At 68.7% G+C, this 54,751-nt stretch carries 55 protein-coding genes and 1 riboswitch (1 of these 56 cut by a window edge); of the genes, 19 read left to right on the top strand and 36 right to left on the bottom strand.

Going from position 1 to position 54,751, the window contains the following annotated elements:
• Positions 1-34: the final stretch of an HlyD family secretion protein gene (locus K344_RS22175; protein ID WP_051362328.1), read on the top strand. The gene continues 1,070 nt to the left of window position 1, outside the view; 34 of the gene's 1,104 nt are visible here — the last part of the coding sequence; its start codon lies beyond the left edge, outside the window; it ends in the stop codon at positions 32-34.
• 6 nt (positions 35-40) lie between these two features.
• Positions 41-1,570 (top strand): DHA2 family efflux MFS transporter permease subunit, encoded by a 1,530-nt coding sequence (locus tag K344_RS0116565; protein WP_043114813.1) that lies wholly within the window; start codon positions 41-43, stop codon positions 1,568-1,570.
• Positions 1,571-1,577: 7 nt separating this feature from the next.
• On the opposite strand, the gene K344_RS0116560 is transcribed toward K344_RS0116565, so the two are convergent.
• Positions 1,578-2,999 carry an FAD/NAD(P)-binding protein gene (locus K344_RS0116560; RefSeq protein ID WP_028081608.1) on the bottom strand — a complete coding sequence of 474 codons (1,422 nt, stop codon included), beginning with the start codon at positions 2,997-2,999 and terminating at the stop codon, positions 1,578-1,580.
• A gap of 13 nt (positions 3,000-3,012) precedes the next feature.
• Positions 3,013-3,960: a prolyl aminopeptidase gene (gene pip / locus K344_RS0116555; protein ID WP_028081607.1), complete on the bottom strand. Its 948-nt coding sequence runs from the start codon at positions 3,958-3,960 to the stop codon at positions 3,013-3,015.
• Between the two features lie 149 nt (positions 3,961-4,109).
• Between pip and K344_RS0116550 the strand changes: the two genes are divergently transcribed.
• Positions 4,110-5,879: a LysM peptidoglycan-binding domain-containing protein gene (locus tag K344_RS0116550; RefSeq protein ID WP_043114810.1), complete on the top strand. Its 1,770-nt coding sequence runs from the start codon at positions 4,110-4,112 to the stop codon at positions 5,877-5,879.
• A 12-nt stretch (positions 5,880-5,891) separates the two neighbouring features.
• Here K344_RS0116550 and K344_RS0116545 read toward each other — a convergent pair whose 3' ends face one another.
• Positions 5,892-6,398 (bottom strand): DUF456 domain-containing protein, encoded by a 507-nt coding sequence (locus K344_RS0116545; protein WP_051362327.1) that lies wholly within the window; start codon positions 6,396-6,398, stop codon positions 5,892-5,894.
• Positions 6,399-6,484: 86 nt separating this feature from the next.
• On the opposite strand from K344_RS0116545, the gene K344_RS0116540 reads away from it, so the two are divergent.
• Positions 6,485-7,960: a DUF3336 domain-containing protein gene (locus K344_RS0116540; protein ID WP_028081604.1), complete on the top strand. Its 1,476-nt coding sequence runs from the start codon at positions 6,485-6,487 to the stop codon at positions 7,958-7,960.
• Here K344_RS0116540 and K344_RS22170 read toward each other — a convergent pair.
• Entirely contained in the window at positions 7,905-8,534 is a 630-nt protein-coding gene (locus K344_RS22170; RefSeq protein WP_281169468.1) for an alpha/beta fold hydrolase, read from the bottom strand. The genes K344_RS0116540 and K344_RS22170 overlap by 56 nt on opposite strands.
• Before the next feature lie 45 nt (positions 8,535-8,579).
• Here K344_RS22170 and K344_RS24200 point away from each other — a divergent pair, with 45 nt between their 5' ends.
• Both K344_RS24200 and K344_RS0116520 read left to right on the top strand, forming a co-directional pair.
• Complete coding sequence (locus K344_RS24200; protein WP_157623050.1) at positions 8,580-8,804, top strand: hypothetical protein; 225 nt, start codon at positions 8,580-8,582, stop codon at positions 8,802-8,804.
• Positions 8,805-8,894: 90 nt separating this feature from the next.
• The gene (locus K344_RS0116520) at positions 8,895-10,157 is read left to right on the top strand and encodes an SGNH/GDSL hydrolase family protein (RefSeq protein WP_084197585.1); all 1,263 of its coding nucleotides are present in this window, start codon (positions 8,895-8,897) and stop codon (positions 10,155-10,157) included.
• On the opposite strand, the gene K344_RS0116515 is transcribed toward K344_RS0116520, so the two are convergent.
• Genes K344_RS0116515 through K344_RS0116505 form a run of 3 tightly spaced genes read right to left on the bottom strand, consistent with a single transcriptional unit; the run spans position 10,126 to position 12,325 of the window.
• The gene (locus K344_RS0116515) at positions 10,126-10,992 is read right to left on the bottom strand and encodes an alpha/beta hydrolase (protein WP_028081602.1); all 867 of its coding nucleotides are present in this window, start codon (positions 10,990-10,992) and stop codon (positions 10,126-10,128) included. The two genes, K344_RS0116520 and K344_RS0116515, sit on opposite strands and share 32 nt — an antisense overlap.
• Before the next feature lie 14 nt (positions 10,993-11,006).
• Positions 11,007-11,417 (bottom strand): large-conductance mechanosensitive channel protein MscL, encoded by a 411-nt coding sequence (gene mscL, locus K344_RS0116510; RefSeq protein ID WP_028081601.1) that lies wholly within the window; start codon positions 11,415-11,417, stop codon positions 11,007-11,009.
• Complete coding sequence (locus K344_RS0116505) at positions 11,417-12,325, bottom strand: SDR family oxidoreductase (protein WP_028081600.1); 909 nt, start codon at positions 12,323-12,325, stop codon at positions 11,417-11,419. Before K344_RS0116505 ends, mscL begins: the two co-directional genes overlap by 1 nt.
• Here K344_RS0116505 and K344_RS22165 point away from each other — a divergent pair.
• Positions 12,324-13,355, top strand: coding sequence for a 2Fe-2S iron-sulfur cluster-binding protein (locus K344_RS22165; RefSeq protein WP_043114806.1), 1,032 nt, complete (start codon positions 12,324-12,326; stop codon positions 13,353-13,355). The two genes, K344_RS0116505 and K344_RS22165, sit on opposite strands and share 2 nt — an antisense overlap.
• Positions 13,356-13,364: 9 nt before the next feature.
• Here K344_RS22165 and K344_RS0116495 read toward each other — a convergent pair whose 3' ends face one another.
• The 6 genes from K344_RS0116495 to K344_RS0116470 all read right to left on the bottom strand — a co-directional run bounded on the left by K344_RS0116495 (position 13,365) and on the right by K344_RS0116470 (position 19,238).
• Positions 13,365-14,555, bottom strand: a complete 1,191-nt coding sequence (locus K344_RS0116495) for a heme biosynthesis HemY N-terminal domain-containing protein (RefSeq protein ID WP_028081599.1) — start codon at positions 14,553-14,555, stop codon at positions 13,365-13,367.
• Positions 14,552-15,601 (bottom strand): uroporphyrinogen-III C-methyltransferase, encoded by a 1,050-nt coding sequence (locus K344_RS0116490; protein ID WP_028081598.1) that lies wholly within the window; start codon positions 15,599-15,601, stop codon positions 14,552-14,554. The genes K344_RS0116495 and K344_RS0116490 overlap by 4 nt, the downstream gene beginning before the upstream one ends.
• 14 nt (positions 15,602-15,615) lie before the next feature.
• On the bottom strand, positions 15,616-16,371 hold the full coding sequence (locus tag K344_RS22160; RefSeq protein ID WP_051362325.1) for a uroporphyrinogen-III synthase: 756 nt from the start codon (positions 16,369-16,371) through the stop codon (positions 15,616-15,618).
• A complete protein-coding gene (gene hemC / locus K344_RS0116480) occupies positions 16,372-17,295 on the bottom strand; it encodes a hydroxymethylbilane synthase (RefSeq protein ID WP_028081597.1) in 924 nt (307 codons plus the stop codon).
• Positions 17,296-17,367: 72 nt separating this feature from the next.
• On the bottom strand, positions 17,368-18,111 hold the full coding sequence (locus tag K344_RS0116475) for a LytR/AlgR family response regulator transcription factor (protein ID WP_043114804.1): 744 nt from the start codon (positions 18,109-18,111) through the stop codon (positions 17,368-17,370).
• Positions 18,112-18,152: 41 nt separating this feature from the next.
• Positions 18,153-19,238: a sensor histidine kinase gene (locus K344_RS0116470; protein ID WP_028081595.1), complete on the bottom strand. Its 1,086-nt coding sequence runs from the start codon at positions 19,236-19,238 to the stop codon at positions 18,153-18,155.
• 153 nt (positions 19,239-19,391) lie between these two features.
• On the opposite strand from K344_RS0116470, the gene argH reads away from it, so the two are divergent.
• Positions 19,392-20,780 carry an argininosuccinate lyase gene (argH, locus tag K344_RS0116465; RefSeq protein WP_028081594.1) on the top strand — a complete coding sequence of 463 codons (1,389 nt, stop codon included), beginning with the start codon at positions 19,392-19,394 and terminating at the stop codon, positions 20,778-20,780.
• Here argH and K344_RS0116460 read toward each other — a convergent pair.
• A complete protein-coding gene (locus K344_RS0116460) occupies positions 20,777-21,811 on the bottom strand; it encodes a DUF72 domain-containing protein (RefSeq protein ID WP_028081593.1) in 1,035 nt (344 codons plus the stop codon). The genes argH and K344_RS0116460 overlap by 4 nt on opposite strands.
• 38 nt (positions 21,812-21,849) lie before the next feature.
• The gene (locus K344_RS0116455; protein ID WP_028081592.1) at positions 21,850-22,293 is read right to left on the bottom strand and encodes an SRPBCC family protein; all 444 of its coding nucleotides are present in this window, start codon (positions 22,291-22,293) and stop codon (positions 21,850-21,852) included.
• Positions 22,294-22,482: 189 nt separating this feature from the next.
• On the opposite strand from K344_RS0116455, the gene K344_RS0116450 reads away from it, so the two are divergent.
• Entirely contained in the window at positions 22,483-24,207 is a 1,725-nt protein-coding gene (locus K344_RS0116450; RefSeq protein WP_028081591.1) for an LTA synthase family protein, read from the top strand.
• Between the two features lie 43 nt (positions 24,208-24,250).
• On the opposite strand, the gene K344_RS0116445 is transcribed toward K344_RS0116450, so the two are convergent.
• Together K344_RS0116445 and speA are read right to left on the bottom strand one after the other, a co-directional pair.
• The gene (locus K344_RS0116445; RefSeq protein ID WP_028081590.1) at positions 24,251-24,796 is read right to left on the bottom strand and encodes a glutathione peroxidase; all 546 of its coding nucleotides are present in this window, start codon (positions 24,794-24,796) and stop codon (positions 24,251-24,253) included.
• Positions 24,797-24,891: 95 nt separating this feature from the next.
• Entirely contained in the window at positions 24,892-26,778 is a 1,887-nt protein-coding gene (gene speA, locus K344_RS0116440) for a biosynthetic arginine decarboxylase (RefSeq protein WP_028081589.1), read from the bottom strand.
• 145 nt (positions 26,779-26,923) lie between these two features.
• Between speA and speE the strand changes: the two genes are divergently transcribed.
• On the top strand, positions 26,924-27,775 hold the full coding sequence (gene speE / locus K344_RS0116435) for a polyamine aminopropyltransferase (protein WP_028081588.1): 852 nt from the start codon (positions 26,924-26,926) through the stop codon (positions 27,773-27,775).
• 63 nt (positions 27,776-27,838) lie between these two features.
• Here speE and K344_RS0116430 read toward each other — a convergent pair whose 3' ends face one another.
• From K344_RS0116430 to K344_RS0116420, 3 genes are all read right to left on the bottom strand, one after another.
• Entirely contained in the window at positions 27,839-28,225 is a 387-nt protein-coding gene (locus K344_RS0116430; RefSeq protein ID WP_028081587.1) for a DUF4124 domain-containing protein, read from the bottom strand.
• 77 nt (positions 28,226-28,302) lie between these two features.
• A complete protein-coding gene (locus tag K344_RS0116425; RefSeq protein ID WP_028081586.1) occupies positions 28,303-28,641 on the bottom strand; it encodes a P-II family nitrogen regulator in 339 nt (112 codons plus the stop codon).
• 185 nt (positions 28,642-28,826) lie between these two features.
• Positions 28,827-30,107: an ammonium transporter gene (locus K344_RS0116420; RefSeq protein WP_084197584.1), complete on the bottom strand. Its 1,281-nt coding sequence runs from the start codon at positions 30,105-30,107 to the stop codon at positions 28,827-28,829.
• On the opposite strand from K344_RS0116420, the gene K344_RS25085 reads away from it, so the two are divergent.
• Positions 30,076-30,369, top strand: coding sequence for a hypothetical protein (locus K344_RS25085; protein ID WP_169729312.1), 294 nt, complete (start codon positions 30,076-30,078; stop codon positions 30,367-30,369). The two genes, K344_RS0116420 and K344_RS25085, sit on opposite strands and share 32 nt — an antisense overlap.
• Positions 30,370-30,375: 6 nt before the next feature.
• Here K344_RS25085 and glnK read toward each other — a convergent pair whose 3' ends face one another.
• The gene (gene glnK, locus K344_RS0116415; protein ID WP_028081584.1) at positions 30,376-30,714 is read right to left on the bottom strand and encodes a P-II family nitrogen regulator; all 339 of its coding nucleotides are present in this window, start codon (positions 30,712-30,714) and stop codon (positions 30,376-30,378) included.
• A 211-nt stretch (positions 30,715-30,925) separates the two neighbouring features.
• Between glnK and K344_RS0116410 the strand changes: the two genes are divergently transcribed.
• Complete coding sequence (locus K344_RS0116410; RefSeq protein ID WP_028081583.1) at positions 30,926-31,192, top strand: accessory factor UbiK family protein; 267 nt, start codon at positions 30,926-30,928, stop codon at positions 31,190-31,192.
• A gap of 14 nt (positions 31,193-31,206) precedes the next feature.
• The gene (locus K344_RS0116405; RefSeq protein WP_028081582.1) at positions 31,207-32,709 is read left to right on the top strand and encodes a YifB family Mg chelatase-like AAA ATPase; all 1,503 of its coding nucleotides are present in this window, start codon (positions 31,207-31,209) and stop codon (positions 32,707-32,709) included.
• Positions 32,710-32,764: 55 nt separating this feature from the next.
• Here the strand turns inward: K344_RS0116405 and K344_RS23190 are convergent, their stop codons facing one another.
• Together K344_RS23190 and K344_RS0116395 are read right to left on the bottom strand one after the other, a co-directional pair.
• Positions 32,765-33,559: a TorF family putative porin gene (locus K344_RS23190; protein WP_051362324.1), complete on the bottom strand. Its 795-nt coding sequence runs from the start codon at positions 33,557-33,559 to the stop codon at positions 32,765-32,767.
• Between the two features lie 299 nt (positions 33,560-33,858).
• Positions 33,859-34,347, bottom strand: coding sequence for a c-type cytochrome (locus tag K344_RS0116395; protein ID WP_028081581.1), 489 nt, complete (start codon positions 34,345-34,347; stop codon positions 33,859-33,861).
• A 140-nt stretch (positions 34,348-34,487) separates the two neighbouring features.
• Here K344_RS0116395 and K344_RS0116390 point away from each other — a divergent pair, with 140 nt between their 5' ends.
• Both K344_RS0116390 and K344_RS0116385 read left to right on the top strand, forming a co-directional pair.
• Positions 34,488-36,209, top strand: coding sequence for a potassium/proton antiporter (locus tag K344_RS0116390; RefSeq protein ID WP_028081580.1), 1,722 nt, complete (start codon positions 34,488-34,490; stop codon positions 36,207-36,209).
• Positions 36,210-36,746: 537 nt separating this feature from the next.
• A complete protein-coding gene (locus K344_RS0116385; protein ID WP_028081579.1) occupies positions 36,747-37,253 on the top strand; it encodes a DUF1993 domain-containing protein in 507 nt (168 codons plus the stop codon).
• 61 nt (positions 37,254-37,314) lie between these two features.
• Here K344_RS0116385 and atzF read toward each other — a convergent pair whose 3' ends face one another.
• The 8 genes from atzF to bla all read right to left on the bottom strand — a co-directional run bounded on the left by atzF (position 37,315) and on the right by bla (position 48,124).
• A complete protein-coding gene (gene atzF / locus K344_RS0116380) occupies positions 37,315-39,102 on the bottom strand; it encodes an allophanate hydrolase (RefSeq protein ID WP_051362375.1) in 1,788 nt (595 codons plus the stop codon).
• Between the two features lie 10 nt (positions 39,103-39,112).
• Positions 39,113-42,640 carry a 5-oxoprolinase/urea amidolyase family protein gene (locus K344_RS0116375; protein WP_028081577.1) on the bottom strand — a complete coding sequence of 1,176 codons (3,528 nt, stop codon included), beginning with the start codon at positions 42,638-42,640 and terminating at the stop codon, positions 39,113-39,115.
• Between the two features lie 3 nt (positions 42,641-42,643).
• A complete protein-coding gene (locus K344_RS0116370; RefSeq protein ID WP_028081576.1) occupies positions 42,644-43,282 on the bottom strand; it encodes an urea amidolyase associated protein UAAP2 in 639 nt (212 codons plus the stop codon).
• 10 nt (positions 43,283-43,292) lie between these two features.
• Positions 43,293-44,123 (bottom strand): urea amidolyase associated protein UAAP1, encoded by an 831-nt coding sequence (locus K344_RS22150; protein WP_051362323.1) that lies wholly within the window; start codon positions 44,121-44,123, stop codon positions 43,293-43,295.
• A gap of 10 nt (positions 44,124-44,133) precedes the next feature.
• A complete protein-coding gene (locus K344_RS0116360) occupies positions 44,134-44,955 on the bottom strand; it encodes an ABC transporter ATP-binding protein (protein WP_028081575.1) in 822 nt (273 codons plus the stop codon).
• A complete protein-coding gene (locus K344_RS0116355; RefSeq protein ID WP_028081574.1) occupies positions 44,952-45,770 on the bottom strand; it encodes an ABC transporter permease in 819 nt (272 codons plus the stop codon). The genes K344_RS0116360 and K344_RS0116355 overlap by 4 nt, the downstream gene beginning before the upstream one ends.
• Positions 45,771-45,870: 100 nt before the next feature.
• Positions 45,871-46,944: a putative urea ABC transporter substrate-binding protein gene (locus tag K344_RS0116350; protein ID WP_028081573.1), complete on the bottom strand. Its 1,074-nt coding sequence runs from the start codon at positions 46,942-46,944 to the stop codon at positions 45,871-45,873.
• A 98-nt stretch (positions 46,945-47,042) separates the two neighbouring features.
• Positions 47,043-47,150: riboswitch (guanidine-I (ykkC/yxkD leader) on the bottom strand.
• 107 nt (positions 47,151-47,257) lie between these two features.
• On the bottom strand, positions 47,258-48,124 hold the full coding sequence (gene bla, locus K344_RS0116345; RefSeq protein ID WP_043114802.1) for a subclass B3 metallo-beta-lactamase: 867 nt from the start codon (positions 48,122-48,124) through the stop codon (positions 47,258-47,260).
• 152 nt (positions 48,125-48,276) lie between these two features.
• Between bla and K344_RS24855 the strand changes: the two genes are divergently transcribed.
• The 4 genes from K344_RS24855 (at position 48,277) to K344_RS22145 (ending at position 51,195) form a co-directional block, all read left to right on the top strand.
• Positions 48,277-48,633, top strand: a complete 357-nt coding sequence (locus K344_RS24855; RefSeq protein WP_157623044.1) for a hypothetical protein — start codon at positions 48,277-48,279, stop codon at positions 48,631-48,633.
• 4 nt (positions 48,634-48,637) lie between these two features.
• On the top strand, positions 48,638-49,048 hold the full coding sequence (locus K344_RS0116335; RefSeq protein ID WP_028081570.1) for a hypothetical protein: 411 nt from the start codon (positions 48,638-48,640) through the stop codon (positions 49,046-49,048).
• Positions 49,045-49,584, top strand: a complete 540-nt coding sequence (locus tag K344_RS0116330) for a methylated-DNA--[protein]-cysteine S-methyltransferase (RefSeq protein ID WP_028081569.1) — start codon at positions 49,045-49,047, stop codon at positions 49,582-49,584. The genes K344_RS0116335 and K344_RS0116330 overlap by 4 nt, the downstream gene beginning before the upstream one ends.
• Positions 49,585-50,103: 519 nt before the next feature.
• Positions 50,104-51,195, top strand: coding sequence for an AraC family transcriptional regulator (locus K344_RS22145; protein WP_051362322.1), 1,092 nt, complete (start codon positions 50,104-50,106; stop codon positions 51,193-51,195).
• On the opposite strand, the gene K344_RS0116320 is transcribed toward K344_RS22145, so the two are convergent.
• From K344_RS0116320 to K344_RS0116300, 5 genes are all read right to left on the bottom strand, one after another.
• Positions 51,185-51,658 carry a 2,4'-dihydroxyacetophenone dioxygenase family protein gene (locus K344_RS0116320; protein ID WP_028081568.1) on the bottom strand — a complete coding sequence of 158 codons (474 nt, stop codon included), beginning with the start codon at positions 51,656-51,658 and terminating at the stop codon, positions 51,185-51,187. The genes K344_RS22145 and K344_RS0116320 overlap by 11 nt on opposite strands.
• Positions 51,659-51,890: 232 nt before the next feature.
• Entirely contained in the window at positions 51,891-52,244 is a 354-nt protein-coding gene (locus K344_RS0116315; RefSeq protein WP_028081567.1) for a type II toxin-antitoxin system PemK/MazF family toxin, read from the bottom strand.
• A 26-nt stretch (positions 52,245-52,270) separates the two neighbouring features.
• Positions 52,271-53,110, bottom strand: coding sequence for a hypothetical protein (locus K344_RS0116310; RefSeq protein WP_028081566.1), 840 nt, complete (start codon positions 53,108-53,110; stop codon positions 52,271-52,273).
• A gap of 18 nt (positions 53,111-53,128) precedes the next feature.
• Positions 53,129-54,382 (bottom strand): tetratricopeptide repeat protein, encoded by a 1,254-nt coding sequence (locus K344_RS0116305; protein WP_245586251.1) that lies wholly within the window; start codon positions 54,380-54,382, stop codon positions 53,129-53,131.
• Between the two features lie 32 nt (positions 54,383-54,414).
• Positions 54,415-54,751 (bottom strand): ExbD/TolR family protein (locus tag K344_RS0116300; RefSeq protein ID WP_028080856.1); only part of this gene is annotated, 337 nt, incomplete at its 5' end.

Genomic DNA, 54,751 nt, shown 5'->3' with positions numbered 1-54,751 from the left:
CGGCAGCGGCAACGCGCAGGCGGCCGCGCGGTAGCAGGCCATGAGCACGACCATGCCTGCCGGGCGGCACGCCCTGCTGACCGTATCGGTGATGGCGGCGACGCTGATGCAGGCGCTCGACTCGACGATCGCCAACGTCGCGCTGCCGCACATGCAGGGCTCGCTCGGCGCGGCGTCGGACCAGATCTCGTGGGTGCTGACCTCGTACATGGTCGCCGCGGCGATCGCCACGGCGCCGACCGGCTATCTCGCCGCGCGCTTCGGCATGAAGCGCCTGTTCCTCGCCGCGATCACCGGCTTCACCATCACCTCGATGCTGTGCGGCGTCGCCGCGTCGTTGCCGCAGATGGTGGTCTTCCGCCTGCTGCAGGGCCTGTGCGGCGCCTCGCTGGTGCCGCTCTCGCAGGTCGTGCTGCTGAACATCAATCCGAAGGAAAAGCACGGCTCGGCGATGGCGATGTGGGGCATGGGCGTGATGCTCGGCCCTATCCTCGGGCCGACGCTCGGCGGCTGGCTGACCGAGGTCTACAACTGGCGCTGGGTGTTCTACATCAACGTGCCGTTCGGCATCCTCGCCTTCCTCGGCCTTTCGGCCGGCCTGCCGGCCGACACCAGGACCGCAGCACCGAAACTCGACGTGCTCGGCTTCACGCTGCTGTCGCTGACGATCGCCACACTGCAGCTGATGCTCGACCGCGGCGAGACCAAGGCCTGGTTCGAGTCGACCGAGATCGTCATCTACGCCGGCCTGACGGTGCTGCTGCTGTACCTGTTCCTCGCGCACACGGTGACGACGCCGAGTCCGTTCATGCCCTTGCGCCTGTTCGCCAACGCCAACTTCGTCTCCGGCCTGGTCATGATCGCGGTGATGGGCGTGGTGATCTTCGCCACCTCGGCGCTGCTGCCGCCGTTCCTGCAGAACCTGCGCGGCTTTCCGGTCATCACCACCGGGCTCGCGGTGGCGCCACGCGGCGCCGGCACGATGGCGTCGATGCTCCTCATCGGCCGCTTCGGGAATCGCATCGATTCACGCTGGATGATGTTCGTCGGCATGCTGCTGACCGCGCAGTCGCTGTACATGATGGCCGGCTTCAACCTCGACGTGCCGGTCTCCGGCCTGGTCGCCTCCTGCGTGCTGCAGGGCGTCGGCATGGGTCTGGTGTTCGTGCCGCTGACGACGATCACGCTGGCGACCCTGCAGACGCGCGACCGCGCCGACGGCGCCTCGCTGTACAGCCTGATCCGCAATGTCGGCAGCAGCATCGGCATCGCCGCCGCGTTCGCCTACCAGACGCGGATGACGACGGTGAATCACGCCTACCTCACCGAGCACGTCACCGCCTACACGCCGGCGCTGGCGCAGTACCTCAACGCCGGCAGCGGCCTCGAAACCGCGCTCGGCCTCGCCGGCGTCGCCGCCGAGGTGCAGCGCCAGGCCGGCATGCTGGCGACGATCGCCGACTTCAAGGTGATGACCTGGGGCGTGCTGCTGGCGACGCCGGCGCTGCTGATGTTCCGCAAGGCCAAGCCCGATCCGGCGGCGCCGGTCGAGCACGTCGCGCTCGACTGAGCTCCCGCTAGGACGCGAAGCCGGCGATCGCCTCGCGCGCGCCGCCGAGCTCGCGATGCAGCACCGCGGCCAGCGCGGCGACGTGCCGGCGCAGCTCGGGCACCGCGGTCGCCTCCCAGTCGCGGTACTTGAGGAACGGGCCGACGTAGTGCAGCCACGGCGTCGCCCTGCCGTCGTGATCGAGCAGCGCGTAGTGCTCGTCGATCTCGAAGCCGAGCCCGAGCCGATCGACGCGCAGCAGGCCGTCCTCGCGCAGCCCGCCGATCAGCGGATCGCGCAGCTTGCGCGTGTCGTTGTCGGGGCCCGTGCAGTTGATGACGGTGCCGACCGCGAGTGCTTCCTCGGCCTTGCCGCCGCGGCGGCGGAAGCGCACGTGCAAGGCCTCGACGCTTTCGTCGTAGCCGGTGATGCGGCCGGCGATCAGCGCCAGCGCGCCGCTGTCGATCTCCGCCTGCAGGCGCCGGCCGAGCGCCGGCGCGCAACGGTGGCGGTGCGTTTCCCAGTACGGCCGCACGTGGCGCAGGAAGCGCTGGCGCTCGCGCAGCGGCAATGCCTGCCAGAGCTGCGGCGTCACCGCGCGCACGGCGCCGATGACGTCGCGCCAGTCGCGGCCGGCGCGCTCGTGCACGATCACGGCCTCGCGCATCGCGCGCAGATAGTTGCGCGCGGTCGGCTGCGCGAGCATGCGCCGCGGCAGCTGCTCGTCGTAAACCGGCGGCGTCTCGAGGTCGCGATGCGCCTGCGGCACGAGGCCGCGGCGCGACAGCGCGTAGATCGGCGCCGCGTGCCCGCGCTCGCGCAGGTCGAGCGCGATGTCGAGCATGGTCAGGCCGGTGCCGATCAGCAGCACCGGCTGCTCGGGCTTGACCACCCACAGCGCATCGGGCCGCCACGGATTGGCGACGTAGCGCGGGCTCGAATAGAAGCTGCGCTGTCCGGCGGCGACCGGCGGATCGCCCGGCGCGTAATTGCCCATGCTGAGCACGACGCGCTCGGCGCCGATCGCATCGCCGTTGCTGAGCAGGATGCGCGCGCCGCCGCCGGCCAGCGGCAGGATGCGGTTGACGTCGCCGACCACGGCGCGAAAGCGCACGCCGCTGCCGGCGCGCACCGCCGCGTCGGCGAGCAGGCTTTCGAGATAGTCGCCATAGGCGCGGCGCGCGACGAAGCTGGCGCCGCCCACCTTCGGGTCCTGCCGCCGCGCGAACTGCAGGAAGCCGTCCTCCTCGCCCGGCAGCGCGCCCATGCGCGCGGCCGGCACGTTGAGCACGTGGCTGGCGGTGCGCGTGCCGTAGGCGACGCCGCGCGCCAGCAGGCCGGAGCGGTTGATGAGCACCACGTTGAGCGGCGTCACCGGCGGACGCCGCAGCAGGTGCACGGCGAGGGTCGTGCCGCAGAAGCCGGCGCCGATGATGGCGATGGTCGTCATGCGCGGCGCGTCCTCAGAGCGAGGCGAAGCGGTCGGTCCACTCGATCAGCTTCGACAGGATGCCCGGCTCGCTGGCCGCGTGACCGGCGTCGCCGACCACCTCGAAGGCCGCCTCCGGCCAGGCGCGGTGCAGATCCCAGGCGGACCGCATCGGACAGACCACGTCGTAGCGCCCCTGCACGATGACTGCCGGGATATGGCGGATGCGCGCGACGTTGGCGAGCAGCTGGTCGTCGCGTTCGAAGAAGCCCTTGTGGGTGAAGTAGTGGCACTCGATGCGCGCGAACGCCTCGGCGAAGCGGTCCTCGCCGAAGCGCGCGACCATGTCCGGATTGGGGAACAGCTTGCTGGTCGCGCCTTCCCAGATGCTCCAGGCGCGCGCGGCGGCGGTGCGCACCGCGGCGTCGCTGCTGGTCAGGCGCTTGTGGTAGGCGGCGACGTAATCGCCGCGCTCCTCGAGCGGGATCGCCAGCTCGTATGGCTCCCAGGCGTCCGGATAGATCCAGTTGGCGCCTTCCTGGTAGAACCAGTCGACCTCGGCCTTGCGCAGCAGGAAGATGCCGCGCAATACGAGGGCGCGCACGGCGTCGGGATGGCTCTGCGCGTAGGCCAGCGCCAGGGTCGAACCCCAGGAGCCCCCGAACACCAGCCAACGCTCGATGCCGAGCAGGGCGCGGATGCGTTCCATGTCGGCGACCAGATCCCAGGTCGTGTTCTCGCGCAGCTCGGCATGCGGCGTCGAGCGGCCGCAGCCGCGCTGGTCGAACAGCACGATGCGGTATTTCTGCGGATTGAAGAACTGCCGGTGCCAGGGTTCGATGCCGCCGCCGGGGCCGCCGTGCACGAACACCGCCGGCGCACCCTGCGGATTGCCGCATTCCTCGACATAGAGTTCATGGAGGTCCGAGACGCGCAGACGATGCGTGCGGTACGGCTCGATCGGAGGATACGGCTGGGGCATGGGCGGTCGTGCCTTTATCGTTCTTTCGTCGGGGAGGTGCCAAGCTTAACGTCTCGGCGGATTGATGCATGTCAGACAGGGCAGTACCATCACCACGCGGGCGGGACAGACAGCCGAACAGGCTCGGAGTATCGGTGCACAGATTCAGGATGACGTGCCTGGCGTTCGGCCTCGCGGCCGCGGGCGCTTCGCAGCTCGTCTTCGCGCAGGCCGCGCCGGTCGCCGACGAGGGCGATGATCCGCCGGCGCCGCTGCGCGGCAGCGAGACGCCGGTCAACGCGGCGGCGGCGCCCGGCGCCACCCTGCCGAACGCGCTGACCAACGTCATCAGCAACGGCGCCACCAATGCCAACCTGCCGCGATACGACGCGCTGAAGCCGGCGGTGTCGTTCTGGACGCGCGTCTTCAGCCAGTATTCCGAGCTGCAGAGCGTGGTGCACTCGTCGGTCTATCCGAACAAGGTGTTCATGGTCCTCGACTATCGCGACGACGCGACGACGACCGACAAGTTCGTGCTCGACAAACGCCGCCGCGCCGAGGAAGCCGACGCCAAGGATCACGTCGACGACGTGCTCAAGCGCGTGCAGGCCAAGCAGTACGCGCCGGAGACGATGAGCGCCGAGGAGCGGCGCATCTACGATCTGTTCGCCGACGTGCCGGGCGCCGACAAGTTCAGCAAGCAGATCGGCACGGCGCGCGTGCAGCGCGGCCTCAAGGAACGCACCGAGAACGCGCTCGAGGTCTCGAACCGCTACCTGCCGTCGATGGAAGCGACGTTCCGCAACTACGGACTGCCGGCGCAGCTGACGCGCCTGCCGCTGGTCGAATCGAGCTTCAACCTGCAGGCCTATTCGAAGTCCGGCGCCGCCGGCATCTGGCAGTTCATCCCCTCCTCGGCGCGCATCTACATGCGCCTCGACGACGTGGTCGACGACCGCCGCGATCCGTGGACCTCGACCGACGCCGCCGCGCGCCATCTGCGCGACGACTACACGCGCCTGCAGGACTGGCCGCTGGCGATCACCGCCTACAACCACGGCCGCAACGGCATCGCCCGCGCGCTCGACGCCATCAACGGCAAGACGCTGATGGACCTGATCGAGCGCTGGGACGGGCCGCGCTTCGGCTTCGCCTCGCGCAACTACTACGCCGAATTCCTCGCCGCGGTCGACGTCGAACGCGCCTACCGCGAGCGCGTCGGCGCGCTGCGCAACAGCAATCCGCTCGAGTTCGAGATCGTCGAAACCCGCAACTACGTGCCCTACGACACGCTGCGCCGCCTGTGCGGCGCCAGCGACGAGGTCTTCCAGCGCCTCAATCCGGCCTACCGGCCGGAGGTCATCGAAGGCAAGCTGTACGTGCCGCCGGGGCATCTGATCCGCGTGCCGTACGGCAGCGCGCGCGCGTTCGAAGTGGGCTACGCCAAGCTCGGCAGCCACGAACGCTTCGACAGCCAGCGCGCGCTGTTCCTGCTGCACCGCATCGGCCGCGGCGACAGCCTCGGCAAGATCGCCCGGCAGTACGGCGTCTCGCAGGGCGCCATCCTCAAGGTCAACGATCTCAAGTCGGCGCACAGGCTGCGCGTCGGCGCGGTGTTGAAGATTCCGCCGAAGACCGAATCGCGGCCGGGACCGATCACGGTCGCGGTCGGCGACGCGACGCCGCAGCAGACGCTGCAGCAGAAGATCGTCGAGGCCAAGGAAGAGCAGCGCGACAACGACGCGGCGGCCACCAAGGGCGCGACCGGCAGGGCGAGGAAGAAAGCCGGCTTCCGCACGCACAAGGTGCAGTCCGGGCAGACGCTCAGCGGCATCGCGCAGCGCTACAACGTCAGCGTTTCCGATCTGCGCGCCGCGAACCATCTGAAGGGCTCGAACATCCGCCCGGGCCAGAAGCTGAAGGTGCCGCTCGACAGCTGAGCGCCCGGTTCCTCAGACGAACCAGGCGAAGGCGAACAGCAGCAGCATGGTCAGGCACAGCGCCAGCTTGGCGATGCTGCCGGCGAGCAGGCCGAGCCAGGTGGCGACGCCGACGCGCGCCGCCTGCTCGACGCGGCTCTGCGCCATCAGCTCGCCGATCACGGCGCCGACGAAGGGCCCGAGCAGCAGGCCCGGAATGCCGAAGAACACGCCGATGATGCTGCCGATGAGCGCGCCGCTCACCGCCTGCCGGCTGGCGCCGACCTTCTTCGCGCCGAGCGCCGAAGCGGCGAAATCGATGAGCACGGTGAGCAGCACGATCGCGCCGAGCAGCGTCAGCGTCGGCCAGCCGACGTGCCGGTAGCGGTCGATGAGGGCGATCAGCCAGAGGCCGAAGAACACCAGCGGCGCGCCGGGCAGCACCGGCAGCAGGGTGCCGACGAGGCCGCCGGCGATCAGCGCGAGCGCCAGTGCCCAGGCCAGCAACAACCAGATGCCGTCGACGAATGCGCCATCCATGAGTCCGCCGGTACGCCTTTATCGGTACGATTTTCCCATGCGAGCGGTCAGCATCGCGCGCGGCTTTGCACCTACACTCAGCTTACATGAGAACTCCACCCCGCTTCGTTCACCGCCTCGTTCGAGAACGCCTGCGCGATCTTGCGCAGGCGGAGCACTACGCCGCCTGGCGCGAGATCGCCGCCGATCTCGATCGCCTCGAAGGTGGCGAGGCCTGGAAGGCGGACGAGGCCAGTGACGACTACGACTACCTGCTGCTGCGCGAACGCCTGCAGCGCATGCGCCTGCTGCGCCGCCAGGGCGATGCGCGCCAGCTGGCGTTCGAGCTGTACGAAGGCCTGCACGGCAATCTCGGCAATCTTTCCAATCCGGCGCTGTACGGCGTCGCGCGCATCGGCACCAAGCGGCTGATCGAGGACTACCTGCGCGAAGTGTCGCGCTGCCTCGATTTCATCTGCGCCGGCGACTTCGCCGATTTCGGCCTCGACGACAAGATTCCGTTCTTCAAGCGCACGGCGACCGCCTTCGGCCGCTCGGCGCTGATGCTGTCTGGCGGCGGCACCCTGGGCCTGTTCCATCTCGGCGTGATCAAGGCGCTGCACGCCGAGAAGCTCCTGCCGCGCGTGCTGTCCGGCGCTTCGGCGGGCTCGATCATCGCCAGCGCGTTAGCCGTGCGCAACGACGCCGAGATCGCGCAGATGTTCGAGCCCGGCGGGCTCGATCTCGACGCCTTCCGCCTGCTAGGCTGGCGCGAGAGCCTGCGCACCGGCTCGATGATGGACGGCGCCCAGCTCGAACGCTGCGTCGGCGCCAACATCGGCGAGTACACCTTCGTCGAGGCCTTCGAGCGCACGCGGCGCATCGTCAGCGTCACCGTCTCGCCGGCCGAGCCGCATCAGCAGGGCCGCCTGCTCAATTATCTGACCGCGCCGCACGTGATCATGCGCAAGGCCGTGCTCGCCTCCTGCGCGGTGCCCGGCGTGTTCGAGCCGGTGCAGCTCGAGGCGCGCGACTACGAGAAGCGCGTCGTGCCTTACCTGCCGAGCAAGCGCTGGATCGACGGCACGCTGTCCTCGGACCTGCCGATGCTGCGCCTCGCGCGCCTGCACAACGTCAATCACTACATCGTCAGCCAGACCAATCCGCACATCGTGCCGCTGCTCGCCGAGGCCGAACTCGAGCGCCGCGGGCTCGCGCCGCTGGCCAGGGAGCTGATCAAGCAGGGCAGCAGCGGCGCGCTCAAGCTGGCCCGCAAGCACCTCGATCCCTACGGCGGCGGCCGCCTGCTCGGCAAGGTCGACAACATCCTGCAGCAGCGCTACTCCGGCGACATCAACGTGTTTCCGGCGCCTTCGCACCGCCGCGCCCTGCGCCTGTTCAGCAACCCGAGCGCCGACGACATCCGGCAGTTCATCCGCGACGGCGAACGCGCGACCTGGCCCAAGCTCGAACGCATCCGCCTGCAGACGCAGGTCTCGCGCACCTTTGAGGATTGCCTGCGCCTGCTCAAGCGCGAGTACGCGCTGCATCACCCGCAGCCGAAGCTGCGCGCCGCGGTCTGAATCGGCGCCAGCCCGACGCGCGCGGCCATTCCTTGCGGAGCGCGAACCGGCTTTCCGTTTCCTGTTTCCGGCCAAGGCTCATGACGAGGGCATGCCCGTCGGCAATCCACTGCCTGCCCTCGAAGCGCTCGATCTCATCGCGCAGATCAGCAACCGCTTCCGAATCGCGGGTGGATGCGAACATGGGGTGATCCCACCAGAGCCGCTTGGCGTGGGCCATTCGTCCCGAACGCGCGGCCTCGACGATCGACTGCCAGCGCATCTGCCACGGCACGGACCATTCCCAACCCGCGATCTGCGGGCTGATCAGGATCAGGCTGCGTACCCGAAGAGGATGGTCGAGAGCAAAGCTGAGCGCGATGCCGCCGCCCATGGATACGCCGACCAGATCGATTTTCTCGATCGAGAGCGCATCAAGCAGTTCCACGAGATCCTCGCTGTGCCTGTAGCGTTGGTCGGCCGTCGCGACCGAGCCCCCGAAGCCTCTCAGGTCATAGCGGACCAGACGTCGATTTCCGGGCAGAAACGTCCAGAGACGATCCCAGGTTCGAAGGTCTCCACCCTGGCCGTGGATGAAAAGGCGCAGGGGCCCTCGCCGTCGCTTTCCAGGCGAGCCCGCATGCCCGACAAGTCAATCACCGTCTCGCTGCCCAAGACCCAGCTCCAACAAGCGCTGACGTCGCGATGCTTGATTCTAATGCCGAGCGGGCATCGGACAATGCGAGGTCGTTGCGCGTCGCTGAAACGCTTGCTCGACGACACGCTGCACGCCGCCGCCAGCCGCATCAAAGCGGCGCGCGACGCGCTGCGCGCGGGCCGGCGACCGGCATACGGCGATTGCTGATTCGACGGCACGACAGCGGTGCCGGGCCGATGCATGGGCGCTGCGGGATGGCGCCGACATACTCTGCGCCCGCCTGTCATGGAGTCCTTCATGCGCCGCCGCCCCGCCGCCTTCGCCGCCGTCCTGGCGCTCGCCTTCGCCTCCTCGGCCATCGCCGACTGGCGTGTCGTCTGGACCGCGAGTCCGCAGCCCTTGTGGAGCGGCGAGTTTCCGCTGTCGACCCAGGTGCCGGATCATTTCTGGCGGCAGACGCTGCGCCAGTCGATGCGCGTCGCGCTCGGCGGTCGGCGCGTGCGCGTCATGCTGTCGAACGAATACGGCGCGCAGGCCCTGCGCATCGGCGCCGCGCATCTCGCGCGCGCCGGCCGCGACGGCTCGGTCGCCGCTGGCAGTGACCGCGTGCTGCGCTTCGACGGCGCGCACGCCGCGACGGTTCCACCGGGCGCGATCCTGCTCAGTGATCCGCTCGAACTCGACGTCAACGCGCTGGAGACGCTGAGCGTCAGCCTCTATCTGCCCGAGCCGACGCCGCCGTCGACCTTCCACTGGGACGCGCGCCAGACGGCTTACGTCGGCGCCGGCGACCAGACCGCCGCGCCGGCGATGCAGGTCGACGCGCGCCTGCAGGCGCGCGCGTTCGTGCGCGACATCCTCGTCGACGGCGGGACGCGGCCGCGCACGGTCGTCGCCTTCGGCGACTCGATCACCGACGGCAACGCGTCGACGCCCGACCTCGATCATCGCTGGCCGGATTTCCTCGCCGCGCGCCTCGCGCCGCAGAACGTCGTCGTGCTCAATGCCGGCATCTCCGGCGCGCGCCTGCTCAAGACGCGCATGGGCGACAGCGCCCTGGCGCGCTTCGAGCGCGACGTGCTCGCGCAGCCCGGCCTCGCCAGCGTGATCGTGTTGATGGGTATCAACGACATCGCCTGGCCCGGTCACGCGTTCGCGCCGCAGGAGGCGCCGCCGCGCGTGGCGGACCTGATCGGCGCCTACCGGCAGCTGATCGCGCGCGCCCATCTGCGCGGCGTGCGCGTCGTCGGCGCGACGCTGACGCCGTTCGAGGGCGCGCTGCAGGGCACGCCGCTCGAAGGCTATTACCGACCCGAGCGCGACGCGCTGCGCGAGGCGGTCAATCGCTGGGTGCGCGACAGCGGCGAGTTCGATGCCGTCGTCGATTTCGACGCGCTGCTGCGCGATCCGCAACACCCGTCACGCCTGCGCGCCGGGTTCGATTCCGGCGATCACCTGCATCCGGGCGACGCCGGCTATCGCGCGATGGCGGACGCGCTCGACGCCGCGACGCTGTTCGGCGCCACCCTCAGCGCGCCAGCGGCGCGAGCCAGCCGATGACCGCCGCCTGCAGCGCCAGACGTTGATCGGAATACGAGTGATCGGTCGGCAGATGCAGCGAGGTCACGCCGTGCGGGTTGGACTTGCGCCAGGCTTCGGCAATCGCCAGATCGTCGTCGCGCAGGAAATCATCGGAGGCCACGACCAGCGCGGGGCGCGTCTTCAGGCGCTCGCCGTCGTCGAGCAGATCCCACTCGCGGGCGTGCTGTTTCGCCTCGGCGAGCAAGTCTTCGGGCGAAACGCCACCGAGCGGGCCAACGTCGCCGCGGAATTCCGCGAGCATGGCCTGATCGAGTTCGGCGCTCGCCTTGCTCGCCAGCGTGCCGGGATTCCAGGCCGACAGCAGCGCGACGCCGCGCACCGCCGGATCGCGCGACGCCACGGTCGCGGCGACGAAGCCGCCCATGCTGTGGCCGATCACGACGATGCGTGCCGGGTCCACGGCAAGACGGCCCGCCTGTTCCGGCGCGCGCAGATAGGCGAGCGCCATCCGGGCGTCCTCGATCGCGTGCGCGAAGGAGAACGTGCCGCCGCTGCCCCAGGCGCCGCGATAGTGGAAACGCAATACGTTCCAACCGGCGCGACGCAGGGCCTGGGCGAGATCACCGTTGTCCTCGTAGCCGGGCAGGCCGTGCAGGAGCAGCACGGTCGGATGCGGGCCGGCGCCGGCCGCGCGGTAGTAGGTGCCGAACATCGTCGCGCCGCCGTTCGGCATTTCGATCTGCAGCATCGCCGCCGGATGCGCCGCGTCGCGCGGCGGATCGGCGACGGGCGGAGTCGCGGCCGCGGCGCTCGCCGTGGCGACGAGCGCCGCGATCAAAAACGCCGGCGCCATGCCGAGGCGCACGCTCAGGGAGCGCTGCGCTGCTGCTTGAGCAGATCGCGGATTTCGGTCAGCAGCACTTCCTGCGCGGACGGCGCCGGCGGCGCCGGCTCGGCGGCCTTCTTCTTGTGCAGGCGGTTGACGCCCTTGATGAACAGGAAGATGGCGAAGGCGATGATGATGAAGTCGAAGATCGACTGCAGGAACTTGCCGTAATTCAGCAGCACCGCCGGCGTATCGCCGGCAGCCGCCTTCAAGGTGATCGCCAGATCCGAGAAGTCGACCCCGCCGACCAGCACGCCGATCACCGGCGTGATGACGTCGGCGACCAGCGACGACACGATCTTGCCGAACGCGGCGCCGATCACGACACCGACCGCGAGGTCGATGACGTTGCCGCGCATGGCGAATTCCCTGAATTCCTTGAGCATGCTCATCACGACACTCCTTCTTCTTCATGCGGTGTTGGACTCGCGAGGCAGGCCGGCAGGCCCGTGCGCAGATCCGGATAACGCGGCGTGAACGACAGTTCCCCGCGCATGCGCTCGACGCGCAGCCGCTTGGATTCTTCCATAAAGGACCACATCGCGGGAGTCAGCACGCGCCGTGCCTCCTCATACGAAACCTGCGGCGGCTCCGGCAGGCCGAGCAGGCGCGCGCAGCGCGTGAAGTAATCGGCCATCGTCGTCGGCGTGCCGTCGGCGATGTGATAGGCGCGCCCGGCGCGACCATGGACGGCCGCATGCAGCGCCGCTTCGGCGAGATCGTCGGCGTGGATGCGGTTGCTGTACGGCGATTCCTCGGCGCGCAGCACGGGCAGGCGCTGGCGCAAACGCTCCACCGGCAGACGGCCGGGGCCGTAGATGCCGGGCACGCGCAGAATCACGACCTCGCCGCGGCCGGCGGCCTGCCAGTCGCGCAAGGCCTGCTCGGCATCGGCGCGGCGCCGGCCGCGCTCGCTGCGCGGCGCGATCGGTTCGTCCTCGTCGATCCAGCGACCGCCGCAGTCGCCGTACACCGCCGGCGTCGAGATGTAGACGAGGCGCGCGACAGGCCCGCGCTGCGCGGCGAGCCAGCCGCGCAGGCGCGCGTCGCGCAGATCGCCGGTCGACGGCGGTGCGAACCAGAATACGAGCGGCCACTCGCCGGCGTCGCGCGGCGCGTCGAGATCCTCGAGGCGCGTGGCGATGCCCTGTGCGCGCAGCGCGTCGGCCTTTTGCCGGTCGCGGACGATTGCCGTAACCTCGCGGCCCAGGTCGCGCAGGCGCCGCGCGACACGCTGGCCGATGTCACCGCAGCCGGCGACCAGCGCGCGCTCCGGCAATCTCTCTTGCAGGGTTTTCATGAGTCACCCAGTGTACTTTGCCAGGCGGGGGGCCGATCAGCCGCGCAGCTTCCCGGTCGAGGAAAGCGAAACGCTGCTCGCCGCCGGCCTGCGCCATGGCCTCGCGCTGCCCTTCGGTTGCCAGTCGGGCGGCTGCGGCTCCTGCCGCGTGCGGCTCGTGTCCGGCACCATCGACTACCCGTTCCCGCCGCCGGCGCTGTCGGCCGCCGAGCAGGCGGCCGGCTACATCCTCATGTGCCTGGCGCACGCACGTTCGCCGCTGACCATCGCCCTGCACCAGCCGCCGCAGCTCGACAGCCTGCGGCCGCGCCAGCTGCCGGTGCGCGCGCTGAAGAAGGAATGGCTGGCGCACGACGTGCTCTGCCTGACCCTGAAGCTGCCGAAGGGCGACGGCTTCCAGTACCTGCCCGGCCAGTACGTCGACCTGCTGCTCGCCGAGGGGCGGCGCCGCAGTTTCTCGATCGCCAACAAGGCGAACGGCGAGACGCTCGAACTGCACATCCGCGTCACGCCGAACGGCCGCTTCGCGAACTGGGCCGCGCATGAAATGCCCGAGCGCGCGATCCTGCGCCTCGAAGGTCCGCTCGGCGCCTTCTATCTCCGCGAGGATTCGTCACGACCCATCATCATGGTCGCCGGCGGCACCGGCATCGCACCGATCCACGCGATGCTCGACGCGCTGCTCGAGAAGAGCCCGAGCCGGCCGACCGAGCTCTACTGGGGCGTGCGCAGCGAGCGCGATCTCTATCTCGACGCCAAGCTGCGCGCCTGGGCCGACGCGCACCCGCAGTTCCGCTACGTGCCGGTGCTGTCGGAGCCCGACGTTGACTGGCGCGGTGCGCGCGGCCTCGTGCACGAAGCGGTGCTCGCCGCGCATCCTTCACTGGCCGGCCACGACGCCTACCTCTCGGGCCCGCCGGTCATGGTGCGCGCCGGCAAGGACGCCTTCATCGCCGCCGGCCTGTCCGCCGACGATCTCTACTACGACTCGTTCGACTACGCCTTCGAGACCTGGCCACAGCTGGGTTGAGGCCGGGCGCTACAGCGCCTGCCCGGCGAACTCGAGTCCCTGCTTGTAAACGCGCTGCGCTTCCTCGCCGTTCTGCGTCTGCTCGCAGAGTCGCGCCAGTTCCAGGTAGGCGGCCGGCGTCGGCGCGACGCGGATCACCGCGTCGAGATAGCTGCGCGCCTTGCCCCAAAGCTTGTTGCGCAGGCAGACGCGGCCGGCGGTGATCAGCAGCTCGGGGCGTTCGCCGTACTGGTTCAGCCAGGCCTCGATCGCCGCCAGCTGCGTCAGCGGATCGACGGCATGCAGTTCGCCGTACAGCGAGGCGAGCTCGCCGTCCCAGTTCTTCGCCAGCACGTCGCCGATCACCGCCAGCGCCTCGGCGTGCGCGTTGAGCCGCGCCAGGCCGCGCACGTATTCGTTGCGCACCTCCGGCACGCGGCGCAGATCCTTCGGCGCGCCGTCCCACACCGTCTTCAGGCGGTCGAGTCGCGCCAGGCGCTGCGCTTCCTGCAGGCATTCGACCAGCGTGCGCGTCAGCAGCGCGCGGTAGCGCTCGTCGGCGAGCGCGCTGCGCGTCTCGGCGTCGAGCAGCAGCTGGCGCAGCGATTCCCAGGCCTTGAGGCCGTCGTAGCTGGCGGCCAGCAGCTCGATCGCGTACGGATGCTGGGCATTGATGCCGCGCAGCTTGAGCGCGGTGTCGCGCGCCGCCGCGTATTCGCCGCGCTCGATCTGCAGCTCGGTCTGCGTCAGCAGCGTCGCGAACTCCATCTCCGGCGCGATCTCCATGGCCAGGCGCAGGTAGTGGTCGCGGCGATCGCCGGCGCCCATGCGCTGCGCCGCGCGCGCGGCGGCGAGATAGTTCAGATGCCCGGCGTGATGATCGGCGGCGCGGCGCACGAGCTCGATCTCGGCGCGCTTCCAGTTGCCTTCGAGCAGGCGCAGCAGGCCGGTCTCGAAGGACTGCTGCGCCTTCTCCTCGCGGCGGCGCTGCAGCATGCGGCGCACGGTGACCGGCAGGCTGATGCCGGTGATCAGCAGGCGCACCAGCAGGTAGGCGCCGCCGAGCACGACGATCAGGCCGACCAGCAGGCCGAGCAGCGAGGTCTCGACGATCCAGCGGTGGAAGCTGATCAGCACGTAGCCGGTTTCGGCGCGCAGATAGAACGCCACCGCCGCGCCGCAGGCGAGCACGAGCAGCGAGATCAGCAGCAGACGGATCATGGCGTGGCGGCCGGCCGCATGAAGGCGCGCAGCAGGTTCAGGCTGCGGCCGATGTCCGGCAGCGGCGGCGACAGATCGAGCGGGCGCAGGCGTTCGAGTTCGGCGCGCGCCGCGGCGACGCCCGGATCGTCGTGCTGGAAGTAGGTGTCGAGCCAGGCCGCCGCCGATTCGCAGAGGTCGCGGAAGCTGGTCGTGTCGCCGCGCAGCAGCGCGACGCGCGCGCCTTCGAGCTTGAGCGCCAGCACCTGCACGACCAGCGCTTCCTGCTCGGCGCCGAGCAGGCGCGGCGACGGGCCGCTGTCGCGGCGGACCGAGAAGATGCTCGACAGCGCTTCGCGCACCGAAGCCCAGGCGCGCTGGTACCAGCGCGCATGCTCCGGCAGCGGCACCCGCTCGGGCGTCGCCTCGAAGCGCGTCGGCACGCGCGCCACCAGCGGCAGGCGCGGCGCGCGCTGGATCAGGCTCGACAGGGTCAGCGCCGCGCCGGCGTAGTCCGGCAGCGGCACCGCCTGCAGCGCGGCCTTCTCCTGTGCCAGCGCCTGGCGCACGGGAAACAGGCGCGGCTCGCGCAGCGCGACGAGGCGCGCGTCGGCCTCGTCGATGGCGATCAGCGCTGCCGGCACGTCGCGCGCCAGCTGCAGACGGTCGTTGGCGAGCAGCAGCAGCTGTTCGACGGCGGCGAGCTGGAAGTGGCCGCGCCCGCCGTTGATCTGGTCCTTGAGATCGCCGACCAGCTGCTCGTTGGCGTCGATGCGCTTGCCGAAGGCGGCGAGATCGTCGGCGCTGCGCTGGACGGCGGCGTTGAGGTCGGCCTGGCGCGATTCGAGGCGGTCGGCCTGCACTTCCAGCGCATTGAGGTCGCGGCTGGTGCGGCGCAGCAGCTCGTCCTGTTCGGCATAGAGGCTGCTGACGCGCGCGTAGAGCCAGGCGCCGCCGCCGGCGAGCAGGGCCGCGGCGACCAGCAGCAGCAGCCAGCGGACGTAGTGACGGGGCGCGTCGGGCGCCGGTCCGGGGGGAAACGGCTTCGAGACTTCGGATTCGGTCATGGGCTTTATCGCTTTTATCGGCGATGCCACGCTTCGAGACAGCGAACGTAGGACGCGTCGGCCACCTGCTCGGGCATCAGTGGCGCTGCGAGGACGCCGATCTGCCGCGCCTGTTCTACCACACGCTGGCTGGGCACAACCAGTTGCAGGCGCCGCAGCAGCCCCGCGTCGCCCGCCGGCAGCAGCCGCGCCAGCTGCGCCAGCGCCTCGCCGCTGGTGACGATGGCGACGTCGGTCGCGGCGAGCAGTTCGGCGATCTGCGCGGGCGGATACGGCAGATCGACGCGGCGGTAGACGGCAAGCGTCGTCAGCTCGGCGCCGCGCGCGCGCAGGGTGTCGGCGATCAGCGTGCGGCCGTCCTCGCCGGTGATCAGCGCGTAGCGACGCCCGGCGCATTGCTGCAGCTCGGGCAGCGCCAGCACGCCCTCGCTGTTGTAGCTCGCCGCCGGCGCCACCACGGTGACGCCGAGCCGCTCCAGCGCGGCGGCCGTCGCCGCGCCGACCGCGATCGCCCGCGGCCAGACGCCGGCGTCCAGCGCGCGCGCCTGCTCGACGGCGTTGACACTGGTGAAAATCCAGGCTTCGGCACTGCGCGCCTCGGCGAGCGCGCGCATCAGCAGGGCCGGCTGGCGCGCCGGCGCGATCGCCTGCAAGGGCAGGCGCAGCACGTCGGCGCCGCGCGCGGCGAGCATCTGGCACAGCGCATCGGCCTGCGCGGCCGGCCGCGTGACGAGCACGCGCAGGCCCCGCAGCGAAGCCTCGGTTTCCATCTACACCGCGACGCCGAGCGCCGCGAGAATGGGCCGCGCGCCCTTGGCGAGCAGGCTTTGCGCGAGTGCGCCGCCGAGCGCGGCGGCGGCGGCGACCGGACCCTCGATCGTGTCGCGGATCAGCTGCGAGCCGTCCGGCGCGCCGACCAGGCCGCTCAGGTGCAGACGCTCACCCGCGATCACCGCGTGGCCGGCGACCGGCACCTGGCAGGCACCGCCGAGCCGCGCGTTCATGGCGCGCTCGGCGGCGAGACGCGCCGCCGAAGCGGCGTCGGCGAGCGGCGCGAGCAAGGCCCGCGTGCGCGCATCGCCGTCACGGCATTCGATGCCGATGATGCCCTGGCCGATCGCCGGCACGAAGCGCGTCACCGCAAAGCTTTCGCGGATGCGTTCGCCGAGACCGAGGCGCGCGAGGCCAGCGTGCGCGAGCAGGATGGCGTCGTACTGCTGCTCGTCGAGCTTGCGCAGGCGCGTGCCGACGTTGCCGCGCAGATCACGCACCGTGAGGTCGGGCCGCTCGGCGCGCAGCTGCGCCTGGCGGCGCAGGCTGGAGGTGCCGACGACGGCGCCGGCCGGCAGCTCGGCGAGCGCCGCGTAGCGGTTGGAGACGAAGGCGTCGCGCGGGTCCTCGCCGCCGAGAAACACGGCCAGCGCGAGGCCGTCCGGCTGCTGCACCGGCACGTCCTTCATCGAATGCACGGCGATGTCGGCGCGACCTTCGAGCATCGCCTGCTCGAGTTCCTTGACGAACAGGCCCTTGCCGCCGACCGCCGCCAGCGGACTGGCGAGCAGCTGGTCGCCGCGCGTGGTCATCGGCACCAGTTCGACGACGAGGCCGGGATGCGCGGCTTCGAGGCGGGCCTTGACGTGCTCGGCCTGCCACAGCGCGAGCGGCGACTCGCGCGTTGCGATGCGAAGATTCATCGGCTCAGACGTGGATCATGCGGGGGCCCGCATTCTCACACGATTCGCCGGCGGCGAGACGGCCGCCGGCGCTCAGGCTTCGGTGAGGAAGCGTCGCACCTCGGCCAGCCGGCGCCGCGATACCGGCAGGGCCTGCGCGGCGTGCTTCATCTTCAGCCAGTGGTGCTGCTCGCCGTGGCGGTCGCGCTCGAGGCTGGCGATGAAGTTGGTGTTGACCAGCGCCTTGCGGTGGATGCGCAGGAACTGCGGCTGCAGGTCCTCCTCCAGCGTCTTCAGCGATTCCTCGATCAGCACCTCGCCGTGCAGATGCGCGACCGTCGTGTACTTCTGGTCGGCGAGGAAGTAGACGACTTCCTGCGTCGGCACGCGGATCAGGCCGTCGCGCGTGGTCGCCAGGATGAACTCGCGCTTGAGCGGCGCCGCCTCGACGCTGCCGTTGCTCTTCGGCTTGTGCGCGCGCGTCGGCTTGCGCACGCGCTGCAGGGCGTCGCGCAGCTTCTCGATGCGGATCGGCTTGAGCAGGTAGGCCGAGGCATTGGCGTCGAAGGCCGACAGCGCGTGCTCGGAATACGCCGTGGTGAAGATCACCGCCGGCGGCACGTCCATCTCGGCGAGCTGGCGGCCGACCTGCAGGCCGTCGATGCCGCCCATGCGGATGTCGAGCAGCACCAGATCCGGCTCCTCGTCATCGATGACGTCGAGCGCGGCCTCGCCGTTGTCGGCCTCGCCGACCACTTCGTAGCCCGGAAATTCCTGCAGCAGCCGCTTCAGGCGCTCGCGCGCCAGGGGTTCGTCATCCACGATCACGACGCGCATGGCATTCACCTCTCCCCGGATTCCCGCTTCCTTGTTCGAATTCAGACCGGCACCGGTTCCGGCACCGTGATGTGCGGCAACACCAGTCGCGAGCGGAACACGCCACCTTCCAGACGCAGATCGCGCCCCAACTCGAACCGCGCCCCGCCACCGTAAATCAGCTTGAGGCGTTGAGCAATATTGTCGGTAGCGACGCGATTGCCGTGCACGACCGGCTCGTCCTGCGGCGGCATCGGATTGCTGACCTCGATGACGAGGCGGCCGAAAATCTCGCGCGCGGCGATGCGCACGGTGCCCGGCTGCGCGAGCCGCGAAATGCCATGGTGGATGGCGTTCTCGATCAGCGGCTGCAGGATCAGCTTCGGCACCGGCCACTCGAGCAGCTCCTCGGGAATGTCCCACTCGACGATCAGCTTGTCGCCGAGCCGCAGCTTCTCGATGCGCAGATAGGCATGGCAGAGGCCGATCTCCTCGAGCAGCTGCGCGATCTGCTGGCCCTTCTGCAGGCTGGCACGGAAAAGATCGGAGAGGTCCTCGACCATCATCTCCGCCTCGTCCGGCCGCACCTGGATCAGCGCCGCCAGGCTGTTGAGCGCGTTGAACAGGAAGTGCGGCCGGATGCGCGCGTTGAGCGCCTGGTAGCGCGCCTCGCCCTCGGCGCGCACCTGCATGGTCCACTGGTGGCGCAGCCAGAAGTAGCGCAGCAGCAGCACGGCGACGATCGCCGCGATCAGGGTGTGGCGCAGCACGAAGGCCAGGCGCGCCTCGTCGCGGGTCGCGAAATCCCATTGCATGGCGGCGCTGATCCGGTAGGCGCCGTCGGAAATCAGCATGACCATGACGGCCAGCAATCCCCAGCAGACGAAGAACACCACGCCGGGCCGCGCGTAGCGCAGCCAGCGCCGCGCCCAGCACAGCATCGCCGCGGCGCAGAGGCCGATCCACTGCAGGTAGAGCGTGATCAGGAACCAGCGCTGCAGGGCACGTTCGCCGGAAATGCCCGTCGTCAGCGTCAGCACGGCAGCGACCATGGCCATGGTGAACGCCAGCGACAGTACCGGCCGCAACTCGCAGAAGTTGGGGATGAGGTCGAGGCGATGCTTGGCGGAGGGCGCAATCTGCTGCATGTGGGCGGGAGTCGATGCCTCGGGTCGCAAGCCGCCAGGTTCGCCGGCTTTCCGATGGGCGCCACTTTGCAGCGCCGGGGCCGCCAGCGGCAAGCGGTGCCGGCGAGGCGGCGGGCCTATAATCTCGGCCCTTTCCTCGCAGACTGCGCTTTCATGTCCGGCAACCAGAAATTGTGGGGCGGTCGTTTCGCCGAATCGACTTCCGCGCTCGTCGAGCAATTCTCCGAGTCGGTCAGCTTCGACGCGCGTCTCTATCGCCAGGACATCCGCGGCTCGCAGGCGCACGCCAGGATGCTCGGCAAGGTCGGCGTGCTGTCGGCGCAGGACGTCGAGAAGATCGTCGCCGGGCTCGAGGCGATCCTCGCCGAGATCGAGGCCGGCACGTTCGAGTGGAGCGAGAAGCTCGAAGACGTGCACATGAACATCGAGGCGCGGCTGACCGAGCGCATCGGCGACGCCGGCAAGCGCCTGCACACCGGCCGCTCGCGCAACGACCAGGTCGCCACCGACCTGCGCCTGTATGTGCGCGACGTCATCGACGAGCTGCTGATCCTGATCGACCGCGTCGCCGACGGCCTGCTCGATCTCGCCGAGCGCGAGGCCGAGACCGTGATGCCGGGCTTCACGCATCTGCAGATCGCCCAGCCGGTGACCTTCGGCCACCACATGCTGGCCTGGCGCGAGCAGATGCTGCGCGACCGCTCGCGGCTCGTCGACGCGCGCCGCCGCCTGAACCTGCTGCCGCTCGGCGCCGCCGCGCTGGCCGGCACCGTGTATCCGATCGACCGCCATTACGTCGCCGAGCTGCTCGGCTTCGACGGCGTCACCGAGAACTCGCTCGACACCGTGTCCGATCGCGATTTCGCGATCGAGTTCTGCGCCGCCGCCAGCCTGATCCTCGTGCACCTGTCGCGCTGGAGCGAGGAGCTGATCCTGTGGTCGACGCCGATGTTCGGCTTCGTCAACCTGCCGGACCGTTTCTGCACCGGCAGCTCGATCATGCCGCAGAAGAAGAACCCGGACGTGCCGGAACTGGTGCGCGGCAAGACCGGCCGCGTGATCGGCAATCTCAATGCGCTGCTGGTGCTGATGAAGGGCCAGCCGCTGGCGTACAACCGCGACAACCAGGAAGACAAGCCGCCGCTGTTCGACACCGTCGACACCGTATCGATCTGTCTTTCGGTCTACGCCGAGATGATCCCGGCCATCGAAGTGCGCCGCGACCACTGCCGCGCCGCCGCCGCCAAGGGCTTCTCCACGGCGACCGACCTCGCCGACTACCTCGTCAGGAAGGGCCTGCCGTTCCGCGACGCGCATCACGCCGTCGGCAGCACGGTCGCTTTCGCGCAGCAGAAGGGCTGCGACATCGCGGAGCTGTCGCTCGCCGAGCTGCGCCAGTTCTCCGATCTGATCGGCGAGGACGTCTACGCCTGCATCACGCTCGAAGGCTCGCTGAACGCGCGCGACCACTACGGCGCGACCAGCCCGAAGCAGGTGCGCGCGGCGATCGCCCGCGCCCGCGCCGCGAAGAAGGAAGCCTAGGCCGCGGCGGCGATGGCTTCGGCCAGCGCGGCCGCGGTCAGCGGCGCCGAGCCTTCGGCCTTGTTGCCGATCGTCACGTATGCCGGCCAGCCGGCGCCGGTCGTGCCGCGGATGACGCGGGCCAGCGCCGCACGCGTCTCGGGATCGGCATCGACGATGCGATCGAAGGCGCCGTACAGGCGCTTCGCCTCTTCATAGCCATAGGCGCCGTGGCGGCGGTGCAGGTTCCAGCGACAGACCAGCGGCCCCGGCCACAGCGCGCGCAGGATCGGCAGCTGTTCGCCAATCGCCGGCATCTTCGCGTGCAGGCCCAGGCAATACGTCGCGCCCGACGCGCGCAGCACGGCGACGAAATCCGGCCCCAGCCATGCGGCGTTGCGCACCTCGACGGCGACAATCACGTCCGGCACCTGCGCGCGCAGCTCGGCAAGCCCCTGCAGCATCGCCGCCAGCCGCTGCAGCAGGCCGGCGCGATCGTGCATCAGCATCTCGTCGGGCAGCGGGCTCAGCTGGAAGACCAGCACGCCGAGCTTGTGACCCAGGCCTTCGCTGGCCGGCTCGGCGGACGCGTGCACGGCCAGGCGCGGATCGAGAAAGCGCGGATTGAGTTCGAGGCCGCGGCCGTTCTCGCTGCGCACCAGCGCATCGGCAACGACGCTCGGCGCCTTCACCACGAAGCGGAAATCGTCCGGCACCTGCGCCGCGTAGGCCGCGTACTGGCCGGCATCGAGCGGGCGGTAGAAGGCGCGGTCGAGGCTCACCGTGCGCAGCAGCGGATGCTGTGCGTAGGCACGCAGGCCCTTCCTGGACAGCGTCGTTTCCGGGTATTCCTGCGCCCACACGCTGCCGACCCAGCCGGGGTAGTTCCACGACGATGTGCCGAGTCGCAGCCGCGCCGGCAGGGCCGCACGCAAGGCGCTGAGCGACGGTGACGGCGCCGCCGGCTCGACGTCCTTGCCGCGCTTGCGCGGTGGCGGTGCCACGGCGACCACGGCCGCGGGCTCGACCTCGGGGAACAGGGAATCCTGCATGCGCCGATTGTGCCGGCGCCGGCGCCGCGCGGCGAGCCTCAGGCCGGTTGCAGCAGCGGCGCTTCGAGCACGCGCCGCAGCCGGCGCAGGTCGCCGGCCGCCTGCCAGCGGAACAGCAGGCCGAGCAGCGGCGTCAGCCACTGCCAGCGTCCCCGCGGGCGCAGCTGCAGGAGATAGGAGAAGCGCGTGCCCTCGCCTTCGGCCTCGAACAGGCGCCGGCCGGCGCAGGGCACCGGCCCGCTGAGGGCCTCGAAGGCGGTGCGGCGACCGGCGTCCCAGGCCGTAACCTCGGCAATGGTCTCGGCGCGCAGGCCGCAGAAGCGGATGACTTCGCGCGTGCGACTGCCGATGCGCGGTTCGCCCTCGCACTGCAGGTCGATGACGCCGCGGCGCCAGCGCGGGTCGTTGCGGTAATCGCCCGCGAACGCGAAGACGGCGTCCGGCGGACGGCGGATATGGATGTGGCAGGCGACCGAGATCATGGCGCGGCGAGGGAAGAGACGGGTTCAGTGTCGGCGAAGCCGCTACGACACACCGCGAACTAGGCCACATTGCGGCCGTCCTGTCGCTGAACGGGCGAGAAGCCGTGATCGAGCCGCGATCCGTCGAACGGTCTTTCGCCGCCGCGCGCGAGGCCTTACAGTGCGCCGCCGCCAGAACATGACGTTTCGATGACAGCCACGACGATCCTCGCGCGTCGCCCGTCGCTTGCCCTGCTCGGCCTCGGCCTGCTGCAGGCCGCGGCCACCGTCTGGGCCTTGTGGGTGTCGATGCAGTTCAGCGACGACGGGACCTGCGCCCTCATCAACGCCGGTCTGTTCGCCGTGCCGCTGCTGCTGATGCTGGCGATTTCCGGACGCTGGAGCTACGCCGTCGCCTTCGCGACGCTGGCCGCGATCCTGTTCTGGGCGATCGGCGAGTTCAAGCTGCGCTACTTCGACAATCGCCTCGCGCTGCTCGACTTCAGCTTCCTCGGCGAGGGCGCGAACTGGAGCATCGTCGGCCGCTATCCGCGCCTGCAGTGGGCGCTGGCCGGCTTCGTCGTCGCCTGCCTCGTGCTCGGCGTGCACGCCCGGCTGGCGCGGCGCGGCCCGGCGCATGGCTGGCGCGTGCGCGCGGCCTGCCTCGTCCTGCTCGGCGGCTGGTCGAGCTTTGCCTGGGCGAACCGCCACCACCACAACTGGGAAGTGTTCCGCGACGACGCCGACTGCGGCCTGCTGAAAATCTGCGGCGTGATGAGCCGCCTCGTCTATTCATACAGCGTGTTCGAGATGCCGACCGTGCTGCCGAGCGGCGACAGCTCGCGCTTCGAGGCCCTGCTGTCCTCGTACCGGCCGGCGCCGGTCGCGACGAGCGGCGCCAAGCCGGACGTCGTCGTCTGGCTCAACGAATCGACCTTCGACCCGCGCGGCTACGCGATCAAGGGCGCCCGGTGGCCGCACCTGAAGATGTTCGACAAGCGCCCGGAGACGCGCGCGCAGGGTCTGCTGCGCGTGCACACCTACGGCGGCAAGACCTGGCTGTCAGAGTTCTCGGTCCTGACCGGACTGGTCCCGGACGACTTCGGCGCGCGCCGCACGACGGTGTTCAACGCCGTGGCCCCGCACATGCGGGACAACCTCGTGGCGCGCTTCGAGGCCAACGGCTACCGCACCGTGGTGCTGATGCCGACCATGAAGCGTTTCTACGGCGCCGGCCGCACCTACGAAAGTCTCGGCTTCGATCGCGTGCTGACCCTGCGCGACTTCCACGAGTACGACCAGATCCCCGGCGACGAGTGGGACATCGCCGACAGCGAGCGCCTCGCCGAGGCCGCCGTCACGCTGCTCAAGCGCAACGCCGCCGACACCCGCGACCCGCGGCCGCTGTTCCTCTACATGCTGTCGATCCACGAGCACGCGCCGTATCCGAAGAACACGCCGGTGATCGCCGGCCTGCAACAGGCCGAGCTGGGCAAGTCGCTGAAGGGCAAGCTGTCGGACTACAGCAACAAGCTGGTCAAGCTCGACCGCGGCATCGGCGTGCTGGAGAGCTATCTCACGCAGCAGCAGCGCCGCGCGGTGTGGGCCTATTTCGGCGACCACCAGGCCTACTTCGAGGAACAGCAGCCGCCTTACCTGCGGCAACTGCCAAAGCCGGACTTCCTCACGCAGTACCAGGTGCGCAGCAACTTCCGTCCGCTCGATCCGCTCGCCGCGCCGCCGCTGCTCGACATCGCCCTGCTGCCGTCGCTGGTCGCCGACGTCGCCGGTCTGCGCCACGACACCTGGTTCGACGGCCTGTCGGCGATGCGCGAGGCCTGCGCCGGCACGCTCGAAGACTGCGAAGACGCGGCGCTGGTGACCAGCTTCAAGAACTGGACGTTCTCGCCGCAGCTCGCGCTGCTCGCGCGCTGAGCGTCGGCGTGGCGGCGCCGCGGCCGCCGCCACGCCGGGCGCCTCAGGCGGCGAGTGCCTTGTCGATCGCCTCGCCCAGACGCGGATCGTCAGGCGTGAGATCCGGCGCGAAGCGGCCGACGACCTTGCCGTCGCGGCCGATCAGGAATTTCTCGAAGTTCCACAGCACCTCGCCCGGCTCGCCGGTCGCGATGCCGTAGCCCTTCAGGCGCTCGCGCATCGGGCCTTCGCCGACGGCCTCCTTCTGCGCCCGCGTCAGCTCGCCGTACAAGGGATGCTGGTCGGCACCCTTGACGCTGATCTTCGCGAACAGCGGGAAGCTGACCTCGTAGTTCGTCGAGCAGAACGACTGGATTTCCTCGTTGCTGCCCGGCTCCTGTTCCTTGAAGTTGTTGGCCGGGAAGCCCAGCACCTCGAGACCCCGGTCCTTCTTCGCGCGGTACAGCGCTTCGAGCGCGCTGTACTGCGGCGTCAGGCCGCACTTCGAGGCGACGTTGACGACGAGCAGCACCTTGCCGCGGAAGTCGCCGAGCTTGGCGGGCGCGCCGTCGATGCGCGCGAGCGGGATGTCGTATAGCGATGCAGACATGCTTGCCTCCTTGATAGGCCGCCGTTCGCGGCGGCTAGGGATGGGCGGCGGACCGTGATCCGCCGCTCGTTCTTGACGCCCATCGCGTTGACGGGCTAGCTCAGATACGTGTAGCCGCTCAGCCCGGCCTCGAGCTCGGCGTACAGTGCGTCCTTCTGCGCCGCCGGCAGCGCCGACGCCTCGAGCTTGGCGCGGTAGGCGGCGGACAGCATCGAAGGCTCCAGATGCACGTAGCGCAGCAGCTCGTCGGTGCGGTCGCCCGATTCGGCGCCGGCGAGCCTCCAGCCGCCCTGGCCGTCGAGCACGACGTTGACGGCATTGGTGTCGCCGAACAGGTTGTGCATGTCGCCGAGGATTTCCTGGTAGGCGCCGACCATGAAGAAGCCGATCAGATACGGCTCGCCCTCGCGCAGCGGATGCAGCGCCAGCGTCGGCATCAGGCCCTCGCGGTCGACGTACTGATCGAGGCGGCCGTCGGAATCGCAGGTCAGGTCGCAGAGCCGCGCGCGCACGTCCGGGCGCTCGGTGAGGCGATGGATCGGCATGATCGGGAAAACCTGATCGATCGCCCAGGCGTCCGGCACCGACTGGAACACCGAGAAGTTGCAGAAATACTTGGTCGCCAGCTTGTCGCGCAGTTCGTCGATCGCCTCGCGCTGCGCGCGGATCGTCGGGTCGAGCTTCGGCAGCACGGCGCGGGCCAGCGCGTAATAGGCCGCCTCGGCGTAGGCACGCTGCGGCAGGCTGAGCAGACCGAGCGCGTACTGGTCGCGCGCGTCGGCGAAGAACTGCGCGGCATCGTGCAGGCTCTCGATCGGCCCCTGCACGTCGATCTCGCGGAACAGCGCGTACAGCTCGTGCAGCACCGGCGGCGCGTCGGCGGCCGGCGCGACGATGGCCTGCGTCGGCGCCGCATCGTGATCGACGACGTCGGCGATCAGCACCGCGTGATGCGCGGTCAGCGCACGGCCGGATTCGGAGATCACGTTCGGCTGCGGCAGCTTTTCGGCGATGCAGACTTCCTGCAGCGTGCGCAGGATGTTGCGCGCGTACTCGCGCAGCGAGTAGTTCATCGAGCAGAAGGAGCGCGAGCGCGTGCCCTCGTAGTCGACGCCGAGACCGCCGCCGACGTCGACCACGTCGATCGGCGCGCCGAGCCGGCGCAGCTCGACGTAGAAGCGCGCCGCCTCGCGCAGGCCGCGGGCGATATCCTGCACGTTGGCGACCTGCGAGCCGAGATGGAAGTGGATCATCTGCACGGCGTCGAGGCGGCCGGCGGCGCGCAGGAGCTCGATCGCTTCGAGTATCTGCGGTGCCGACAGGCCGAACTTGGCCTTCTCGCCGCCGGTGTTCTGCTGCGTGCTGGTGAAGTTCGCCGACAGGCGCACGCGCAGGCCGAGCAGCGGCGCCACGTCGAGCGCCCGCGCTTCCTCGATCACCAGCGGCAGCTCGGACAGTTTCTCGACGACGATGTAGACCTGGTGTCCCAGCTTCTGGCCGATCAGCGCGCGACGGATGTAGGCGCGGTCCTTGTAGCCGTTGCAGACGATGACGCTGCCCGGCCGCGCCAGGCCGAGCACCGCCGCCAGCTCCGGCTTGCTGCCGGCCTCGATGCCGACGCGCTCGCCGCCGTGCGCGACGATTTCCTCGACCACGTCGCCCTGCTGGTTGACCTTGATCGGGTAGACGGCGGTATAGCGGCCCTCGTAACCGAGCTCGTCGATGACCGACGCGAAGGCGCCGGTCAGCTGGTCGACGCGATCGTGCAGGATGTTGACGAAACGCACCAGCACCGGCAGCTCGAGACCTTCCGCCGGCAGGCGACGCGCCAGCTCGTAGAGATCGATCGACACCGCGGAACGCTCGCGGAACGGCCGCACGCGCAGATGGCCGTCGGCGGCGACGTCGAAGTAGCCCTCGCCCCACTGCGGCACGTTGTACAGCTCGCGCGCCTGCGCCACGTCCCAGCCTTCGTTCGTCATCGCGCCCGTCACTCGCCCGTCTTGTCTTGCCGATATACTCGCGCCCTGAAAATTTCCGGCGCGAGCCCGGCATTGTAGCCGCCGCGCGCTTCGCCGCCGAACCCTGATCCGCGCCGCCGAATCGGCGCAAGTCTACGAGGCCCGCATGACGCTCGATCGCAGCTGGTTCACCGAGCCGATGGAATCCACCGGCACGGCCTTCTCGCTCAAGGGCGAGAAAGTCCACGAAGAACAGACGCCGTACCAGAAGATCGAAATCTGGAAGACCGAGACCTTCGGCTGGCTGATGGCCATCGACGGCTGCACGATGGTGTCGACGCGCGACAACTTCCTCTATCACGAGATGATGTCGCACCCGGCGCTCAACTCGCACCCGGATCCGCAGAACGTCGTCATCGTCGGCGGCGGCGATTGCGGCACGCTGCGCGAGGTACTCAAGCACCCCGAGGTGAAGTCGGCGACGCAGGTCGAGATCGACGAGCGCGTCACCCGTCTTGCCGAGCAGTATTTCCCCGAGCTCTGCGACAGGAACAGCGATCCGCGCGCGACACTGTTCTTCGGCGACGGCATCCAGTGGATGAAGGACGCGGCGCCCGGCTCGATCGACATGATCATCATCGACTCGACCGATCCGGTCGGGCCGGCCGAGGGCCTGTTCGGCAAGCGCTTCTATCTCGACTGCATCAAGGCGCTGAAGCCCGACGGCATGCTCGTGCAGCAGTCGGAATCGCCGCTGTTGCATCTGGAGCTGATCCAGGAAATGCATGCCGCGATGCGCGAGGCCGGCTTCGCGCAGACGCATCTGCTGCACTTCCCGCAGGTGATCTACCCGTCCGGCTGGTGGTCGGGCTCGATCGCCTGCAAGAAGGCCGGGCCGCTGGCCGCGCGCCTCGACGAGCGCGCGATCGCCGCGCTCGACTGCCAGTTCTACAACGCCGACACGCATCGCGGCGCCTTCGCGCTGCCGACCTACGTCAGGCGCGCCCTGCAAGGCTGATTCCGCGGCGCAAAAAAGGCCGCCATCTTCGCGGATGGCGGCCTTTTCCGATTCCGGAGACGCTCAGGGCGGCGTGGCGTTCTCGCCGCAGGCTTCGGCGACCTGCTGCTCGGCGCGCGCCACCAGCGCCTGTTTCTGCTCGGGGCCGTATTCCTTTTCATTGCCGAGCGCATCGCGCTCGACGATGCGCGCCGCGTTGCGATAGCTCGCCAGCGTGTCGCGCCGCTTCTGGCACTCGGCGGCCTGCGCCTCGCTGCCCGGATCGTCGCCGACGCGCGGCACTTCAGCCGTCAACGCATTGGCGCGGCCGGCGTCGATGCGCGTCCAGCCGGGCTGCGGCGTATCGCTGAAATGAAAATGCCCGGACTTGTCGACCCACTTGTAGACCTGTCCGGCGTTCGCCGCCGCGCTCAGGCATGCCATCGCCAGCAGTGTCGCGACCCGCTTCATGTCGTCTCCTCCGCGCCGCGTCGCGAAACGATGCCGGACGTCCCGCGCGCGTCGCCGCCGCCGGCCGCCGCGCCGGTTCAGACCGCGTCGGTGCCCGATTCGCCGGTGCGGATGCGCACCGTCTGCTCGAGGTCGTAGATGAAAATCTTGCCGTCGCCGATCTGGCCGGTCTTGGCCGCCTTGAGGATCGCTTCGGTGGCACGCTCGGCCATGTCCGGCGCGACGGCGACCTCGATCTTCACCTTCGGCAGCAGGTCGACCGTGTACTCGGCGCCGCGATACAGCTCGGTATGGCCTTTCTGGCGGCCGAAGCCGCGCACTTCCGTCACGGTCATGCCCTGCACGCCGATGTCCGCCAGCGCTTCACGCACCGCGTCGAGCTTGAAGGGTTTGATGACGGCGATGAGCATTTTCATGGTCTGCGCTCTTTCGTTCTTGTGAATCGGTGTGGGCAAAAGTCTAACACGCACCAGGCGTCAGCCGGTTCCGCAAGAACCGTGCGCAAGGCGGTGGCGGCAAACGGAAAACAATAAAAAAGGGGCGGGTCCCTAAGGACCCGCCCCAACCCACCGGAGATGAATCGGTCGGTACCGCGTGTTGCTTACTGGTTGTAGGCCTTCTCGCCGTGGTCGGCGATGTCGAGACCTTCTTCCTGCGCCTCGTCGCTCGAGCGGACGCCGATCGTGTACTTCAGGATCAGCAGGATCACGGCCGCCGAGACGCCCGACCATACGATGGCCGTGCCGACGCCCCAGAGCTGCGCGATGACTTGCGCCTTCATGTCGTAGGCGCCGACCGCGTTGGCGACGTAGTCGTACACGCCCGAGCCGCCGAGGGCCGGGTTGACGAAGATGCCCGTGCCGATGGCGCCGATGATGCCGCCGACGGCGTGCACGCCGAAGGCGTCGAGCGCGTCGTCATAGCCGAGCAGGGCCTTGAGCTTGGTCGCCGCGAAGAAGCACACCACACCGGCGATCGCGCAGATCCAGAATGCGCCCATCGGACCGACGAAACCGCAAGCCGGGGTGATCGCGACCAGACCGGCGACGATGCCCGAGCAGATGCCGAGCAGGCTCGGCTTGCCCTTCGTCAGCCATTCGGCGCCCGTCCAGGCAACGCCGGCGACCGCGGTGCCGAACAGGGTGTTGAAGAACGCCATGCCCGCCGAGCCGGTGGCTTCGAGGTTGGAACCGGCGTTGAAGCCGAACCAGCCCATCCACAGCATGCCGGTGCCGATCGCCGTCATCATCAGGCTGTGCGGCGCGAAGTGGAACTTGCCGAGGCCCTTGCGCGGACCGACGATGATCGCCGCGACCAGCGCCGCGATACCGGCATTGATGTGCACGACCGTGCCGCCGGCGAAGTCGATGGCGCCCTTCTGGAACAGGAAGCCGGCGTGCTCGCCCGCCGCCGTCGCCGCATCAGCGCTGGTGTAGGCGTCCGGACCGTCCCACAGCCACACCATGTGCGCCATCGGCAGGTAGGAGATCGTGAACCAGACGACGCTGAAGATCATCACGGCCGAGAACTTCATGCGCTCGGCGAAGCCGCCGGTGACCAGCGCGACGGTGATCGCGGCGAAGGTCAGCTGGAAGGCGACGAAGACGAGCTCCGGGATGTACTGGCCCTTGCTGAATGTCGCGCCGACCGTGCTGGCATCGACGCCGTGCAGGAACAGCTTGTCGAGCGAGCCGAAGAACGGATTGCCGACCGTGAAGGCGACGCTGTAGCCGTAGGCGGCCCAGAGCACGGCGATCACGCAGAAGATCGCGAAGCTCTGCATCACCGTCGACAGCGCGTTCTTGGAGCGCACCATGCCGGCGTAGAACAGCGCGAGGCCCGGCACCGTCATGAACAGCACGAAGGCAGTCGACACCAGCATCCACGCCGTGTCGCCCTTGTTGCAATCGAAACCCTTGTCGCCGCAATGCGGCACGGCCGCCGGAGCCTCGGCAGCGGCCGCTTCGGCCGGCGCCGCTTCGGCCGGCGCAGCCTCCGCTGGAGCCGCCGCATCGGCGGCAGGTGCCGCGACGGTCGAAGCCGCCGGCGCCGGCGCGGCGCTGTCATCAGCCCACGCCGCCGGCGCGAGCCCGAATACCGCCGCGAGCATCGCGGCGCTCAAAATTTTGCGCATCATTGCGTAATCCCCCTCAGAGAGCGTCTTTGCCCGTTTCGCCAGTGCGGATGCGAATGGCTTGGTCCAGGTTGTAGATGAAGATCTTGCCGTCGCCGATCTTGCCGGTATGCGCGGCTTTGCTGATGGCGTCGATGGCGGCATCGAGCTTGTCGTCCGCGACGGCGACCTCGATCTTCACTTTCGGCAGAAAATCGACGACGTATTCGGCGCCGCGATACAGCTCGGTATGTCCCTTCTGGCGGCCAAACCCCTTGACCTCCGTCACCGTAATGCCAGCCACGCCGATATCCGAGAGTGCTTCTCGCACCTCGTCCAGCTTGAACGGCTTGATGATGGCTGCGATTAATTTCATGCGAGTCACTCCTGAGTCGGAAAGCGTCCTGACGCCGGGGGAGCCTCATCACCCCGGCGGCCTCGGCCTTCAAAGCATGGACCATGCCAGCCGTTTCGGGGCATTGGCAGTGCGATTCACCCGCCGTCCCGCACCATGTCGGTGCATTGCCGTGCAGGGCGGCGGCGTATCGTCGAGGCATAATCGCGAAACGCCCCCGACCGCTCCCGCCATGGACACCCGCCGCATCGAAGACCTCGCCAGCAAGCTCGCCGGCGCCCTGCCGCCCGGACTGCGCAGCCTGCGCGGCGAACTCGAAGAGAACTTCCGCGCCATGCTGCGCGCCAATCTGGAGAAATGGGACCTCGTGTCGCGCGAGCGCTTCGACATCCAGGCCGAGCTGCTGGCACGCACGCAGAAGAAGCTCGCCGCGCTGGAGAAGCGCATCAAGGCGCTCGAACAGCGTGAAGCAGCGCACCAAGGCAAGCCGCCGGCCTGATTAGCATCGGCGGCATGTCGCTCGCCACGGTCCACGCCCGCGCCCAGAACGGTCTCGCCGCCGATCCCGTCCACGTCGAAGTCCACCTCGCCCCCGGTCTGCCCGGGCTGACGATCGTCGGTCTGCCGGAAGCTTCGGTGCGCGAAGCGCGCGATCGCGTGCGGGCTGCGATCGTCAACAGCGGCTACCGCTTTCCGCTGCAGCGCATCACCTGCAACCTGGCGCCGGCCGACCTGCCGAAGGACGGCTCGCGTTTCGACCTGGCGATCGCCCTCGGCATCCTCGCCGCCTCGCAGCAGATCCCGGCCGAGTCGCTGCGCGAACTGGAAGTGCTCGGCGAGCTGTCGCTGTCCGGCGAGATCCGGCCGATCCGCGGCGCGCTGCCGGCCGCGCTGAAAGCCGCCGCCGCCGGCCGCGCCCTGCTGGTCCCGCAGGCCAATGCCGCCGAAGCCTGCCTCGCCCAGGGCGCGCGCATTCATGTCGCCGCACAGCTCGGCGTGCTCTGCGCCGAACTGCATCAGGGCACGCTCAGCACGGCGGCCGTCGCGCCGTCGCCACGCGTCACGCACGTCGTCGACGATCTCACCGACGTGCGCGGCCAGGCGCTCGCCAAGCGCGCGCTCGAGATCGCCGCCGCCGGCTCGCATTCGCTCCTGCTCATCGGCCCGCCGGGCAGCGGCAAGTCGATGCTCGCACAGCGCCTGCCCGGCATCCTGCCGCCGCTGTCCGACGACGAAGCCCTCGAAGTCGCCGCCGTCGCGTCGATCGGCCGCGGCTTCGATATCGCGCAGTGGGGCCGGCGGCCGTTTCGCGCGCCGCACCACACGGCGTCCGGCGTCGCGCTGGTCGGCGGCGGCAGCAGCCCGAAGCCGGGCGAAATCACGCTGGCGCATCACGGCGTGCTGTTTCTCGACGAGCTGCCGGAATTCGCACGCGACGTGCTGGAAGTACTGCGCGAGCCGCTCGAGAGCGGCACGATCACCATCTCGCGCGCCGCGCGCCAGGCCGAGTTCCCGGCGCGCTTCCAGCTCATCGCCGCGATGAACCCCTGCCCGTGCGGACATCTCGGCGATCGCGGCGCGGACTGCCGCTGCACGCCGGATCAGATCGCCCGCTACCGCTCGCGCATTTCGGGGCCTCTGCTCGACCGCATCGACCTGCAGCTGTTCGTGCCGCGCGTCGACCGCGAAGAATGGCTGCGCAGCGACGCGCCGCCGGGCGAAACGAGCGCCGCGGTACGCGCCCGCGTGATCGCCGCGCGCGAACGCCAGCTGGGCCGGCAGGGCAAGCCGAACGCGCGACTCGGCGTGCGCGAACTGGAGAACATGGCGATGCCGGAACGCGCCGGCCTGGCGCTGCTGCAGCAGGCGATGCAGAAGCTCGCCCTGTCGGCGCGCGCCTATCACCGCGTGCTGCGCGTCGCGCGCACGATCGCCGACCTGGCGGGCAGCGACGCGGTCGCGGCCGCGCATGTCGCCGAGGCATTGCGCTACCGCGATTCCGCCGCGCCGGCCTGAGCGCCCACAAAAAAGGGCCGCGCGAGGCGGCCCTTTTGTGCACGGCTAGAAAAACTCAGAGCGCGAAGGTCTTCTTGGCGCTGACGACGAAGTTCGGGCCATCCGACTTGCTCGGATCATCCGCACGCTTCAACGTCGTGCCAATGATCGAGAACCCGACGCTCAGTGTCTCATCGATGGCCTTGCTAAGACCAACGTTGTAGTCGATGTACGAATCCTTGTAGCTGCCGTCGCTTTTCGTGATCCACACATCTTCGCTGCTGATCGTGTCGCCAACGCTCACGATGAAATTGAGAGAATCGCTGAGCGGGAACGTACCGATCAGCGCGATGTACGAGTTCTTCACCTCATCGTTGTCGGCCGGATTCGATCCCGCATAGGCCGGCGACGTGCCGAAGTAGCTCGGGCTGTAGTAGTACTGCAGCGCAATCGGGCCGTACGAAAGCTTGATGTACCCTTCGACCGTGTTCGGATCGGTGTCAGCGGCGTCGTTGGCGTCGCCCTTGTAGTCGAAATAAGCGTAATAGATCGCACCGACGTCAATGCCGAACGTGTCCGCGATCTTCGTGGAATAGCCGAGATAGAGGTCGGTTTCCGAGCCGCCCGCGCCCCAGCTGACATTCGAACCCCAGATGCCTGCGTAGAACCCGGAGTCGTGCGCGTAGTCAATGCCGCCCTGGATCGCCGGCTTGCCATCCGATCGGCCCGTGATCACCGAGTCCTGGGCGAGGCCGCGGAAGAAATACTCGCTGACAGCTCCGACGTTGCCTGTAACGCCGGCCATCGCGCTGCCCGAGAACGCCGCCGCGCCGATGAGTACGGCGCTCACCACTGAACGCTTGAATTCCATGTATTTGCTCTTCCCAAGTGGATGGATCCTCCGCGTGCAGCGTTGCACACGGCCCCGGCCGAACATCGCAAGGCCCATGCCACGCACGTTCCGAGGCCGGCGTCAATTGTCTGTTTCCCCCACTGCAACATTCACATAGCCACCGGGAAACCCCTCAGACACGCGCTTCGGAACGGCGTTTACGATATGGCCGCGCAAGGAATTGTGCCATTTTGGCGCATGTCGCACCGACTTGGCGCGGCATCGGCGTCCAATAAAAAAGCCGCCCGAAGGCGGCTTTCTCGGCTGGGCAGCGGACTTCAGATGCCGGTCTGCTTGAGCATGTACTCGACCGCGCCCTTGACCTCGTCATCGCTGAGCGACGCGTCACCGCCGCGCGGCGGCATGGCATTGAGGCCGGAGATGGCTTTCTTGGTCAGGCCGTCGAGACCGCCCTGCGACTTGGCGCGCTCGCCCCAGGCGGCCTTGTCGCCGACCTTCGGCGCATTGAGCACGCCGGCGGCGTGGCAGCCGGTGCAGATCTTGGCGTAGACCTGCTCGCCGGTCATCGGCGCGCGCGCGGCCTGAGCGGCGGCGGCGAGCTTGACCAGCACCGAGGGGTCGGTGACCACCGTGCCGATCGGCTTGATGCGCTCTTCAAGCCGCGCCTGCGTTTGCGGGTCGACGTGTTCATCGCCGGAATCGAGGAAGCGTGCGGCGGTCGCGCAGACGAGCGCGATGAAGACCAGCACACCGAGCACCATTCCGAAATTGATGAAGAACACCTGGTCGTGGTTCTTATGCGCCACTGACGACTCCTGACCGGCCGGGATTTTGGGCGCGCAGTATAGCGGCTACTCGCATCGAGCGACTAGGCGCGGCGGCGGCGCTGCCCGAAACGTGCGCGCCGCACGGACCGAAGGCACGCACGCTGCTTACACTTGCTTGCATGAGCTTCGATACGTCCAGCCATTTCATTCTCCTCGCGGCGCTGCTGTTCCTGGTCAGCATTCTGGCGACGGTCGTGACACCGCGGCTCGGCGTGCCCCTGCTGCTGGTCTTCCTCATCGTCGGCATGCTCGCCGGCGAGGACGGGCCCGGCGGCATTCATTTCGCGAACTACGGGCTCGCCAATCTGGCGGCGACGGCCGCGCTCGCCGTCGTGCTGTTCGACGGCGGCCTGCGTACCCGGATCGAGAGCTTCCGCACCGGCCTCAGGCCGGCGCTGACGCTGGCCACTGTCGGCGTTCTGCTCACCGCCGGCATCACGGCGGCGGTGTGCCACTGGCTGCTGCGCCTGCCGGTCGCCGAAGGCTTTCTGATCGGCTCCATCGTCGCCTCGACCGACGCTGCCGCGGTGTTCTCGCTGCTCGGCACCAGCGCGCTCGCGCTCAATGAGCGCGTCACCGCGGCGCTCGAGATCGAGTCCGGCACCAATGACCCGATGGCGATCTTCCTCACCCTCGCGACGATTGCCTATCTGCAGGCGCCGGACAGCTTCGGGCTGGGCGATGCGCTGCGCATGCTCGCCTGGCAGATGCTGGCCGGCGCCGCCTGCGGCCTCGCCGGCGGCTGGCTGCTGATGCGCGGCCTCAACCGCCTGCGCCTCGGCGATTCGATGTATCCGCTGCTCGCGCTGTTCGGCGGCCTGACCATCTTCGGCGCGACCGGCCTGCTCGGCGGCAGCGGCTTCCTCGCCGTCTATCTCGCCGGCATCTTTCTCGGCAATCGTTCGCTGCGCGCCGCCGCCAGCATCCGCCGCTTCCACGACGGCGTGGCCTGGATGGCGCAGATCGGCATGTTCGTGATCCTCGGCCTGCTCGCCTCGCCGCATCAGCTGCTCGACGTCGCGGTGCCGGGTCTCCTGGTGTCGGCCGCGCTGCTGCTCATCGCCCGGCCGATCGCCGTGTTCGCCAGCCTCGCGCCGTTCCGCTTTCCGTGGCGCGAGCAGCTGTACATCGCCTGGGTCGGCCTGCGCGGCTCGGTGCCGATCGTGCTGGCGACCTATCCCTGGCTGGCCGGCCTCGACAACGCGCAGCTGTTCTTCAACATCGCCTTCTTCATCGTGCTCGTCTCACTGCTGGTGCAGGGCACCACGGTCGCGCCGGTGGCGCGCCTGCTCGGCCTCGAAGTGCCACAGCGCGCGGTGCGCGTGCATCGCGTCGACATCGATCTGCCGGGCCAGCGCGGCTACGAAGTCGTCAGCTATCGCATCCAGCCGAACAGCGCCTTGATCGGCATGCGGCACAAGGATCTGCCGATCCCCGACGTCTCGCGCGTCATCTGCATCGCCCGCGATGGCCGCCTGCTGCATTACCGCGAGTGGGGTGAGCTACGCGCGCACGATTACGTGTCGCTGCTCGCGGCGCAGAGCCAGCTCGACACGCTCGATCGCGTCTTCGAGTCGGTGCGCGAGCCGTCCGTGCCGAAGGCGCGCCAGTACTTCGGCGATTTCACGGTGCACGCCGACGCGCAGGTCGCGGCGCTGTGCGAGAGCTACGGCCTGCCGATGCCGGCCCATGCCGAGGGCAAGACCGTCGCGCAACTGCTGAGCCAGCACCTGCCGCATCCCGTGGTCGGCGATCGCCTGCGCATCGGCGACATCCAGCTGGTGGTCAAGGCGATCGATGGCGACCGCCCCACGCAGATCGGCCTGCGCCTGCCTCATTGAGGCTCGCGCCGCGCCGAAAGCGCGCGGAGCCGCATCGCGACCGTGCCTTCGCGGGTCGCGGCGCTTGTAATCAAGCTGACAACTGTTACACAATCAGTCTATCGTTATGGACTTGCAGGCCTTCGGCGCCCTGTTTGCGTGCCGTCGGCTTTTCTGGGGAGAGAACGCCGGGAGACACGCATAGCGGCCCCGGCATTGCGGTGTGGCGACAAAAAGAAGCCCCCCGGTGATCCGGAGGGCAAGGTGCGAGAAAGGCGCTTGGCCTTTCTGGAGGAGACTGGTCTGACCCGGTAATGCTCCCGGCCTTACCGGGTTTTTCATTACTGGCCCATGTTGCGGTGCAGTATAAAGTCGACTGACTAGAAGGTCAATAATTCGTTCGGACGAATTCCCCGGCCGATCCGCGACTTCCCGCACCCGCGCATCCGCAGATGCGCCGTACTGTCGATCAAGCAGATTTCATGCCACGGCCGGGCGCACAGCCTTCGTTCCGCGCGCCGCTAGAATGCGCCACCTCTTCTCCGCCACGGATTTGCGATGACGATTTCCATGTATCAAGCCTCGGTGCCGGTGCTGGTGCGCATGCTCGGCAATCTCAAGGGACTGCTCGAGAAGGGCAGCGCGCATGCGGAAGCCCGCAAGTTCGACGCGACAGTCCTCGCCGACAGCCGCCTGTTCCCCGACATGTTCCCGCTGTCGCGCCAGGTGCAGATCGCCACCGACATGGCCAAGGGCGGCGTCGCGCGGCTGGCCGGCACCGAGCCGCCGAAGTTCGAGGACCACGAGCGCACGCTGACCGAGCTGATCGCACGCGTCGACAAGACGATCGCCTTCTTGCAGAGCTTCAAGCCCGAGCAGATCGACGGCAGCGAGTCGCGCACGATCACTCTGCAGATGCGCGGCGGCACGCGGAATTTCGAGGGCCTCGGCTACCTGCTGCACTTCGTGCTGCCGAACTTCTATTTTCACGTCACGACGGCGTACAACCTGCTGCGCCACAACGGCGTCGAGATCGGCAAGCCGGACTTCCTCGGCCGCGATTGAAGCGGCGCATCGATGCATGAGCCCGCCCGCTCACGCGCGGCGGCTTTTTTGCGCACCGCGATCAGGCCGGCGGCGCGAGCGAGGCGCGGTATGCGCGCCAGCCGCCGTGCGCGGTGATGTCGAGCGCGTCGGCCAGCGCCCAGCCTTCGCAGATGAAGCCCTTCACCGTGCGGCCGTCGGCGAGCGTCAGCGTGCCGATGCCGAGCGGCGCCGGCACGCCGGCGACGAACGAGCCGAACGCGCTCAGCGGCACGTCCCACAGCTCGACTTCGATCGGCGCGCCGTCGCCGGTTTTCGCGAGGCCCGGCTTCGGCGGCTGGGTGTTGGCGAGTGCGTAGAGACGATAGTCGCTGGAAGTGTGCGTGGTCTCGACGAAGATCGCGTCGCGCTCGCCGAGTTCGCGATTGAGCGGCATGCCGCGCAGATGCGCGCCGACGACGGCGAGACGGACATGATCGGCGGCGGGTTCATGCACGGACATCGGTTTTGCTCCAGCGGCTTGTTCAGGACTTTCGCGCAGCCAGCGCCGGCCGAACGCGGCCAGCGCGCGGTCGGCCCAGGCCGGGCCGATCAGGGTGATGCCGAACGGCAGGCCGTCATCACGCAGGCCGGCCGGCACCGCGAGCGCCGACCAGTCGAGCAGATTGACGAAGTTGGTATAGGTACCGAGTTCGCTGTTCGGCTGGACCGGGTCGGCGAGCAGTTGCGCGACGGTCGGCATCGACGGCGCGGTCGGCACCAGCAGCGCATCGACCGACGCCATCAGCGCCTCGGCGCGCGGCTTCAGTTCACGCAGCCGGTACTCGGCACGGAATGCGTCGACGGCCGAGTACTTGCGCCCCTGCTCGACGATCGCGCGCACGACCGGATGCATCGCGTCGGCGTGTTCGCGCAGGAAATCCTCGGTCGCCGCCAGGCGCTCGGCGACCCAGGGGCCGTCATAGAGCAGCGCCGCGATGTCGTGCAGCACCTCGAAATCGAGCGGCAGCAGTTCGGCGCCGCCTTCGCGCGCTTGCGCGCAAACGCGCTGCCAGGCCTGTTCGGCCTGCGCGTCGCCGAAGAAGCGCGGCGCCGCCGGAACACCGAAGCGACGCGGCAAGCGCGCCGCGGGCGCCGCCGGCGCGCGCCGCGAGTACGCATCGCCGGCGTCATAGGCGCCGGCGACATCCGCGATCCGCTCGGCGTCCGTCACGCTGTTCGCGAACACCGACACGCAATCGAGACTGCGACAGGCCGGCACCACGCCGCGCGTGCTGAGCCAGCCGCGCGTCGGCTTGAGGCCGACGAGGCCGTTGAAGGCCGCCGGCACGCGCCCCGACCCGGCGGTGTCGGTGCCCAGCGAGAACGCCACGAGCCCTGCCGCGACGGCGACCGCCGAGCCGGAACTCGAGCCGCCGGACACGTGCTCGCGGCTGTAGACCGAGCGCGGCGCGCCGTAGGGCGAGCGCGTGCCGTTGAGGCCGGTCGCGAACTGATCGAGATTGGTCTTGCCGACGAGCAGCGCACCGGCCGCACGCAGGCGCGCGACCACCGTCGCATCGTCGCTCGGACGATACGCGAACTCCGGACATGCCGCGGTCGTGTCAATGCCGCGGCAATCGATGTTGTCCTTGGCCGCGAACGGCACGCCCCACAGCGGCTGGTCGGCACGGCGGCCGGCGACGATCAGCGCGCGTGCCTCGTCGCGCAGCGCGTCGGCGTCGGCGCGGCCGATCCACACCGCCGGATCGAGCGCCGCATACGCATCGCAGCGACGCAGCACTTCGTCGACGACATCGAGCGGCGTCGCGCGGCCGCTCGCATACAGCGCCTGCAGCGTCGCCAGGTCGAGCTTCTTCGGGAAGGCCATCAGGCTCATCTCAGGCGGCCTCGATCACGGCGACCAGCTGGCCCGACTGCACGGTGCGCCCCGGCTGGCAGCGCAGCTCGCGCACGCGGCCCCCCTGCTGCGCACAGATCTCCATTTCCATTTTCATCGACTCGACGACCAGCAGCGGCTGCCCGGCTTCGATCGTCTGGCCGGCATCGGCGAGAATCTTCCAGACGCTGCCGGTGACGTGCGAAGCGACGCCGACGCAGCCCTGCGGCAGGCTGTCGTCGCCGGCGACGATCGCGCCGTCGTCGACCGCGAAGGTGTCGAGACCACGCGCCTTCCAGTCGGCGCGTTCGGCCTCGAACGCCGCCTGCTGCTTCGCCTTGAACGCCGTGATGCTCGCCGCGTGGTCGGCGAGGAAGCGTGCATACGCGGCGTACGAGAACGTCGTCTCCTCGATGCGCAGCGGATAGCGGCCGTGCGGGAACGCCTCGCGTGCCTCGGCGAGTTCGGCGTCGCTGACCCGATGGAAGCGGATCTGATCGAAGAAGCGCAGCAGCCAGGGCCGCTCGAAGGCCGCGGTCTTCTTCCAGCGGTTCCACATCTGCAGGGTGCGGCCGAACAGCTGGTAGCCGCCCGGCCCTTCCATGCCGTAGACGCACAGGTACGCGCCACCGATGCCGACCGCGTTCTCCGGCGTCCAGGTGCGCGCCGGGTTGTACTTGGTGGTGACGAGGCGATGGCGCGGATCGACGGGCGTCGCGACCGGCGCGCCGAGATAGACATCACCGAGGCCCATGACCAGATAGCTCGCGTCGAGCACGGTACGCTGCACGTCGTCACGCGAGGCGAGACCGTTGATGCGGCGGATGAACTCGATGTTGTCCGGACACCATGGCGCGTTCGGGCGCACCAGCTCCTGGTACTTGCGCATCGCCAGCTGCACCGACGGATCGTTCCACGACAGCGGCAGATGCACGATGCGGCTCGGCACGACGACGTCTTCGGCCGCCGGCAGATGGCGTTCGATCCGGGCGAGCGCGGCCAGCAGTTTCGCGCGCTTCAGCACGCGGCTGTCGTAGTGGATCTGCAGCGAGCGGATGCCCGGCGTCAGGTCGATCAGACCGGGCAGCTTCGCGGCGCGCACCGCCTGCATCAGCAGATGCACGCGCAGGCGCAGCGCGATGTCGAGCGCCATCGGCCCGTATTCGACGAGCAGGTAATCATCGCCGGCGCGGCGATAGACGACCGGCACCGGGCCGTCGTCGCGCGTCGCGAAGATCGCGGAACCGTAAGGCGTCGCGCTCGCCGTCGCCTCGGCGATCTCCAGCTTCGGCACGAAGCGCAGCTTGTCGCCGGGCTTCAGCTGGCCGAGCTTCCACAGATCGTCGCGCGTCACGACCGCCGGGCAGACGAAGCCGCCGAGGCTCGGGCCATCGGGGCCGAGAATGATCGGCATGTCGCCGGTGAAGTCGATGGCGCCGATCGCGTAGGCATTGTCATGGATGTTCGACGGATGCAGGCCGGCCTCGCCGCCGTCGGCGCGCGCCCAGGCCGGCCGCGGGCCGATCAGGCGCACGCCGGTGCGCGCACTGTTGAAGTGGACTTGGTATTCGGCGCTGAACAGCGTCGCGATGTCGTCCGGCTGGAAGAAATCCGGCGCGCCATGCGGGCCGTACAGCACCTCGAGCTGCCATTCGCGCGCCAGCCGCGGGCGCTCGTCGGCGGCGATCGCCACGGCATCGCCGACGATCGCCGTCGTATCGTCGGCCAGCTGCAGCGTGTCGCCGGCCCTCAGCACGCCGCTCGCATGACCGCCGAAGCCGCCGAGCGAGAACGTCGAACGCGATCCGAGATAGAGCGGCGCATCGAGGCCGCCGCGCACGGCGAGATAGCTGCGTTGCCCGGCGCCGGCGATCGTGCCGAGCGCGAGCACCTGCCCGGCCCGCACTGCGATCGGCTCGTAATACGGCACGGCGACGTCATCGAGCGTCGCCGGCATTTCGGCACCGGCCAGCGCGATCAGCGCATCGCCGTGAAAGCGCAGGCGCGGACCGTTGACCGTGCATTCGAGCGCCGCCGTGCCCGGCGCATTGCCGACGGCGCGATTGGCCAGCGCGAACGAGCGCGCATCCATCGGTCCGGACGGCGGAATGCCGACATCCCAGTACCCGAGACGGCCCGGATGATCCTGCACGCTGCTCTGCGCGCCGGGCGCCAGCACTTCGATGCTGCGCGGGCGGTAGGCGAATGCCTTGAGCACGCGCGTCGCCACCGCGCCGCTGCTGAAAGCCCCGCCGGCGACGATCTGGCGCAGATAATCGAGATTGGTCTCGATGCCGTGGATCGCCGTCTCCCGCAGCGCCGCAGCGAGCTTCGCGATGGCCGCCTCGCGCGTCTCGGCGTGCACGATCAGCTTGGCGAGCATCGGATCGTAGTACGGCGTCACCTCGCTGCCGGTCTCGATCCAGCCGTCGACGCGCACGCCGTCGGGGTAGCTCACTTCGGTCAGCAGGCCGGCCGAGGGCCGGAAATCGAGCTGCGGATTCTCGGCGTAGAGCCGCACTTCGATCGCCGCGCCGCGCGGCACGAGCGCCTCCTGCGCCGGCAGGGCGAACTCGCCGGCCGCCTGCCGCAGCATCCACTCGACGAGATCGATGCCGTAGACGCTTTCGGTGACCGGATGCTCGACCTGCAGCCGCGTGTTCACTTCGAGGAAATAGAAATCGTCGCGCGCGACGTCGTAGATGAACTCGACGGTGCCAGCCGATTCGTACTGCACCGCCTCGCCGAGCGCACGTGCCGCCGCGTGCAGGCGCGCGCGCAGCGCCGCCGACAAGCCCGGCGCCGGCGTTTCCTCGACGACTTTCTGGTTGCGCCGCTGCAGCGAGCAGTCGCGCTCGCCGAGCGAGACGACGCGGCCACGGCCGTCGCCGAAAATCTGCACTTCGACATGGCGCGCGGTTTCGACATAGCGCTCCAGATAGACGCGTGCATCGCCGAAGCTCGCCCTCGCCATGCGCTGCACCGCTTCGAAGCGGCTGCGCAAGTCCTCGGCGCCATAACAGAGCTGCATGCCGATGCCGCCGCCGCCGGCGGTGCTCTTCAGCATCACCGGATAGCCGATGCGCTCGGCTTCGCGCAGCGCATGCCCGACATCGGCGAGCAGCTCGCTGCCCGGCAGCAGCGGCACGCCGCTGCGCTGCGCCAGTTCGCGCGCCGTGTGCTTGAGGCCGAAGCCGCGCAGATGCTCGGGCCGCGGGCCGATGAAGCGGACGCCATGCTCGGCGAGACGTTCGGCGAACGCCGCGTTCTCGCTGAGAAAGCCGTAGCCGGGATGTACGGCTTGCGCGCCGCTCGCAAGGCACGCGGCGATGATCGCGTCGACGTTGAGATAGCTGTCGCGCGCCGCGTTGCTGCCGACGCGCACCGCTTCATCGGCGGCAAGCACCGGCGCCGTGTAGCGATCGGCGTCGGAATAGACGGCGACCGCGCGGATGCCCATCTCGCGCAGCGTGCGCCCGACGCGGCCGGCGATCTCGCCACGGTTGGCGATCAAGACCTTGTCGAACATGGCTCAGGCGTCCCAGATCAGCACGCGCACCGGCGTCGGGTTGAAACCATTGCAGGGATTGTTGATCTGCGGGCAGTTGGAGATCACGCACAGCACGTCCATCTCGGCGCGCAGCTCGACGTAATCGCCGGGCTTCGACACACCGTCGACGATCGCCAGGCGGCCGTCCGGCTCGACCGGCACGTTCATGAAGAAGTTGATGTTGCCGACGATGTCGCGCTTGCCCATGCCGTGCTTCGCCACTTCGACCAGGAAGTTCTCGCGGCAGGCGTGCATGTAGCGCGTGTGGTGGCCGAAGCGCACCGTGTTGGCTTCGCAGGAACAGGCGCCGGCCGAGGTGTCGTGCGCGCCGCAGGTATCGCCGATCACGGTCAGCATCGTGCGGCCTTCGTTCGAGAGAATTCTCGTGCCGGTCGTCACGTAGGCGCCGTTCTGCGCGCACAGCGTGTCCTGCGCGCTGTAGCGCTCGGAGAAATCGGCGGCGTTGTAGAACAGGGTGTCGACCGCCTGCTGGCCTTCGAGGTCGACGATGCGCAGGACCTGGCCGCGGCGCAGAGACCCGGACCAGGGCTGCGTTGCCGGAATGGTGAAGTCGTAGACGGCGCGCGCCGGATCGCGGAGCGCCTTGCTGAGATCGTTCATCGCGCGCTCCTCAAAGTTCCGCGGCGTGGGCGAACAGCGGATCGGTGTTGTCGAAGCCGCGCCGCGCCTCGGCGGTCGCCGTGCGGCAAAGATCGCCGGCGGCGATCGGCACGCCGCGGCTGACGATGGCTTCGATCGGCTGCGGCGCGTAGGCGCCGGGTGCGAGCGGATGCGGACAGTTCGACACCGCGACGAGCAGATTCATCTCGGCGCGCAGATCGACGAAGTCGCCGGGCTGCACCGCACCGTCGCGCCAGTGGAAGCGACCCTCGCCATCGGTCGCGACCGGCGCGAAGAAGGTGATGCACGGCGCCAGATCGCGGCGCGTCAGGCCGTGCTTGCCTGCGGCGAGCACCAGGTTGTCGCGCGTGTTGCGCAGCAGCTCGACGCCGTATTTCTCGCGGTTGCTGGCCGCCGTGCTGCCACCGAGCAGGGTGTCGTGCGCGGCGCAGCTGTCCTCGACGATCGAGGCCAGCACGCGGCCCATGTCGGAAAACAGCACGCGGCCCTTGGCGAGCGCGGCGGTCCATTGCACCTTCACGGTGTCGCCGGCGTTATAGCGTTCGCTGGTGTCGTCGGCGTTCCAGGCGAAGAACGACACGCCGGGCGTCGCCTGCGCATTGAGCAGGCGCAGAACCTGGCCGCGCGCGAGCCGCGTGGTCCAGTACCAGCCGCCCGGAATCACTTCGCGATGCAGCAGGCGCGACGCATCGAGGGGCGCGGCGTCACGCGCCGTCGGCGGCGGCAGCGGCAGCTTGCCGCCCTGCGCGGCCGCCTTCAGTTGCATGTAGCGTTCACGGTTGGCCGCGATCATCGCGCCCACCTCGGCAGACTCCGCCATGACGACTCCTTTATTGCTGTGCGGATGCCAGGTCGTCCCGGCCGAGTCGCTCCCCGGTGGCCGGGTCGTCCCGGCCGAGCTGGTTCTGGGCATCGAGGCTCGCGCCCGTGTCGCGTTTGCGCACCTCGATGTTCTGTGTGATCGTCGCGCCGTAGCGCGTGCGTTCTTCCTTGCGCTTGCGGTAGCGATCGAAGACGACGACGCGCGTGGCGAGCGAAAACGCCTCGCGCAGATCGTGCGTGACCATCACGATCGTCACGCCGGTTTCCTTCCACAGCCGCTTGAGCACGACGTGGATCTCGGCGCGGATGCCGGGATCGAGCGCGCCGAACGGCTCGTCGAGCAGCAGCACTTTCGGCCGCGTGATCAGCGCCTGCGCGAGCGCGAGACGCTGCTGCATGCCGCCGGACAGCTGCGAAGGATATTTGTGCAGGTGCTCGCCGAGGCCGACTTCCTCGAGCAGTGCCCGCGCCGCGGCGATCCGCTCGCGGCGCCTGGCACCGAACAGGCGTGCCAGCAGGGGCGCGCCCTGCAGTTCGCTGCCGAGCAGCACATTGCCGAGCACGGTCAGATGCGGGAACACCGAGTAGCGCTGGAAGACGATGCCGCGGTCGGCGTCCGGCTCGTTCGGCATGGCTTCGCCGTCAAGCAGCAGCGCGCCGCGCGTCGGCCGCTCCTGGCCGAGCAGCAGGCGCAGGAACGTGGTCTTGCCGCAGCCGGACGGACCGACGATGGCGACGAAGTCGCCCGCCGCGATGTCGAGATGGAGTTTCTCGAGCACGATTTGCGCGCCGTACTCGACCCAGACCTTGCGGACGCGGATCGCGCTCATGCCCGGCGCTCCAGGTGCGCCCACGGAAAGGCGCGCCGCGACAGCTGCACGAGCAGCAGGTCGGCGACGAAGGCGAGCAAGGTGATCCAGGCGACGTACGGCAGGATGGTGTCCATCGCCAGGTAGCGGCGCACCAGGAAGATGCGATAGCCAAGCCCGGCGTCGGCGGAGATCGCCTCGGCGGAGATCAGGAACAGGAAGGCCGGGCCGAGCATCAGGCGCAGCGATTCGATCAGGCGCGGCATCGCCTGCGGCAGCGCGACGCGCAGCATCACCTGCCAGGTCGATGCGCCGAGCGTCTGCGCCTTGATCAGCTGCTCGCTCGGCAACTGCCCGATCTTCAGCGCCAGATCGCGCACCAGGCAGGGCGCGACGCCGATGACGATCAGCACCACCTTCGACAGCTCATCGAGACCGAAGGCGATGAACAGGATCGGCAGGATCGCCATCGGCGGAATCATCGAGACCACCGCCATCAGCGGCGACAGCGTCGCGCCGGCGACCGGCAGCAGGCCGATCAGCATGCCGAGCACCAGGCCGATGACGATCGAGATCGCCAGTCCGAGGCCGAGGCGCTTGAGGCTGATCGCGGTATCGCTCCAGAACACGCGCTCGCCGCTGCGGCGATCCGGTTGCGTCGCGCGCTGCATGGCGTCGACCATCGCCGACGCCGTCGGCAGCACCTTGTCGTCCGGGTTCGCCGCATGGCGCTGCGCCGAGGCGAAGTTGTAGGCGAGCGCGATCAGCACGAACGGCAGCAAGGCGAGCAGCCAGCGGCTGCCGCGGCCGGGCGCCACGTTCATCACGCGGCGCACGGTGGGCTCCCGGCACGGCTCACGACAGCGCGTTTCATCGTCGTCTTCATCGGCTCGCAGGGCGATCGCGGCGGCAGCAGCGCCGCGATCGCCGCCTCGTTCAGAGCTTGCCGGCTGCCGCCAGCGCCAGATAACTCGGATCGAAGCGCAGCTTCACGTTCTTCGGATTGCCGAGCGTCGCGCCGGACGCGAAGCCGATGCCGACGAAATCCTTGGTCGCGGCATCGGCGCCGAGCAGGCCATGATCGAACGAGAAGGTGCGCACCAGATCCATGGTCTTCTGCAGCTTGGCATCGTTGACGAAGGCGACCGTCTCGGCCGGCGTGTAGAACATCCTGGTCGTCTTCAGCTGCGACTCGAAGCTTTCGAGCGACGCGCCGGACAGCTTGGCCATTGCGGTGCGCGCCGCCACACCTTTCGGACCCGGGTCCTGCAGCAGCGCGAGCGTCTCGTACCAGATGCCGACCAGCGCCTTGCCGAGCGCCGGGTTGTCCTGCAGCGTCTGCGTGTTGACCGACAGCGTGTCGATGATCTCGCCGGGAATCTTCGACGAATCGAACACCAGTGCCGCGCCGGGCATGGCCTTGATGGTCGCCAGCTGCGGATTCCATGTCACCACCGAGGTCGTGTCTTTGGCTTGATACGCGGAGACGATGTCGGCATCCGAGGTATTGACGGTCTTGATGTCCTTCTCGCCGAGGCCGATCGTCGACAGCGCGCGCGCCAGCAGATAGTGCGAAACCGACAGCTCGACCAGATTGACCTTCTGGCCCTTGATGTCGGCCAGCGTCTTGCCCTGCTTGAGCACGATGCCGTCATTGCCGTTGGAGTAATCGCCGACGATCAGCGCCGTGGTGTCGACGCCGCCGGCGGCCGGAATGGTCAGCGCGTCCATGTTGGTGACGGTCACGCCGTCGAACTTGCCGGCGGTGTACTGGTTGATCGACTCGACGTAGTCGTTGATCTGCGTGATCTTGATCTTGATGCCGTACTTGTCGGCCCACTTCTTGACGATGCCGGCCTGCTCGGCATACGGCCACGGCATCCAGCCGACATAGATCGACCAGGCGATGTCGAATTCCTTCTTGGGCTGGGCCTGCGCCGGCGCCATGACCGACGCGGTCAGCACGGCCGCGGCGAGCGCGACCCTGGCAATGGAGTTGAACCGTTTCATTTGCGATCCTCAGAAGATGAGCCGATAGGTCGGCGAGGATCGGGTGAGAGTACGGGCGAAGAAAGCACTCGAACGATCACCAGATTCTGGCCGTCGAGGTCTCCCGGGCTTTTATCCCGCCGTGCTCCGGTTTTTTCGTCCCGGGCGGCAGCTCTCGGACCAGTCATGCGCCACCGCGGCGCACCGGAACCCTAGCCACCAACTCTGAAATGACTACCGCAAGCACCATGCCATCCATCGCCGCGGCTGCGCAAGCCGGGGCCGCGTCGCCGCCCTGCCGCACGCCGGCCGCCGCCGCATCAAGCACTTGTCGCTATTTGACGGTGCCGGCCTGCTCTTCCGCGAGACGCTTCTGCAAGGCCAGCCGCGCGATCGCCACATAGTTGTGGCAGGCCTGCGGATCGACGTAGGGATTGGTCGTGTCGCCCTCTTCCTGTGCTTCGCGGCGCGCCCACAGTGCCGATGCATCGGGATGGGGCGTGATCAGGATGTCGCAGGGCAGCGCGTCGATCAGCTGGAAGCTGTGCTCGAAGTCGGCGAGCACATTGCTGTACGTCTTGTTCTTGCTGAAGCGGAACTTCGGCGCGGCCACCGGCGTGAGGCTGTCGGCGTACACCATGTTGAGGCAGTGATTGTTGTTGTCGCACGACTGCCAGGTCCAGCTCAGGCCGCCCGGCGTGTGCCCGCCGGTGTAGTGCGCGGTGATCTGCGTGCCGCCGACGCTCACCGACTGGCCGTCCTCGACGGTCTGCGGGTGCGTCCACATGGGGAAACGCTTCAGCGTGCCGGCCTGCGGATCGCCCGCGTCGAACTTGCCGCCGCTGCGCAGCACCATGGCGCTCCAGGGGCTCGTCACCACCTGCGCGCCGCTCTCGCGCGCCAGTTCCGCGAGGCCGCCGGCATGATCGAAGTGCGCATGCGAGTTGAGGATCAGTTTCACGTCCTCGAACTTGAAGCCCAGCGCGACGATGTTCTGCGCGATCAGCGGCGCCGATTCCGGCAGGCCGCCGTCGATCAGGATGTGACCCTGCGGCGAGGTGACGAGCAGGCTGCTCAGCCCCTTGGCGCCGACGTAGAAGGTATTGCCGTAGATGCGGAACGGATCGACCGGCTCGTTCCATTGCATGCAGACGTCGCAGGAGTCATCAGCGAAGGCCGGCAGCACGGACCACAGGGCCATGGCCAGGGGCACGGCTCGCCGGAGCAGCGGAGAACGGAGCATGAGGCTTCATCGGGTCTTGGGGGAGGTGTAGGACGATTCTCGCAAATGAGGCCGCTCATGCAAGCCCGGTGCCACACAAAGGCGCAAGCCTCGCGACGCTGTGGCGCGCGATGAGGTTCAAGCAGGCCGAGCAAAGGCGGCCGCAGCAGTTCGGCGACCCAGTCCATGAACACGCGCACGCGCTGGGCCAGATGGCGGCGATGCGCATACAGCAGCGTCTCCGGCATCGGCCCGGCGTGACAGCCGGCCAGCACTTCGACGAGGCAGCCTGCGTCGAACAGCGCCTGCTTGCCGGCCGACGGCATCTGCACGAGGCCGAGCCCGGCGAGGCAGGCCGCCCTGCGAATGCGCCCCTGACGAAATCCGGCGATCTGCTCGGCCGCGTCAATCCGGTGCCGCGCGAGAGCGACGACTTCGTGAAGTTTTCCGACCGGCAGCGCGTCTACATCGCACCGGCGCTGAGCTGAAAAAATGCGGCAAGGCACGACGCTGACCATGCTCGCGCGCCATTGGCTGTTCGCCGCCGGCTTCGCCGACAGCCTGATCGTCGACGGCGTACAGCCGGGCCACATCCCGTCGCGCCACGTCTACGGCCCGTTCGGCGAGCACGACCGCGACTTCGCGGTCGACAGCCGCCTGAACTGGAAGATCGCGACCGGCCCGCTGCAGCACACGGTGCTCGGCGGCATCGACTACCGCCGGAGCCGCACCGCCTTGCTCGACCGCGGCGGGCGACTTCCCGGCCGACAGCAACACGATCGACATTCTCGATCCGGACTACAGCGCACCGCGGCATCTTGGCACTTGCCGCCAGCGCCGCGCGGACGGCGGCGCGGACGCGGGGCACAATCAGCAGCTGGACCGCAGGCGCCGCAGCCATGAACCGCAAATCACCGCACACCGAAGCCCTCGCCTACCGCTGGCTCGACAGCCCGGTCGGCCGCCTGCGTCTGGTGGCCGGCGCGCGCGGTCTCGTCGCCGTGCTCTGGGAACAGGACGGCCCGCATCGCGTGCCGCTGACGCTCGGCGACGAATGTACCGAGGAGCCGCTGCTGCGCGACGCGGACACGCAGCTGCGTGAATATTTCGCCGGCGTGCGCAAGACCTTCGCGCTGCCGCTCGATTTTCGCGGCACCGCCTTCCAGCAGCGCGTCTGGCAGGCGCTGCTGCGGATTCCGTTCGGCGAAACGCGCAGCTACGCGCAGGTCGCGGCGATGCTCGGCGCACCGAACGCCGCGCGCGCCGTCGGCGCCGCCAACGGCCGCAATCCGCTGTCGATCATCGCGCCCTGCCATCGCGTGGTCGGCAGCGACGGCACCCTGACCGGGTTCGCGGGCGGCCTCGCCGCCAAGGCCCGTCTGCTCCATTTCGAGCGCGCGCGCACCCCGCACGAGTCGACCGCCAACCTGCGAGGATGATCAGGCGCATCAGGCGCCGCCGCGGTGCTGCACGACGGCGACGCAGCGCGCGGCGTCAGTTTCCGGCGAACGATTGCGCAGCGCCGGGCGGTCGAGGAGCCAAGAGCGCGATCGCCGGCTGCCTGGCCCTGTTCAGCTACGTCGATGCGCGCCGCACCGCGCGGTCGACGCTCCTCAACGGCGGCGCCGCGCCGGCCCTGCGCGCCGAGCTGCCGCCTCGCCCCGCGCGAGGCGACCAGCCGCGCCGCCCGATCACTGGCGGCTCGCCGGAGTCAGCACACGCCTGATCGTCGGCGGCACGATCGAAGTGCTTTCGTGGTGGCTGGAGCTGGAAGAACGATGCCGATACGCGAGGCCGCGAAGCTCCTCGCCATCATGGTCATCGAGCCGGCCGTGCGCGCGCCGGCCACGATCAAGGCAGCCACGCCGGCAGGCGCGACGCTTCGTCGCTGCCGGGATTTGTCGTTTACCCTCTTTGTGGTGTCATCTACGGACAGGCACACGGGAGGCGGCGGGGCGATGACCACGGGCGACAGGCCGACACTGCCGGCGCGCTACTACGCGCAGTACTGCGCGTGGCTGAAAACGATCGGCGTCGATGTCGACGCACTGCTGCGCGCCGCGCGCATCGCGCCGGCCGAGCTGGCGGGGCCGGAGGCGCTGCTGCGTCTCGAGCAGGTCGACGCGCTGATCGCGCAAAGCTTGGCGATGAGCGGACGTGCCGACCTCGGCTTCGACTTCGGCCGCATGATCCGCGTCGGCTCGCACGACATCCTCGGCTACGCGCTGCTCAGCAGCCCCTCGCTCGACTACGCGGTGCGGCTCGCGGTGCGCTTCTACCGGCTGATGACACCGACCTTCCGCATGCGCTATCGCCGCGACGCGCAGACCGGCGAGATGGAGTTCAACCCGATCATGCCGATGCAGCCGCAGACCCTGCGCTTCCATCTCGAAGGCATCGCCGTGTCGGTGCACGATCAGCTGCGCGTGCTGCTCGGCGGCTCGATCCCGGCTTACGACTACTACATCTCGCTGCCGCAGCCCGCCTATCACCAGCGCTACCGCGAGACGGCGCCGGCGCGCTGGCATTTCGAGGCGCAGGCGACACCGGGCATCCGCGTCGCCCTCGATGCCGCGCTCATGGACCGCACGCCGGCGATGTCCGATCGCATGGCGCTGGAATTGGCGGAGGCGCGCTGCGCAGCGCTGCTCGAGCGCGTCGGTCGCGAGGAGGGTCTGGCGGCCTGGGTGCTGATGATGCTGCGCGAGGCGCGCGACGGCATGCCGACGATCGAGGAACTGGCGCACATCCTGCACATCAGCTCGCGCACGCTCGACCGCCGCCTGCGCAAGGAAGGCCGGCAGTTCCAGGAGATGTCGAAGCGCGTGCGCCTGGAGCGCGCCTTCGATCTGCTCGGCCGCCGGCGCCTGAGCGTCACCCAGGTGGCGCTGCAGCTCGGCTACCGCGACGTCAGCAACTTCACGCGCGCCTTCAAGCGCGACAGCGGCATGAGCCCGTCCGAGTATCAGGCGCGCGGCGCGGCGCCGGCGGCGACCGACACGGCGGGGACGACCGCGCCGACAGGCCCGGGCGCGCGCCTCAGGCCTTGAACGAAGTGATATCGACCGGCGCGATGCCGTGCGCCTCGCAGTGCGCGAGATAGCGCTGCATGCCGGTCTTCCAGTTCTCGATGGCGATGACCTTGTTGCCGGCGTCGAGATAGACCAGCTCGCCGACGATGATGTTGAGGACCTGCACCTCGCCGCCGTCGGCGAGTGCCTGCGGCGTGTGCTCGGTCGAAGCCGTTTCGAAGACGACGCTGCCAGGGCCGGCGACCCAGTCGTGCTCGACGTACTTCCACTTGCCCGAGATCGTGTAGACGATCACCGTGCCGGTGTGGTGATGGCGCGGCATCTGCATGTCGCCCGGCGCCTTGAGCAGCACGATCATCTCGCCGCGCACCGGATCGAGCTTGATGTACTTCAGCAGCACGTCGGGGCTGTACGGCGTAAACGGCACCCAGGGCAGCGCCTCGACATCGATGCAGCCGGTGTTGATGTTTTCGTAGTTCATGTCTGTCCCCTCGTTCCGACGCGAATGCGCCAGACCATGATCGCGACGGGCCGAGGCCCGCACTTGTCATTTGGGGACTGCGGCTTGTCATCGTCCGACAGCCGGCGTGCACCCGACGGCAGCACACCGATCGGCGTTCCAGCGCGCAGCGTGCCTGCCGTTGCTCATCGCTGGTCGCAGCCGTTGGGCTGCCGTCAAATTCGGCTTCAAGCTGCCCGACAGAACCCCGTCGTCATCGGCGGGCCGGGTCGATGATTGCCGTGCAGACGTCCAGAATCTGATCGAGCGCCGAACCCTCGAGCCGGTCGACGCGGCTTGCCTTGCTGGCGGACCAATCCAGTGCCTTGATCGGGTGGCAGAGCACAATTCCCGACACCTTCAGGCCGGTGCCCATGAGCGTGACCGCCGTCAGCCCGCCTGCGACTTCCTGCTTGCCCGTCGCGATCGGGCAGGTCCATGCCAGACCCGAGCATTCATTGAAAGCCCGGTGCGTCAGGACAATACAGAAATGATCGCCCTTCATCTCGCGGCCGCTCGCAGGATCGAACGACGGGTGCGGAATGTCCCCGACGTCGGGGGCGATCACGAACCGCTTGCTACGAGAAGATCAGCTTACTCGATATAGATGGGCCCGCTGAGGGGAGTCGCGAGCGACTCACCGCCGGAGCTACGGAGGGTGGGATCGATTCGCACGGTATAGCGGCCGGGTGCGAGACCCGTGCTTACGAGTACGAACCCGTTCCCAGCAGGCTGCCAGCCGCTGCTGATCGAGGCGCCATCCTGACCGACGAGCTGGATGTACCGCGCAGCGTCCTCAGGCGCAGCCAAACTCTTTGAGAATCGGATGACGAGCGCCGCTTGCTGTGCAGCCTGCCCGACGTACTCGACTTTGAAGGCACTGCCTGATTTCGCGTTCCACCAAGGATTGAGCGCGACCGAAGCCGGAGGAGGCAATTCCCGCAACATCTTGGCAGGCGCAGATCGCTTCGTTGCAACAGGCGCGTCGGCGACTTCAGCGGCCGCTGCCGGCTCCGCAGCGACATCTTCGGTCGCGGCATACGCACCGCTTTCCGGATGCGCCGTCAGATCGTCGAGGGATTCAGCCGGTGTCGGGCTCGGCATCGCCTGTGCTGCCACGTTCGGATGGGTATTGACCTGAGCCGACTCGGTTGTCGCAAGCGACGATGTGCTCGTCGCGATGCCAGTCGTGGCCGGAGCCGGTTCGGACGCGACGGATTCAGCGACCGTGGGAGCCGCACTCTTCTGCGCCACGGCTTGCGCTGCAGGCTTCGCCTTGGATGTCTCCTTCTTGCTGCTGCCGCCGGCAGCGAAATACACGCCTACCGCAAATGCCAGCGCAATGGCAGCAAGCACGATGTACTTCGTCCTATCGCCCTCCGACTTGAGTTCGAAACCCCTGCTGCGATCGTAGTGCGTGTTCATCATGTTCATGTCGATTCCTCTTTGCTACTACGTCCCGGCACGCAGCTTGATCGCCCAGAGCCGGGCGAGGCTAGCACTTCCATCCGAGCCCTTGACACTGGCTAGGACTTTGGCTGCTTCACCTTTTTTCCCAGCGAGCAATTGCGCATAGCCGAGGTGCAGGCGCGCCTGATCCGGGAACTTGAGACCGCCTTTCGCAATGCCCTGCTGCATTAGGCTCAGCCCCTTGTCGGCTTGGCCGTAGGTCACAAGGTTGAAGCCAGTGGCGACGAGCGCATCTCCCGTCGGCTGCGCGGCAGCGGCTTTCTCGCCTTCGGCGAGTGTCGCTTGATCGTCGGCAAGTTTCTTGGCGACGAGAGCCTTCAGGCGTTCGTCCCTTGCGGTGTCCGGCCCTGTTCCGAGCAGCTTGCGTTGGAAACCTTCCTCGACGAAGCCCTGCGCCTCGCCCGGAAAGCCTGCTTGTAGGGCAAGCTGTGTGGCCTCCATGTAGTCCCCCGCCTTTTCCATCGTGCCCGTAGCTTTGCGAAGCCGGTAGACGTCTAGATCGAGCCTGTCGGAAAAGCCTGGCTGGCCTGCTGTTCGGAGGATGAGGTCGATCCAGTACTGCGGCTTAGGCGTATAAACGACAATTTTTTCGAGCGCCGCGATATAGGCCTTCATATCGTTGCGCTTTAACGCGCAACTGCCGAGCAGCTGCAACTGGGAATCCGTTGGCCGGCGGCCGGATGCCTCGAGTTCTCGGATCTCATCGGCGACCGCATTGCCCGCCTCAGCATATCTTCCTGCCAGATACAATGACTGAGCATAGAGTCCGAGCGTCTGCGCATCGTTGCCGCCGGCGGCGCGGTATTTTTGCACTGCAGCGGCAGCTCGACCGTAGTCCTTGGCCGTGTAAGCCAGCTTCACGAAGGAATCGAGAACTTGGAGCTTCTCCTCGGCCGGCAACTCCGAGGAATCGACGACCTGTTCGTAAGCCGAAAGCGCAGCTCTATAGTCTCCGAGACCGATGGCTGCGGATGCCTTGAGGCGCGCGACGAGGTAACTTTCGTATGGCGTCAGTTTTCCGGCGTTCTCCGCTTTGGCGATCTGGGCGCGCGCTTCCTGAAATTGCTTGGCCTGCAGGGCCTTCTGCGCACCCTGCAGTGACTGGCCGATTTCCGGACGGACCGTTTTGCTTGCAGCTTGTACCGGCCCTTGTGCCGCAAGCAGCAGGATCGCCGCAGCGGCCAGATGGGTGCTTTGTGTGCTCATGCGCCTGGTTTTCGGGGTGCGATGTGCCATCCTGGGCTCTCCTTTCTCGTTCGCCGGCGTGTTCACAGCTGTTCGTTGCCGACGATGCCGATGTTGGTGACGCCGAGACGCTGTGCGTCGGCGAGCGCCGCGGCGACGTACTTGTACTCGACCAGCCGGTTCGGCCGGATGTGAAACTCCGGCTGCTGATCTTCCTTGGCCGCCTGCTGGAAGCGGTACTTCATCACGTCGCGGCTGATCGCCTCGCCGTTCCAGATGTACGTGCCGTCGAAGTCGATCTCCAGTTCCACGGACGGCGGCGGCGGTGCGTCCGTCGCCGGCGGCGTCGCCTGCGGCATGTCCAGCTTCACCGCGTGCGTCTGCACCGGGATCGTGATGATCAGCATGATCAAGAGCACC

The sequence above is a fragment of the Solimonas soli DSM 21787 genome, assembly GCF_000474945.1.
Taxonomy (GTDB): domain Bacteria; phylum Pseudomonadota; class Gammaproteobacteria; order Nevskiales; family Nevskiaceae; genus Solimonas; species Solimonas soli.
The sequence above is the reverse complement of the archived record's forward strand: the minus strand, read 5'-3'. Positions and strand labels throughout refer to the sequence as shown.

Coding starts and splice junctions, on each gene's coding strand:
- K344_RS0116370 (WP_028081576.1), bottom strand. CDS start 43,282: ATGAACGATCTCAGCAAGGCGCTCCGCGATCCGGCGCGCGCCGTCTAC.
- K344_RS0116505 (WP_028081600.1), bottom strand. CDS start 12,325: ATGAAAACCCTGCAAGAGAGATTGCCGGAGCGCGCGCTGGTCGCCGGC.
- K344_RS0116410 (WP_028081583.1), top strand. CDS start 30,926: ATGGACACCCGCCGCATCGAAGACCTCGCCAGCAAGCTCGCCGGCGCC.
- K344_RS0116375 (WP_028081577.1), bottom strand. CDS start 42,640: ATGTTCGACAAGGTCTTGATCGCCAACCGTGGCGAGATCGCCGGCCGC.
- K344_RS0116430 (WP_028081587.1), bottom strand. CDS start 28,225: ATGAAGCGGGTCGCGACACTGCTGGCGATGGCATGCCTGAGCGCGGCG.
- K344_RS0116540 (WP_028081604.1), top strand. CDS start 6,485: ATGAGAACTCCACCCCGCTTCGTTCACCGCCTCGTTCGAGAACGCCTG.
- speA (WP_028081589.1), bottom strand. CDS start 26,778: ATGACGAACGAAGGCTGGGACGTGGCGCAGGCGCGCGAGCTGTACAAC.
- K344_RS0116360 (WP_028081575.1), bottom strand. CDS start 44,955: ATGAGCGCGATCCGCGTCCGCAAGGTCTGGGTCGAGTACGGCGCGCAA.
- K344_RS23190 (WP_051362324.1), bottom strand. CDS start 33,559: ATGGAATTCAAGCGTTCAGTGGTGAGCGCCGTACTCATCGGCGCGGCG.
- K344_RS0116460 (WP_028081593.1), bottom strand. CDS start 21,811: ATGCAGGATTCCCTGTTCCCCGAGGTCGAGCCCGCGGCCGTGGTCGCC.
- argH (WP_028081594.1), top strand. CDS start 19,392: ATGTCCGGCAACCAGAAATTGTGGGGCGGTCGTTTCGCCGAATCGACT.
- K344_RS0116350 (WP_028081573.1), bottom strand. CDS start 46,944: ATGAAACGGTTCAACTCCATTGCCAGGGTCGCGCTCGCCGCGGCCGTG.
- glnK (WP_028081584.1), bottom strand. CDS start 30,714: ATGAAATTAATCGCAGCCATCATCAAGCCGTTCAAGCTGGACGAGGTG.
- K344_RS0116420 (WP_084197584.1), bottom strand. CDS start 30,107: ATGCTGGTGTCGACTGCCTTCGTGCTGTTCATGACGGTGCCGGGCCTC.
- K344_RS0116560 (WP_028081608.1), bottom strand. CDS start 2,999: ATGACGACCATCGCCATCATCGGCGCCGGCTTCTGCGGCACGACCCTC.
- K344_RS0116545 (WP_051362327.1), bottom strand. CDS start 6,398: ATGGATGGCGCATTCGTCGACGGCATCTGGTTGTTGCTGGCCTGGGCA.
- K344_RS0116330 (WP_028081569.1), top strand. CDS start 49,045: ATGAACCGCAAATCACCGCACACCGAAGCCCTCGCCTACCGCTGGCTC.
- K344_RS24200 (WP_157623050.1), top strand. CDS start 8,580: ATGCCCGACAAGTCAATCACCGTCTCGCTGCCCAAGACCCAGCTCCAA.
- K344_RS0116565 (WP_043114813.1), top strand. CDS start 41: ATGAGCACGACCATGCCTGCCGGGCGGCACGCCCTGCTGACCGTATCG.
- speE (WP_028081588.1), top strand. CDS start 26,924: ATGACGCTCGATCGCAGCTGGTTCACCGAGCCGATGGAATCCACCGGC.
- K344_RS0116475 (WP_043114804.1), bottom strand. CDS start 18,111: ATGCGCGTCGTGATCGTGGATGACGAACCCCTGGCGCGCGAGCGCCTG.
- K344_RS22160 (WP_051362325.1), bottom strand. CDS start 16,371: ATGGAAACCGAGGCTTCGCTGCGGGGCCTGCGCGTGCTCGTCACGCGG.
- K344_RS24855 (WP_157623044.1), top strand. CDS start 48,277: ATGAGGTTCAAGCAGGCCGAGCAAAGGCGGCCGCAGCAGTTCGGCGAC.
- K344_RS0116310 (WP_028081566.1), bottom strand. CDS start 53,110: ATGAACATGATGAACACGCACTACGATCGCAGCAGGGGTTTCGAACTC.
- hemC (WP_028081597.1), bottom strand. CDS start 17,295: ATGAATCTTCGCATCGCAACGCGCGAGTCGCCGCTCGCGCTGTGGCAG.
- K344_RS0116320 (WP_028081568.1), bottom strand. CDS start 51,658: ATGAACTACGAAAACATCAACACCGGCTGCATCGATGTCGAGGCGCTG.
- K344_RS0116445 (WP_028081590.1), bottom strand. CDS start 24,796: ATGTCTGCATCGCTATACGACATCCCGCTCGCGCGCATCGACGGCGCG.
- K344_RS0116520 (WP_084197585.1), top strand. CDS start 8,895: ATGCGCCGCCGCCCCGCCGCCTTCGCCGCCGTCCTGGCGCTCGCCTTC.
- K344_RS0116495 (WP_028081599.1), bottom strand. CDS start 14,555: ATGATCCGTCTGCTGCTGATCTCGCTGCTCGTGCTCGCCTGCGGCGCG.
- K344_RS0116335 (WP_028081570.1), top strand. CDS start 48,638: ATGCGGCAAGGCACGACGCTGACCATGCTCGCGCGCCATTGGCTGTTC.
- K344_RS0116305 (WP_245586251.1), bottom strand. CDS start 54,382: ATGGCACATCGCACCCCGAAAACCAGGCGCATGAGCACACAAAGCACC.
- K344_RS25085 (WP_169729312.1), top strand. CDS start 30,076: ATGAACAGCACGAAGGCAGTCGACACCAGCATCCACGCCGTGTCGCCC.
- K344_RS22145 (WP_051362322.1), top strand. CDS start 50,104: ATGACCACGGGCGACAGGCCGACACTGCCGGCGCGCTACTACGCGCAG.
- K344_RS0116515 (WP_028081602.1), bottom strand. CDS start 10,992: ATGGCGCCGGCGTTTTTGATCGCGGCGCTCGTCGCCACGGCGAGCGCC.
- K344_RS0116425 (WP_028081586.1), bottom strand. CDS start 28,641: ATGAAAATGCTCATCGCCGTCATCAAACCCTTCAAGCTCGACGCGGTG.
- K344_RS22165 (WP_043114806.1), top strand. CDS start 12,324: ATGAGTCACCCAGTGTACTTTGCCAGGCGGGGGGCCGATCAGCCGCGC.
- atzF (WP_051362375.1), bottom strand. CDS start 39,102: ATGGCCTTCCCGAAGAAGCTCGACCTGGCGACGCTGCAGGCGCTGTAT.
- K344_RS0116455 (WP_028081592.1), bottom strand. CDS start 22,293: ATGATCTCGGTCGCCTGCCACATCCATATCCGCCGTCCGCCGGACGCC.
- K344_RS0116470 (WP_028081595.1), bottom strand. CDS start 19,238: ATGCAGCAGATTGCGCCCTCCGCCAAGCATCGCCTCGACCTCATCCCC.
- K344_RS0116385 (WP_028081579.1), top strand. CDS start 36,747: ATGACGATTTCCATGTATCAAGCCTCGGTGCCGGTGCTGGTGCGCATG.
- mscL (WP_028081601.1), bottom strand. CDS start 11,417: ATGAGCATGCTCAAGGAATTCAGGGAATTCGCCATGCGCGGCAACGTC.
- K344_RS0116550 (WP_043114810.1), top strand. CDS start 4,110: ATGACGTGCCTGGCGTTCGGCCTCGCGGCCGCGGGCGCTTCGCAGCTC.
- K344_RS0116390 (WP_028081580.1), top strand. CDS start 34,488: ATGAGCTTCGATACGTCCAGCCATTTCATTCTCCTCGCGGCGCTGCTG.
- K344_RS22150 (WP_051362323.1), bottom strand. CDS start 44,123: ATGGCGGAGTCTGCCGAGGTGGGCGCGATGATCGCGGCCAACCGTGAA.
- K344_RS0116450 (WP_028081591.1), top strand. CDS start 22,483: ATGACAGCCACGACGATCCTCGCGCGTCGCCCGTCGCTTGCCCTGCTC.
- K344_RS0116405 (WP_028081582.1), top strand. CDS start 31,207: ATGTCGCTCGCCACGGTCCACGCCCGCGCCCAGAACGGTCTCGCCGCC.
- pip (WP_028081607.1), bottom strand. CDS start 3,960: ATGCCCCAGCCGTATCCTCCGATCGAGCCGTACCGCACGCATCGTCTG.
- bla (WP_043114802.1), bottom strand. CDS start 48,124: ATGGCCCTGTGGTCCGTGCTGCCGGCCTTCGCTGATGACTCCTGCGAC.
- K344_RS0116490 (WP_028081598.1), bottom strand. CDS start 15,601: ATGACCGAATCCGAAGTCTCGAAGCCGTTTCCCCCCGGACCGGCGCCC.